Source organism: Klenkia sp. AC732 (assembly GCF_979256525.1).
In genome coordinates this window covers 1-56,942 of record NZ_CEEDOS010000008.1, presented here as the reverse complement: position 1 = coordinate 56,942, position 56,942 = coordinate 1, and the positions used below count along the sequence as shown (strand labels likewise).

Annotated in this window: 53 protein-coding genes and 5 tRNA genes (1 of these 58 running past the window's edge); 19 read left to right on the top strand and 39 right to left on the bottom strand. The window is 73.3% G+C overall.

Annotated features, from left to right (window positions below; genetic code table 11):
- The 4 genes in view from aspS to AC0IVP_RS05460 are tightly spaced (at most 28 nt apart) and all read right to left on the bottom strand, a layout consistent with a single transcriptional unit that may run on beyond the window.
- Window positions 1-521: the start of an aspartate--tRNA ligase gene (gene aspS / locus AC0IVP_RS05475; RefSeq protein WP_471755121.1), read on the bottom strand. It extends 1,240 nt beyond the left edge of the window; 521 of the gene's 1,761 nt are visible here — the first part of the coding sequence; the start codon lies at window positions 519-521; its stop codon lies off the left edge, out of view.
- Between the two features lie 28 nt (window positions 522-549).
- Entirely contained in the window at window positions 550-1,542 is a 993-nt protein-coding gene (locus AC0IVP_RS05470) for an aldo/keto reductase (protein ID WP_471755119.1), read from the bottom strand.
- On the bottom strand, window positions 1,539-2,801 hold the full coding sequence (hisS, locus tag AC0IVP_RS05465) for a histidine--tRNA ligase (RefSeq protein ID WP_471755117.1): 1,263 nt from the start codon (window positions 2,799-2,801) through the stop codon (window positions 1,539-1,541). Before hisS ends, AC0IVP_RS05470 begins: the two co-directional genes overlap by 4 nt.
- On the bottom strand, window positions 2,798-3,484 hold the full coding sequence (locus tag AC0IVP_RS05460) for an MBL fold metallo-hydrolase (protein ID WP_056299537.1): 687 nt from the start codon (window positions 3,482-3,484) through the stop codon (window positions 2,798-2,800). Before AC0IVP_RS05460 ends, hisS begins: the two co-directional genes overlap by 4 nt.
- A 144-nt stretch (window positions 3,485-3,628) precedes the next feature.
- Here AC0IVP_RS05460 and AC0IVP_RS05455 point away from each other — a divergent pair, with 144 nt between their 5' ends.
- Window positions 3,629-4,477 (top strand): peptidylprolyl isomerase, encoded by an 849-nt coding sequence (locus AC0IVP_RS05455; protein ID WP_471755115.1) that lies wholly within the window; start codon window positions 3,629-3,631, stop codon window positions 4,475-4,477.
- Window positions 4,474-5,022 carry a DUF3105 domain-containing protein gene (locus AC0IVP_RS05450; RefSeq protein ID WP_471755113.1) on the top strand — a complete coding sequence of 183 codons (549 nt, stop codon included), beginning with the start codon at window positions 4,474-4,476 and terminating at the stop codon, window positions 5,020-5,022. The genes AC0IVP_RS05455 and AC0IVP_RS05450 overlap by 4 nt, the downstream gene beginning before the upstream one ends.
- Here the strand turns inward: AC0IVP_RS05450 and AC0IVP_RS05445 are convergent.
- From AC0IVP_RS05445 to AC0IVP_RS05350, 20 genes are all read right to left on the bottom strand, one after another.
- Entirely contained in the window at window positions 5,012-6,160 is a 1,149-nt protein-coding gene (locus AC0IVP_RS05445) for a heparan-alpha-glucosaminide N-acetyltransferase domain-containing protein (RefSeq protein WP_471755111.1), read from the bottom strand. The two genes, AC0IVP_RS05450 and AC0IVP_RS05445, sit on opposite strands and share 11 nt — an antisense overlap.
- A 43-nt stretch (window positions 6,161-6,203) precedes the next feature.
- On the bottom strand, window positions 6,204-8,651 hold the full coding sequence (locus tag AC0IVP_RS05440; protein ID WP_471755109.1) for a RelA/SpoT family protein: 2,448 nt from the start codon (window positions 8,649-8,651) through the stop codon (window positions 6,204-6,206).
- 90 nt (window positions 8,652-8,741) lie between these two features.
- Window positions 8,742-9,335 (bottom strand): adenine phosphoribosyltransferase, encoded by a 594-nt coding sequence (locus AC0IVP_RS05435; RefSeq protein ID WP_471755107.1) that lies wholly within the window; start codon window positions 9,333-9,335, stop codon window positions 8,742-8,744.
- Window positions 9,332-10,786, bottom strand: coding sequence for a protein translocase subunit SecF (secF, locus tag AC0IVP_RS05430; protein ID WP_471755105.1), 1,455 nt, complete (start codon window positions 10,784-10,786; stop codon window positions 9,332-9,334). The genes AC0IVP_RS05435 and secF overlap by 4 nt, the downstream gene beginning before the upstream one ends.
- A complete protein-coding gene (gene secD, locus AC0IVP_RS05425) occupies window positions 10,783-12,612 on the bottom strand; it encodes a protein translocase subunit SecD (RefSeq protein ID WP_471755103.1) in 1,830 nt (609 codons plus the stop codon). The genes secF and secD overlap by 4 nt, the downstream gene beginning before the upstream one ends.
- Before the next feature lie 11 nt (window positions 12,613-12,623).
- Entirely contained in the window at window positions 12,624-12,986 is a 363-nt protein-coding gene (gene yajC, locus AC0IVP_RS05420) for a preprotein translocase subunit YajC (RefSeq protein WP_056299516.1), read from the bottom strand.
- A 154-nt stretch (window positions 12,987-13,140) separates the two neighbouring features.
- A complete protein-coding gene (gene ruvB / locus AC0IVP_RS05415; protein ID WP_471755101.1) occupies window positions 13,141-14,229 on the bottom strand; it encodes a Holliday junction branch migration DNA helicase RuvB in 1,089 nt (362 codons plus the stop codon).
- Window positions 14,226-14,873, bottom strand: a complete 648-nt coding sequence (gene ruvA / locus AC0IVP_RS05410; RefSeq protein WP_471755099.1) for a Holliday junction branch migration protein RuvA — start codon at window positions 14,871-14,873, stop codon at window positions 14,226-14,228. The genes ruvB and ruvA overlap by 4 nt, the downstream gene beginning before the upstream one ends.
- Window positions 14,870-15,481, bottom strand: coding sequence for a crossover junction endodeoxyribonuclease RuvC (ruvC, locus tag AC0IVP_RS05405; protein ID WP_056299504.1), 612 nt, complete (start codon window positions 15,479-15,481; stop codon window positions 14,870-14,872). Before ruvC ends, ruvA begins: the two co-directional genes overlap by 4 nt.
- 78 nt (window positions 15,482-15,559) lie before the next feature.
- Window positions 15,560-16,318 carry a YebC/PmpR family DNA-binding transcriptional regulator gene (locus AC0IVP_RS05400; RefSeq protein ID WP_056299502.1) on the bottom strand — a complete coding sequence of 253 codons (759 nt, stop codon included), beginning with the start codon at window positions 16,316-16,318 and terminating at the stop codon, window positions 15,560-15,562.
- 55 nt (window positions 16,319-16,373) lie between these two features.
- A complete protein-coding gene (gene pdxT, locus AC0IVP_RS05395) occupies window positions 16,374-16,979 on the bottom strand; it encodes a pyridoxal 5'-phosphate synthase glutaminase subunit PdxT (protein WP_056299499.1) in 606 nt (201 codons plus the stop codon).
- Window positions 16,976-17,887, bottom strand: a complete 912-nt coding sequence (gene pdxS, locus AC0IVP_RS05390; RefSeq protein ID WP_471755097.1) for a pyridoxal 5'-phosphate synthase lyase subunit PdxS — start codon at window positions 17,885-17,887, stop codon at window positions 16,976-16,978. Before pdxS ends, pdxT begins: the two co-directional genes overlap by 4 nt.
- Window positions 17,888-17,936: 49 nt before the next feature.
- Entirely contained in the window at window positions 17,937-18,464 is a 528-nt protein-coding gene (locus AC0IVP_RS05385) for a hypothetical protein (protein WP_471755095.1), read from the bottom strand.
- Between the two features lie 49 nt (window positions 18,465-18,513).
- Window positions 18,514-19,725: a glycosyltransferase family 4 protein gene (locus AC0IVP_RS05380; RefSeq protein ID WP_471755093.1), complete on the bottom strand. Its 1,212-nt coding sequence runs from the start codon at window positions 19,723-19,725 to the stop codon at window positions 18,514-18,516.
- Entirely contained in the window at window positions 19,722-20,636 is a 915-nt protein-coding gene (locus AC0IVP_RS05375) for a phosphatidylinositol mannoside acyltransferase (protein WP_471755091.1), read from the bottom strand. The genes AC0IVP_RS05380 and AC0IVP_RS05375 overlap by 4 nt, the downstream gene beginning before the upstream one ends.
- Window positions 20,633-21,265, bottom strand: coding sequence for a phosphatidylinositol phosphate synthase (gene pgsA / locus AC0IVP_RS05370; protein ID WP_056299485.1), 633 nt, complete (start codon window positions 21,263-21,265; stop codon window positions 20,633-20,635). The genes AC0IVP_RS05375 and pgsA overlap by 4 nt, the downstream gene beginning before the upstream one ends.
- A complete protein-coding gene (locus AC0IVP_RS05365; RefSeq protein ID WP_471755089.1) occupies window positions 21,265-21,807 on the bottom strand; it encodes an HIT family protein in 543 nt (180 codons plus the stop codon). Before AC0IVP_RS05365 ends, pgsA begins: the two co-directional genes overlap by 1 nt.
- Window positions 21,804-23,867, bottom strand: a complete 2,064-nt coding sequence (thrS, locus tag AC0IVP_RS05360; protein WP_471755087.1) for a threonine--tRNA ligase — start codon at window positions 23,865-23,867, stop codon at window positions 21,804-21,806. Before thrS ends, AC0IVP_RS05365 begins: the two co-directional genes overlap by 4 nt.
- A 62-nt stretch (window positions 23,868-23,929) precedes the next feature.
- The gene (locus AC0IVP_RS05355; protein ID WP_471755085.1) at window positions 23,930-24,469 is read right to left on the bottom strand and encodes an MOSC N-terminal beta barrel domain-containing protein; all 540 of its coding nucleotides are present in this window, start codon (window positions 24,467-24,469) and stop codon (window positions 23,930-23,932) included.
- A 10-nt stretch (window positions 24,470-24,479) separates the two neighbouring features.
- Window positions 24,480-24,851: an HNH endonuclease gene (locus tag AC0IVP_RS05350; protein WP_471755083.1), complete on the bottom strand. Its 372-nt coding sequence runs from the start codon at window positions 24,849-24,851 to the stop codon at window positions 24,480-24,482.
- 102 nt (window positions 24,852-24,953) lie between these two features.
- Here AC0IVP_RS05350 and AC0IVP_RS05345 point away from each other — a divergent pair, with 102 nt between their 5' ends.
- Complete coding sequence (locus tag AC0IVP_RS05345; RefSeq protein ID WP_056299470.1) at window positions 24,954-25,493, top strand: dihydrofolate reductase family protein; 540 nt, start codon at window positions 24,954-24,956, stop codon at window positions 25,491-25,493.
- A gap of 44 nt (window positions 25,494-25,537) precedes the next feature.
- On the opposite strand, the gene AC0IVP_RS05340 is transcribed toward AC0IVP_RS05345, so the two are convergent.
- The 4 genes from AC0IVP_RS05340 to AC0IVP_RS05325 all read right to left on the bottom strand — a co-directional run bounded on the left by AC0IVP_RS05340 (window position 25,538) and on the right by AC0IVP_RS05325 (window position 27,709).
- Window positions 25,538-25,609, bottom strand: a tRNA-Val gene (locus tag AC0IVP_RS05340).
- A 47-nt stretch (window positions 25,610-25,656) separates the two neighbouring features.
- On the bottom strand, window positions 25,657-26,055 hold the full coding sequence (locus tag AC0IVP_RS05335; protein WP_157519560.1) for a TIGR02611 family protein: 399 nt from the start codon (window positions 26,053-26,055) through the stop codon (window positions 25,657-25,659).
- A gap of 98 nt (window positions 26,056-26,153) precedes the next feature.
- Window positions 26,154-27,062 (bottom strand): anti-sigma factor domain-containing protein, encoded by a 909-nt coding sequence (locus AC0IVP_RS05330; RefSeq protein ID WP_471755081.1) that lies wholly within the window; start codon window positions 27,060-27,062, stop codon window positions 26,154-26,156.
- Window positions 27,059-27,709, bottom strand: a complete 651-nt coding sequence (locus tag AC0IVP_RS05325; protein ID WP_235564941.1) for a sigma-70 family RNA polymerase sigma factor — start codon at window positions 27,707-27,709, stop codon at window positions 27,059-27,061. The genes AC0IVP_RS05330 and AC0IVP_RS05325 overlap by 4 nt, the downstream gene beginning before the upstream one ends.
- A 136-nt stretch (window positions 27,710-27,845) precedes the next feature.
- On the opposite strand from AC0IVP_RS05325, the gene AC0IVP_RS05320 reads away from it, so the two are divergent.
- The 5 genes from AC0IVP_RS05320 (at window position 27,846) to AC0IVP_RS05300 (ending at window position 29,891) form a co-directional block, all read left to right on the top strand.
- On the top strand, window positions 27,846-28,301 hold the full coding sequence (locus AC0IVP_RS05320; RefSeq protein WP_056299456.1) for an SsgA family sporulation/cell division regulator: 456 nt from the start codon (window positions 27,846-27,848) through the stop codon (window positions 28,299-28,301).
- A 186-nt stretch (window positions 28,302-28,487) separates the two neighbouring features.
- Window positions 28,488-29,501 carry a CapA family protein gene (locus tag AC0IVP_RS05315; RefSeq protein WP_471755079.1) on the top strand — a complete coding sequence of 338 codons (1,014 nt, stop codon included), beginning with the start codon at window positions 28,488-28,490 and terminating at the stop codon, window positions 29,499-29,501.
- Window positions 29,502-29,585: 84 nt separating this feature from the next.
- Window positions 29,586-29,657 (top strand) — tRNA-Gly (locus AC0IVP_RS05310).
- 39 nt (window positions 29,658-29,696) lie between these two features.
- Window positions 29,697-29,767 (top strand) — tRNA-Cys (locus AC0IVP_RS05305).
- A 52-nt stretch (window positions 29,768-29,819) separates the two neighbouring features.
- A tRNA-Val gene (locus AC0IVP_RS05300) sits at window positions 29,820-29,891 on the top strand.
- Between the two features lie 74 nt (window positions 29,892-29,965).
- Here AC0IVP_RS05300 and coaE read toward each other — a convergent pair.
- Window positions 29,966-30,559: a dephospho-CoA kinase gene (gene coaE / locus AC0IVP_RS05295; RefSeq protein ID WP_471755077.1), complete on the bottom strand. Its 594-nt coding sequence runs from the start codon at window positions 30,557-30,559 to the stop codon at window positions 29,966-29,968.
- Between the two features lie 235 nt (window positions 30,560-30,794).
- Between coaE and AC0IVP_RS05290 the strand changes: the two genes are divergently transcribed.
- A complete protein-coding gene (locus AC0IVP_RS05290; RefSeq protein WP_056299451.1) occupies window positions 30,795-31,064 on the top strand; it encodes a hypothetical protein in 270 nt (89 codons plus the stop codon).
- A 99-nt stretch (window positions 31,065-31,163) separates the two neighbouring features.
- Here the strand turns inward: AC0IVP_RS05290 and AC0IVP_RS05285 are convergent, their stop codons facing one another.
- The gene (locus AC0IVP_RS05285) at window positions 31,164-31,619 is read right to left on the bottom strand and encodes a hypothetical protein (RefSeq protein WP_471755075.1); all 456 of its coding nucleotides are present in this window, start codon (window positions 31,617-31,619) and stop codon (window positions 31,164-31,166) included.
- A 248-nt stretch (window positions 31,620-31,867) separates the two neighbouring features.
- Window positions 31,868-33,367 (bottom strand): 30S ribosomal protein S1, encoded by a 1,500-nt coding sequence (rpsA, locus tag AC0IVP_RS05280; RefSeq protein ID WP_471755073.1) that lies wholly within the window; start codon window positions 33,365-33,367, stop codon window positions 31,868-31,870.
- A gap of 199 nt (window positions 33,368-33,566) precedes the next feature.
- Here rpsA and AC0IVP_RS05275 point away from each other — a divergent pair, with 199 nt between their 5' ends.
- A complete protein-coding gene (locus AC0IVP_RS05275; protein WP_471755071.1) occupies window positions 33,567-34,421 on the top strand; it encodes a class I SAM-dependent methyltransferase in 855 nt (284 codons plus the stop codon).
- A 42-nt stretch (window positions 34,422-34,463) separates the two neighbouring features.
- Here AC0IVP_RS05275 and polA read toward each other — a convergent pair whose 3' ends face one another.
- The gene (gene polA / locus AC0IVP_RS05270; protein ID WP_471755069.1) at window positions 34,464-37,217 is read right to left on the bottom strand and encodes a DNA polymerase I; all 2,754 of its coding nucleotides are present in this window, start codon (window positions 37,215-37,217) and stop codon (window positions 34,464-34,466) included.
- A gap of 94 nt (window positions 37,218-37,311) precedes the next feature.
- Here polA and AC0IVP_RS05265 point away from each other — a divergent pair, with 94 nt between their 5' ends.
- From AC0IVP_RS05265 to AC0IVP_RS05235, 7 genes are all read left to right on the top strand, one after another.
- Window positions 37,312-37,713 (top strand): PaaI family thioesterase, encoded by a 402-nt coding sequence (locus AC0IVP_RS05265; protein WP_056299435.1) that lies wholly within the window; start codon window positions 37,312-37,314, stop codon window positions 37,711-37,713.
- A 373-nt stretch (window positions 37,714-38,086) separates the two neighbouring features.
- On the top strand, window positions 38,087-39,334 hold the full coding sequence (locus AC0IVP_RS05260; protein ID WP_056299431.1) for a branched-chain amino acid ABC transporter permease: 1,248 nt from the start codon (window positions 38,087-38,089) through the stop codon (window positions 39,332-39,334).
- A gap of 4 nt (window positions 39,335-39,338) precedes the next feature.
- Window positions 39,339-40,355: a branched-chain amino acid ABC transporter permease gene (locus tag AC0IVP_RS05255; RefSeq protein WP_056299427.1), complete on the top strand. Its 1,017-nt coding sequence runs from the start codon at window positions 39,339-39,341 to the stop codon at window positions 40,353-40,355.
- Window positions 40,345-41,391, top strand: a complete 1,047-nt coding sequence (locus AC0IVP_RS05250) for an ABC transporter ATP-binding protein (RefSeq protein WP_056299424.1) — start codon at window positions 40,345-40,347, stop codon at window positions 41,389-41,391. Before AC0IVP_RS05255 ends, AC0IVP_RS05250 begins: the two co-directional genes overlap by 11 nt.
- A complete protein-coding gene (locus tag AC0IVP_RS05245; RefSeq protein WP_200939145.1) occupies window positions 41,388-42,242 on the top strand; it encodes an ABC transporter ATP-binding protein in 855 nt (284 codons plus the stop codon). The genes AC0IVP_RS05250 and AC0IVP_RS05245 overlap by 4 nt, the downstream gene beginning before the upstream one ends.
- Window positions 42,243-42,304: 62 nt before the next feature.
- A complete protein-coding gene (locus AC0IVP_RS05240; protein ID WP_471755067.1) occupies window positions 42,305-42,619 on the top strand; it encodes a hypothetical protein in 315 nt (104 codons plus the stop codon).
- Complete coding sequence (locus AC0IVP_RS05235; RefSeq protein WP_471755065.1) at window positions 42,616-43,041, top strand: DUF1772 domain-containing protein; 426 nt, start codon at window positions 42,616-42,618, stop codon at window positions 43,039-43,041. The genes AC0IVP_RS05240 and AC0IVP_RS05235 overlap by 4 nt, the downstream gene beginning before the upstream one ends.
- Window positions 43,042-43,072: 31 nt before the next feature.
- On the opposite strand, the gene AC0IVP_RS05230 is transcribed toward AC0IVP_RS05235, so the two are convergent.
- From AC0IVP_RS05230 to AC0IVP_RS05220, 3 genes are all read right to left on the bottom strand, one after another.
- Window positions 43,073-43,939: a PaaX family transcriptional regulator gene (locus AC0IVP_RS05230; RefSeq protein WP_471755063.1), complete on the bottom strand. Its 867-nt coding sequence runs from the start codon at window positions 43,937-43,939 to the stop codon at window positions 43,073-43,075.
- Between the two features lie 175 nt (window positions 43,940-44,114).
- Window positions 44,115-45,461 (bottom strand): ABC transporter substrate-binding protein, encoded by a 1,347-nt coding sequence (locus AC0IVP_RS05225; RefSeq protein WP_235564940.1) that lies wholly within the window; start codon window positions 45,459-45,461, stop codon window positions 44,115-44,117.
- Between the two features lie 259 nt (window positions 45,462-45,720).
- Window positions 45,721-46,323: an ANTAR domain-containing response regulator gene (locus AC0IVP_RS05220; protein WP_056299415.1), complete on the bottom strand. Its 603-nt coding sequence runs from the start codon at window positions 46,321-46,323 to the stop codon at window positions 45,721-45,723.
- Between the two features lie 73 nt (window positions 46,324-46,396).
- Here AC0IVP_RS05220 and AC0IVP_RS05215 point away from each other — a divergent pair.
- A tRNA-Leu gene (locus tag AC0IVP_RS05215) sits at window positions 46,397-46,469 on the top strand.
- A 73-nt stretch (window positions 46,470-46,542) separates the two neighbouring features.
- Window positions 46,543-48,261, top strand: a complete 1,719-nt coding sequence (locus tag AC0IVP_RS05210; protein ID WP_471755061.1) for a pyridoxal phosphate-dependent decarboxylase family protein — start codon at window positions 46,543-46,545, stop codon at window positions 48,259-48,261.
- Here AC0IVP_RS05210 and AC0IVP_RS05205 read toward each other — a convergent pair.
- From AC0IVP_RS05205 to gltB, 4 genes are all read right to left on the bottom strand, one after another.
- Window positions 48,250-49,116: an acyl-CoA thioesterase gene (locus tag AC0IVP_RS05205; RefSeq protein WP_056299412.1), complete on the bottom strand. Its 867-nt coding sequence runs from the start codon at window positions 49,114-49,116 to the stop codon at window positions 48,250-48,252. The genes AC0IVP_RS05210 and AC0IVP_RS05205 overlap by 12 nt on opposite strands.
- Window positions 49,113-50,528 carry a pyruvate kinase gene (pyk, locus tag AC0IVP_RS05200; protein ID WP_056299409.1) on the bottom strand — a complete coding sequence of 472 codons (1,416 nt, stop codon included), beginning with the start codon at window positions 50,526-50,528 and terminating at the stop codon, window positions 49,113-49,115. The genes AC0IVP_RS05205 and pyk overlap by 4 nt, the downstream gene beginning before the upstream one ends.
- Window positions 50,529-50,671: 143 nt before the next feature.
- Entirely contained in the window at window positions 50,672-52,156 is a 1,485-nt protein-coding gene (locus AC0IVP_RS05195; RefSeq protein WP_471755059.1) for a glutamate synthase subunit beta, read from the bottom strand.
- 50 nt (window positions 52,157-52,206) lie between these two features.
- Window positions 52,207-56,874, bottom strand: a complete 4,668-nt coding sequence (gltB, locus tag AC0IVP_RS05190; RefSeq protein ID WP_235564938.1) for a glutamate synthase large subunit — start codon at window positions 56,872-56,874, stop codon at window positions 52,207-52,209.
- Window positions 56,875-56,942 lie beyond the last annotated feature (68 nt).

Genomic DNA, 56,942 nt, shown 5'->3' with positions numbered 1-56,942 from the left:
ACGAAGTCACGTGCGCCCTCGGGGGTGGACCGGGTCAGCGACGGGGTCTCGACCTCGACGAAGCCCTGGGACGCCATGACGCCGCGGGCCACCCGGTTGACCTCCGAGCGCAGCCGCAGGACCGAGGCCGGGCCCTGCCGGCGCAGGTCCAGGTAACGGTAGGAGTACCGGACGTCGTCCCCGGCGGCCTGGGCGCTCTCGATCGGGAAGGGCAGTGGCGCGGACGACGACAGCACCTCCAGCGCGGAGGCCACGACCTCGATCTCGCCCGAGGGCAGCTCGGGGTTCTCGTTGCCGGCCGGGCGGGCCTGGACCTGCCCGGTGACGAGCACGCAGTACTCGTTGCGCAGCGCGTGCGCCTCCTCCTCGCGGACGACGACCTGGGCGTAGCCCGAGGCGTCGCGGACGTCGAGGAAGACCACCCCGCCGTGGTCGCGGCGGCGGGCGATCCAGCCGGCGAGGGTGACGGTGGTGCCGGCGTCGGCGGCCCTGAGGGTGCCGGCGTCGTGGGTGCGGAGCACGGGAGTGCCTTTCGAGAGGAGGTGGGGCTTACCAGCGGGCGTGCACGTGGGCGCGGACGCGCTCGTCGTACACCCGCTCGAGGTCGGCGAGCTGGCCCTCGGTCAGCGGGGCGAGCGAGGCGGCGGCGACGTTGCCGAGGACCTGCTCGACGTTGCGGGCGCCGGGGATGACGGCGGTGACGCCGGGCTGGTCGATGACCCAGCGCAGCGCGAAGGCCGCGGTGGTGGTGCCCTCGGGGGCGATGGCGGCGACCTCGCGGGCGGCGGCCAGGCCGACGTCGTAGGGCACGCCGGAGAAGGTCTCGCCGACGTCGAAGGCCTCGCCGTTGCGGTTGAAGTTGCGGTGGTCGTCGGCGGCGAACGTCGTCGACTCGTCGTACTTGCCGGTCAGCAGGCCCGAGGCCAGCGGCACCCGGGCCAGGATGCCGACCTGCGCGGCGCGGGCGGCGGGCAGCAGCTCCTCCAGCGGCTTGCGCCGGAAGACGTTGAGGATGACCTGGATGGTCTGCACGCCCTCGTGCTGCAGCGCGGTGAGGCCCTCGGCGACGGTCTCCACCGAGACGCCGTAGGCGGCGATCGAGCCGTCGGCGACGAACCCGTCGAGGGTGTCGTAGACGCGCTGGTCGGAGTAGACGGCCGGCGGCGGGCAGTGCAGCTGGACCAGGTCCAGGGTGTCCACGCCCAGGTTGCGGCGGGAGCGGTCCACCCAGGCGCGCAGGTTCTCGGGGGTGTAGGTCGCGGCCTCGAAGGGGTCGGCGCGGCGGCCGGCCTTGGTGGCGACGAAGGGACGGTCGGACCGGACGGCCAGCGCCTGCCGGATGCGCTCCTCGGAGCGGCCGTCGCCGTAGACGTCGGCGGTGTCCAGCAGGGTGACGCCGGCGTCGAGGGCGGCGTCGAGCACCTCGGCGGCGCCCTCGGAGCTGACGTCGCCCCAGTCGCCACCGAGCTGCCAGGTGCCCAGGCCGACGACGGAGACGTCGGCGCCGGTACGGCCGAGGGGGCGGGTCTCGAGAGCAGTCATGACACCACCGTCGCACGCACCCGTTCGACCAGCTCAGCGAGGGGCACCGGCACCTGCTCGCCGGTGGCCATGGTCTTGAGCTGGCCGACGCCCTCGGCGAGGTCCCGGTCGCCGATGACGACGACCTGGGCGGCCCCGGACCGGTCGGCGGCCTTCATGGCGCCCTTGAGCCCGCGGTCGCCGTAGACGGTGTCGGCGGAGACGCCCGCGGCGCGCAGCTGCCCGACCAGGGTGACGGCCAGCTTCTTCGCGGCCGCGCCCAGCGGCACGACGAAGGCCTGCACCCCGGGGGCGACCGCGATGTCCAGGCCCTCGGCCTGCACCGCGAGGATCGTGCGGTCCACGCCCACGGCGTAGCCGATGCCCGAGACGTCGGGGCCGCCGAGGGCCGCGGACAGCCCGTCGTACCGGCCGCCGCCGCCGATGCCCGACTGCGAGCCCAGCCCGCCGTGCACGAACTCGAAGGTGGTCTTCGTGTAGTAGTCCAGCCCGCGGACCAGCCGGGGCGCCTCGACCCAGCTGATGCCCAGGTCGGTGAGGTGCTCGCGGACGGCGTCGTAGTGCGCGCGGGTGCTGTCGGAGAGGTGGTCCACCATCAGCGGGGCGTCGACCAGCTGGGCCTGCACCTCGGGCCGCTTGTCGTCCAGCACGCGCAGCGGGTTGATCTCCACCCGGCGCCGGGTGTCCTCGTCCAGGTCCAGCCGGCCCAGGAAGGCGGTCAGCAGCTCGCGGTACTGCGGGCGGCAGGTGGCGTCGCCCAGCGAGGTCAGCTGCAGCTCGTAGTCGGTGAGCCCGAGGTCGCGGTAGCCCTGGTCGGCCAGGGCGACGACCTCGGCGTCCAGGGCCGGGTCGTCGGTGCCCAGGGCCTCGACGTCGACCTGGGTGAAGTGCCGGTAGCGACCGGCCTGCGGGCGCTCGTAGCGGAACGCCGAGCCGACGCTCCACAGCTTCACCGGCAGCGCCCCGGAGTACAGCCGGTGCTCGATGAACGCGCGCATCAGCCCGGCGGTGAGCTCGGGGCGCAGGGTCAGCGACCGGCCGCCCTTGTCGGTGAAGGAGTACATCTCCTTGCTGACGACGTCGGTGGACTCCCCCACGCCGCGGGCGAACACGGCGGTGTCCTCGAAGACCGGGGTCTCCACGTAGCCGTAGCCCGCCCGCCGCAGCGGCGCGGTGAGCGTCTCGCGGACGGCCAGAAACCGCGCGGAGTCCGGGGGCAGGACGTCGAAGGTGCCCTTGGGGGCGACGAGGTCGCTCACAGCCCGCGGCCCTTCGTGGGGGCGGCGGCGGCCTCGGCCAGGTAGGGGTTGGTCGCCCGCTCCCGGCCGATCGTCGTGGCACCGCCGTGCCCGGGGAGCACCACGGTCGCGTCGTCCAGGGGCAGCACGACGTCGCGCAGCGAGCCGAGCATCGACTCCCAGGAGCCCCCGGGCAGGTCGACGCGACCGACCGAGCCGGCGAAGAGCACGTCCCCGGCGAGCAGCCCGGGGCTGTCGTCCAGGTCCAGGGTGAAGACGACCGAGCCCTGGGTGTGGCCCGGTGCGTGCCGGACGGTGAGGTCGACGCCGGCCAGGGAGAGCACCGCGCCGTCCTCGAGGGACAGCACGTCGGCCGGGTCGGGCAGCCGCACGCCGGTGATCAGCGGGGCCAGCGCGGGGCCGTGCCAGCGGGCCGGGTCGGCGAGCATCCCGGAGTCGGCGGGGTGCAGGTAGGCGGGGATGTCGTAGCCCTCGCAGACCGGCAGCACGGAGGCGGTGTGGTCGAGGTGGCCGTGGGTCAGCACGACGGCGACGGGCTTGAGCCGTTCCTCGGCGAGCATCCGGGCCAGCGGCTCGACGGCCTCCATCCCGGGGTCGACGACGACGCACTCGGCGCCCGGCCCGGAGGCCACGGCGTAGCAGTTGGTGCCGAACGCGCCGGCGGGGAACGAGCGGATGAGCACCGGGTCAGGCTACGCGGGGCCCGGCACTCCCCCGCCCGGCCTGCAGGGAGCCTCCAGGTGCGCCACCTAGACTCACCGCTCGACCAGCGGGGACCGGCTCACACGTGCGTCCCCGAGCAGCCGCACCGAGGAGCCCGCGTACCCGTGCCCAGCAACAAGCAGCGCCGTCAGGCCGCCCAGCGACACCTGCAGCGTCAGCTGGAACGACGGGCCGAGCAGGCCCAGAAGCGCCGCCGCAACCTGCTGATCGGGATCACCGCGCTGGCCGTGCTCGTGGTCGTCGGGGCCGCGCTGCTGATCACCGGCCTGGGTGGGGACGACGACACCGCGACCGCCGACGGTGGCGCCGGCACCTCGGCCGCCCCCAGCGACCCCGCGCTGCCCACGCCGGGCCCCGGTGCCGAGCGGGCCGGGCAGACCACCACCGCCCTGCCGTGCACCTACACCTACGACGCGCAGGGCAGCTCGGGCACCGCCAACGACGCCCCGACCGGCGACGTCCCCACCGAGGGCACGGTCTCCGAGACCATCACCACCAGCGCCGGTGTCATCCCGGTGACCCTGGACCAGTCCGGCACCGCGACCTGCGCGACCGCCAGCTTCGTGTCGCTGGCCTCGCAGGGCTACTTCGACGAGACCCCCTGCCACCGGCTGACCACCAGCGCCGGCCTGTCGGTCCTGCAGTGCGGTGACGCCAGCGGCACCGGCACCGGCGGCCCGGGCTACACCTTCCCGACCGCGGTCGACGGCACCGAGACCTACGGCCGCGGCGTCCTGGCGATGGCCAACAGCGGTCAGGGCACCGACGGCAGCCAGTTCTTCCTGGTCTACGGCGACAGCCAGCTGACCCCGGACTACACGGTCTTCGGGACCATCGACGAGGCCGGACTGGCCGTGCTGGACCAGGTCGGTGCCGCCGGCACCGCCGACGGCAGCGACGACGGCGCCCCGGCCACCCCGGTGACGATCACCTCGGTCACCCCGGCCGCGTGAGGCCGGCGCGCGCCGGCGGGGCTGCGGGTCTGGCCCTGCTCCTCGCCGGCTGCACGGCGACGGTGCAGGGCACTGCGTCACCACGGGTCGAGGTGACCCTGGCCGGCACCGAGGTCGCCTCCTACGCCCCGGGTCAGCAGCACGTCACCACCGACGTCGACTACGCGGAGTCCCCGCCGGTGGGCGGTCCGCACGACGCCAGCTGGGCCGACTGCACCGGCACCGTCTACGACACCGAGCTGCGGCCGGAGAACGCCGTGCACTCGCTGGAGCACGGGGCCGTGTGGGTGGCCTACGACCCGGGTCTGGCCACCGACGCCGACGTCGAGGCGCTCACCGCGCTGGTCGAGGGCCGTCCCGGGACGATGCTGTCGCCGTACCCGGACCTGGGCGTGCCGGTCTCGCTGCAGGCCTGGAACCACCAGCTGCAGGCGGGTTCGGGCACGGACCCGGCGGTCGAGGCGTTCACCACGCTGCTCACGTTCAACCCGGACACGACGCCCGAGCTCGGCGCGACCTGCGAGAACCCGGCCTTCACGCCCTGACGGCGCGCCGGGTGACCGCGGCGACCAGCCGTTCCAGCGGTCCCCGGCCCAGCACGAGGGCCCACAGGGTGCACACCACCAGTGTGGTGACGACGAAGCGCAGCCACAGCCCCACGCCGTCGTCGGTGGAGTCGAAGAGCGTCTCGCCGAGCCAGGCGATGCCGACCAGGTGCGCGCAGTAGGCCGACAGCGGCATGGACCCGACGCAGGCCAGCGGCAGCAGCACCCAGCGCAGCCGGTCGGCGACCAGCAGGCACACCCCCAGGACCAGCAGCGCGAACCCACCGGAGCCGATCGTCTCGGCCGGGGTGTTGCTGTGCGGCAGGGCGAGCAGCAGCTGGTCGGCCGGGGGCACCAGGTCCCGCCAGGAGGGGTCCTCGGCGAACGCGGCCTGCTCGTCGACGGCGCCCGGGGTCACCTGCGCGACGCCGGCTGCGCCGTACCCGAGGACGGCCAGCGCCGAGCCCACCAGGACCAGCGTGGCCCGGACCCGGACGGTGGTCAGGTCGCTGCGGCCGACGGCCAGGCCGGTCGCCACGAACGCCGCCCAGGTGGCGACGGGGTAGACCCCGGTGAACCCCAGCTGACCGAGCACTCCCCCGCCGCCGGTGTCGGCGTACACCCAGGGCAGCAGCACCTGGTGGTACAGCGGGTTGACCACCAGCACGAGGCCGGCCGCCAGTGCCAGCAGGGAACGCACGCGCCAGCGCAGCAGCGGGATGCACAGCACGACCAGGACCGCGTAGAACTCCAGGATCACCGCCACCGGCACGACCAGCAGCTGCACCAGCCCGCCCAGGGCCAGCAGCAGCGCCGCCCGGGTGAGCAGCACCAGCCGGGCGCGGACCAGCGCCTCGCCCTCGGGCGGTGTGGTCCGGCCGGTGAGCAGCCCCACCGACACCCCGGCCAGGGTGGCGAACAGGATCGAGGAGCGGCCGTCCACGAGCCCGGACCAGGTCGAGGGGTCGGTCCACACCAGCTCGTCGGTGGTCAGCAGGTGTGCCCCGAACATGCCCAGCACGGCCAGTCCCCGCGCCACGTCGACGCCGCGCAGGCGACGCGGGTCGGGCGTGCGCCAGGCCGGCCGGAACCGCCGTGGGGCCGGTGGTGCGTCGGCGCGGTCGACGGTGGCGGTCACCGGGGCAGGTTAGGTCAGCCCGCTGTGCGGGCTGGGTGTACGGCTAGGCGGTGACGCGTTCGACGTCGAAGACCCCGTCCACGTTGCGCACGGTCTGCAGCACCGCGCCCAGGTGCGCCGGGTCGGCCAGCTCGAAGGTGAACCGGCTGATCGCCACCCGGTCCCGGCTGGTCTGCACCGAGGCGGACAGGATGTTGACCCGCTCGTCGGCGAGGGCCTTGGTGACGTCGGACAGCAGCCGGTGCCGGTCCAGCGCCTCGACCTGGATGGCGACCAGGAACACCGACCCCGGAGCCGAGGCCCACTCGACCTCGACCAGGCGCTCGGGCTTGCGCTCGAGGTCCTCGGCGTTGGTGCAGTCGGTGCGGTGCACGCTGACGCCGCCCCCGCGGGTGACGAACCCGAGGATGTCGTCCCCGGGGACCGGGGTGCAGCACTTGGCGAGCTTGGCCCACACGTCGGTCATCCCGACGACGAGCACACCCGGGTCGCCGCCGGCGGTGCGGGCGACGGTGCGCTTGGTCGGGATCGCGGTCTCGGCGATGTCCTCGGTGGCACCCTCCGAGCCGCCCAGGGCGACCAGCAGCTTCTCCACGACCGAGGAGGCCGAGACCTGGTTCTCCCCCACCGCGGCGTAGAGCGCGCTGACGTCGGCGTGGTGCAGGTCGGCGGCCAGGGTGGCCAGCGCCTCCCCGCCCATCAGCCGCTGCAGCGGGAGCCCGGCCTTGCGCATCGCCTTGGTGAGCGCGTCCTTGCCGGCCTCGATGGCGTCCTCGCGGCGCTCCTTGGTGAACCACTGGCGGATCTTGGTCCGTGCGCGGGAGGAGCCGACGAACTCCAGCCAGTCCCGGCTGGGGCCCGCCGTGGGCGAGCGGGAGGTGAAGACCTCCACGACGTCGCCGTTGGCGAGCTTGCTGTCCAGGGAGACCAGCGAGCCGTTCACCCGGGCCCCGATGCAGCGGTAGCCGACCTCGGTGTGCACGGCGAAGGCGAAGTCGACGGGGGTGGCCTCGCCCGGCAGGCTGATGACGTCGCCCTTGGGCGTGAAGACGAAGACCTCCTGCGGGCCCAGGTCGTAGCGCAGGGTCTCCAGGAACTCCCCGGGCTCCTGGGCCTCGCGCTGCCAGTCCAGCAGCTGGCGCAGCCACAGCATGTCGTCACCGGAGGACCCGGGCTTGGGCGGGGCGACCGCGCCGCCCTTGGCCTTCTCCTTGTACTTCCAGTGCGCCGCGATGCCGTACTCGGCGGTGCGGTGCATGTCGTGCGTACGGATCTGCAGCTCGACGGGCTTGCCCTGCGGGCCGATCACCGTGGTGTGCAGCGACTGGTACATGTTGAACTTCGGCATCGCCACGAAGTCCTTGAAGCGGCCGGGCACCGGCTGCCAGTGCGCGTGCATGATGCCCAGCGCCGCGTACACGTCGCGCACCGAGTCGACCAGGATGCGGATGCCGACCAGGTCCCAGATGTCGGTGAAGTCCCGGCCGCGGACGATCATCTTCTGGTAGATCGAGTAGTAGTGCTTGGGCCGGCCGGTGACGGTGGCCTCGACCTTGGCGCCCTTGAGCTGCTCGGTGACCGCCGAGGTCACCTCGGACAGGTAGGTGTCCCGGGACGGCGCCCGCTCGGCGACCAGCCGGACGATCTCGTCGTAGCGCTTGGGGTAGAGCGTCGCGAACGCGAGGTCCTCGAGCTCCCACTTGATGGTGTTCATGCCCAGCCGGTGGGCCAGCGGGGCGAGGATCTCCAGCGTCTCGCGCGCCTTCTTCTCCTGCTTCTCCGGCGGGAGGAAGCGCAGCGTGCGCATGTTGTGCAGCCGGTCGGCCAGCTTGATGACCAGCACCCGCGGGTCGCGGGCCATCGCCACGATCATCTTGCGGATCGTCTCGGCCTGGGCGCCGTCCCCGAAGCTGACCTTGTCGATCTTGGTGACCCCGTCGACGAGGTGCGCGACCTCGGGACCGAAGTCGGCGGTGATGGTGTCCAGCCCGACGCCGGTGTCCTCGACGGTGTCGTGCAGCAGCGCGGCGACCAGCGTGGTGGTGTCCATCCCCAGCCCGGCCAGCACCGTGGCGACGGCGAGCGGGTGGGTGATGTAGGGGTCCCCGGACTTGCGCTTCTGGCTGGAGTGGGCCTCCTCGGCCACGTCGTAGGCGCGCTGCAGCAGGGCCAGGTCGGCCTTGGGGTGGCTGGTCCGGTGCAGCGAGGCCAGCGGCTCCAGGACCGGGCGCACCACGGTCGAGCGCTGGCCGGCGACGATGCGGCGGGCCAACCGGTCCCGGACCCGGCGACGGGGCACCGTGTCCAGCAGCGTGCCCTGCGGCTCGTCCGGCACCTCGACGGGCCGGGTGTGGTCCGGGCGCTGGACGGCGGGCCGCTCGGGCAGGGCGGCCCGCTCGGCCCGCTCGGCCTTCTCGGCCACGATGGGCTCGACGGCCGGGGCTCCCGCGGGGGCCGTGCCGGTGCTGGGGGCGACGACGTCAGAGGCCACGGGTCACTCCTCGGGTCCGGCGGGACGGGACCCTCACCATGCTAGCCAGGCAGCAGGACGCCGGCCCCGCTCGGGAGGGTGAGCTGGGCGTCAGGTGGTCCAGAGTGCGTGCACCGTGTGCGGGCGCAGTCGCTCCCGGCCACCGAGGACCGGCAGCTCGACGACGACGCTGACCGCCGTCACCACCCCACCGAGCTGCTCGACGAGCGAGATGGCCGCCTCCAGGGTGCCGCCGGTGGCCAGCACGTCGTCCACGACCAGCACCCGCTGGCCGGGCCGGATGGAGTCGGTGTGCAGCTCCAGGGTGGCCGTGCCGTACTCCAGCACGTAGTCGGCCGACACCCGCTCACGCGGCAGCTTGCCCGCCTTGCGGACGGGCACCACCCCGGTGCCGGCGTCCAGGGCGACGGCGGCGGCCAGCAGGAACCCGCGCGCCTCCACCCCGACGACGACGTCGAACCCGACGTCCCCGGCACCGTCGGCCAGTGCGGCCGCGCGGGGGTCCTCCTGGACCGGGGTCTGCGCCAGGGCGTCGACGACCCGGCGGAAGGCCCGCGGGTCGGCGAAGACCGGGGTCAGGTCACGGAAGACGACACCGGGCTCGGGGAAGTCCGGGACGTCGACGGCGATGGAGGCGATGAGCTCGTCGAGCGGCAGCTCACCGGCGGTGTCCAGGGAGGTCACCGGCGCTTCTTGCCCTGCGGCCGGGTGGCCGGTCGGGCCCCCGGGCGGGGGGCGGCGACCGTGCGGGTCACCGAGGACGGCGACTCGACCTGCTCGACGGCCTCGGGCCGCGCCGGGAGCTCCTCCCGGTCGGCCACCGCGACCCCGGTGGCAGCCGGCCGGGACCGGCGGGCACTGGCGACCGGCCCGGCGGTGACGGGTGCGCCTCCGGCCTGGGCGGCCTGCCGGGCGTCGGAGGCCCGCCGGGCCAGGACCCGCTTGCGCAGGGCCTGGACGCCGGGCTCGCGCTCCTTGAGGTCGGCGAGCACCGGCGTGGCCAGGAAGATCGAGCTGTAGGTGCCGGCGGCCAGGCCGACGGTGAGCACCAGCGCGAGGTCCTGCAGCGTGCCGACGCCGAGCAGACCGACGCCGACGACCAGCAGGCCCAGCACCGGCAGCAGTGCGATGACCGAGGTGTTGATCGACCGCATGAGCGTCTGGTTGACCGCGAGGTTGGCCGCCTCGCCCCAGGTCATCCGGGCGCCCTTCTCCAGGTCCTTGACGTTCTCGTCGACCTTGTCGAAGACGACGACGGTGTCGTACAGGCTGAACCCGAGGATGGTGAGGAACCCGATGACGGTGGAGGGGGTGACCTCGAAGCCGACCAGGGAGTAGACGCCGGCGGTCAGCACGATGTCGTGGGCGAGGGCGGCCATCGCACCGACCGCCATCTTCGGCTGGAACCGGATCGCCAGGAAGAGCACGACGGCGGCCAGGAAGACCAGCAGCGCGATCAGCGCCTGGTCGGTGATGTCCCGACCCCAGTCGGCGCTGACCGACTCCGGGCTCACCTGGGAGTCGCTGACCCCGGCGGCGTCGGCGATCGCCGTCACGACGGTGGCCTCGGCGGCGTTGTCCAGGGCCCCGGTGCGCAGCAGCACCGTGTTGCCACCGACCACCTGCGCGGTCGAGACGTCGGCGCCCGCCTCCTCGGCGGCCTCCCGGATCTCGGCCAGCTGGGACGTCGAGGCGGGCACCCGGAAGCTGTTGCCGCCCTCGAAGTCGATGCCGAAGTTGAAGCCCCGGAACACCATCGAGGCGACACAGACCAGCACGACCACGGCGGTGACCTTGTACCAGAACCGGCTGCGCCCGACGACGTCCAGACCGACCTCGCCGTTGTACAACCGGTGCGCGAGGGACGCCTTCCTCGGCGCCGCCCGCACCGCCGCGACCTCCTCCGGGGTGTCGCCCTCGGCCGGGAGGGCGGCCTCGGCGAGCGCCTCGTCGTCGGCGTCCGCGGCCGCGTCGGCCCGGACCTCCTCGGCGGACTCGGTGGCGTCGTCCCGGCCGTCGCCGTCGGCGTCGTCCAGGGGCGAGGTGGCAGACCCGGGGGTGCGCTCGGGGTCCGGCACGACGGCGTCGCGGCCCAGGTCGGTCGCGTCGTCGCCGTCGCGGGGGGTGCCGGTCATCGGTCGCTCCTGTCGGTGCCGGACGCGGTGGCGCCCGTGCTCGTGCCGCTGCCCGCGGTGGCCAGGCGACCGGGGCGCTGCCCCGGTCGGGGCGCGGCAGCCGGACGACGGGTGACGTCGACGGCGCCGAGCCCGGAGAAGCGGCTGCTGCCGAAGCTCCGGAACCGGGACAGCACCGCCATCAGCGGGTGCGTGAAGAGGAAGACCACGATCAGGTCGAGCACCGTGGACAGACCCAGGGTGAACGCGAAGCCCTTCACGTCGCCGATGGCCAGGACGTAGAGGATCGCGGCGGCCAGGAAGCTGACCGCGTCGGCGGACAGGATCGTCCGGCGGGCCCGGACCCAGGCCCGGGGGACGGCGCTGCGCAGCGTGCGGCCCTCGCGGATCTCGTCCTTGAGCCGCTCGAAGTACACGACGAAGGAGTCCGCGGTGATGCCGATGCTGACGATGAACCCGGCGATGCCGGCCAGGCTCAGGGTGAACCCGATCTCCCGGCCCAGCAGCACCAGGCTGGCGTAGACGACGACCGCGGACAGCACGAGGCTGGCGATCATCACCAGACCCAGGGCGCGGTAGTAGAGCAGCGCGTAGAGGAACACCAGCGCGACGCCGATGGCCCCGGCGATGAGCCCGGCTTGCAGCTGCTCACCGCCCAGCTCGGTGGTGATGGTCTGCGCGGTGGCCTGGGTGAAGGTCAGCGGCAGCGCGCCGTACTTCAGCTGGTTGGCCAGCGTGGTCGCGGTCTCCTGGTCGAACTGACCGGTGATCGTCGTCTGGCCGTTGATCGCGCCCTGGATGGTCGGGGCGGACACGACGTTCCCGTCGAGGGTGAACGCCACGGCGCTGCCGGTGTTGGCGGCGGTGTAGGCGGCCCAGGTGGCAGCGGCCTCGCCCCGGAAGTCCAGCAGCACGATCCACTCGCCGGTGGCCTGCTGGGTGCCGGCGCTCGCGTCGGCGATGTCGGTGCCGGAGATGATCTGCGGACCGAGCAGGTACTTGGCGGTGCCGTCCTCCGAGCACGCGGCGACGAAGTCGTCGGCGGCGTCGACCTCGCGGTCGACCCCGTCGGGCTCGCAGGTCAGCGTGGCGAACTCGGCTGCGGCCTGCTCCTGGGTGACGGCGCCGGGGGCTTCGGGGACCGCGGTGGACGGGTCGGTCGCGGCCGGGTCGGTCGCGGCCGGGTCGGTCGCGGCCGGGTCGGTCACGGCCGGGTCGGTCACGGCGGGGTCCGTCGTCGGTGCGGCCGGGTCGGTCGTCTCGGGGGCGAAGAAGTCGGGGGCGAACGAGTCCGGGGCAGCACCCGAGGTCGGCGCCGCCGGCTCCGTCGTCGCGGGGTCCGTCGTGGCCGGGTCCGTGGTGGCCGGGTCCGTCGTGGCCGGGTCGGTGGTCGCCGGGTCGGTGGTCGCCGGGTCGGTGGTCGCGGGGACCTCCGTCGGCGTCACGCCGGCGGGCTCGGGGCCCTGCAGCACCGGGCGGAACCGCAGCTGGGCGGTCTGCCCGAGCTCGCGGGCCTGGTCGCCGTCCTCACCGGGGACCGAGATGACGATGTTGGAGTCGCCCTCGGTGACCACCTCGGCCTCGGCGACACCCAGGCCGTTCACCCGCTGCTCGATGATCTGCCGTGCCAGCTCGAGGTCCTCCCGGCTGGGGGTCCCCCCGCCCGGCACCTGGGCGGTGAGCGTGACGGTCGTGCCGCCCCGGAGGTCCAGACCCAGCTGCGGGGTGCGCTGGGTGCCGGTGGCGAAGATCAACCCGTACATGACCGCGACGATCAGGACGAAGGCCCCGAAGTAGCGGGCGGCGGGGAGCTGGCGAGCGGCCACGGTGCGGCGCCTCAGCGGTTGCGGTCGGAGGGGTCGCCGTCGCCGTCGACGATGCCCTGACGCTCGGCCGTGGGGGGCACGACCTCGCCGGCGGCGGCGTCGAGGACCGCACCGTCGGGCGTGCGGACCTCCATGATCGCCGGGCGGGCGAAGGTGGCGACGACGCCGGGGGCGATCTCGACGTCCACGGTGCCCTCTCCGAGACCGGCGACGGTGCCGTGCAGGCCGCTGGTGAGCATGACCGGGGTGCCCACGGTCAGCTTCTCCTGCAGGGCCTGCGCGTTGGCGGCCATCTTCTTGCGCTGGCGGGCCGGCAGCACGATGAGCAGTGCGAAGGCCAGCACCAGCAGGATGAGCGGGAAGAACTGCTCCACGGTTGTCGTGCCTCTCCACCGCGCCACGTTCGCGCGGTCATCGTGACCGCACGGTGGCAGTCACTCGGGTACGTCGGGTGCGGTCCGCCCGGGGGGCGCGACCGGCGCAGGGCGCGCAGAACCCACGTCGGGTTGCGCACCAGCGCGGACGAGTCTAGGCGTCGAAGAGCGTGGGCGACGACGCGCGGTCCGACGGCGGGTCGTTCGCGCCCCCACCGGCCCCACCCGTCAGCCAGACACCCTGCGGCACCGGCAGGTCCAGGTGCCGCCACGCGGCCTCGGTGGCGACCCGCCCCCGAGGGGTGCGGGCCAGCAGCCCGGCGCGCACCAGGAAGGGCTCGCACACCTCCTCGACGGTGTGCGGCTCCTCCCCCACGGACACGGCCAGCGTGGCCACCCCGACGGGGCCGCCGCCGAACTTCACGACCAGCGCGTGCAACACCTCGCGGTCCAGCCGGTCCAGGCCCAGCTCGTCGACGTCGTACAGCGCCAGCGCGGCCCGGGCCACGGCCTCGGTGACCCGGCCGTCGGCCCGGACCTCGGCGTAGTCGCGCACCCGGCGCAGCAGGCGGTTGGCGATCCGAGGGGTGCCCCGGGACCGGCTGGCGATCTCCGCCGAGCCGTCCGGGTCGATCTGCACGCCGAGCAGGTCAGCCGAGCGGGTCAGCACCTTCTGCAGGTCGGCGGTGTCGTAGAACTCCATCTGCCCGACGAAGCCGAAGCGGTCACGCAGCGGCCCGGTGAGCAGGCCGGCGCGGGTGGTGGCCCCGACCAGGGTGAAGGGCGCGATCTCCAGCGGGATCGCGGTGGCACCGGGCCCCTTGCCGACGACGACGTCGACCCGGAAGTCCTCCATCGCCATGTAGAGCAGTTCCTCGGCCGGGCGGGCGATCCGGTGGATCTCGTCGATGAAGAGCACGTCGCCCTCGGCGAGGTTGCTCAGCATCGCCGCCAGGTCGCCCGAGCGCTCGATCGCCGGTCCGGAGGTGATCTTGACCGAGGTGCCGAGCTCGGAGCCGATGATCAGCGCCAGCGAGGTCTTCCCCAGCCCCGGCGGGCCGGACAGCAGCACGTGGTCCGGTGGCCGCCCCCGTCGCTTGGCACCCTCCAGGACCAGGTCCAGCTGACGGGCGACCTTCGGCTGCCCGACGAACTCGGCCAGCGAGTGCGGCCGCAGCGCGGACTCGACGACGCGCTCCTCGTCACCGGCCCATGCGCTCGCGTCCGAGGTCGGCTCGGTCACGCCCGGCCCAGCATCCGCAACGCCTGCCGGAGCAGGACCGCGACGTCGACGCTGCCGGTGTCGGCGACCTGCTCCTCGGCGACCGGTGCCAGCTTGGCCAGCGCGCCGTCGGCCTCCCGGACGCTCCAGCCCAGCCCGACCAGGGCCGTGGTCAGCTGGTCACGCCACGGCGCCACCGGGGTCACCGACAGCCCGGTGGCCCCCGCGGCGGCGGTGGCGGCATCCAGGCTGACGTCCCCGGACCCCACCCCGAGCCGGTCGCGCAGCTCCAGCACCAGGCGCTCGGCGCCCTTCTTGCCGATGCCGGGCACCTGCATCAGGGACTTGAGGTCCCCGGTGGTGACGGCGCGGCGCACCTCGCGCGGGGGGTGGATGGCCAGCACGGCCTGGGCCAGTCGGGGGCCGACGCCGTTGGCGGTCTGCAGCAGCTCGAAGAGCTGCCGCTCGTCGTCGTCGGCGAAGCCGTAGAGGGTGAGGGAGTCCTCCCGGACGACCAGGCTGGTGCTCAGCCGGGCGTCCTCCCCCACCTGCAGTCGGGCGATGGTGCCGGGGGTGCACTGCACGGCCAGCCCGATCCCGCCCACCTCGACCACGGCACCGTCCGGGGAGACGGCGGCGACCCGGCCCGCGACGCTGGCGATCACCGGTACACCCCACCACTGCCGATGCCCTGCCAGCGGCTCTGCCGGACCGCGGGCCGGGGGGCGGTGGACAGCTTCTCCACGACCTGCCCGACCCCGGCACCCGAGGCCAGCGCGGCGACCCGCAGCCGGTCCTGGGTCGGCCCGCGCCAGACGTGGCAGACCGCCAGCGCCAGCGCGTCGGCGGCATCGGCGGGTCGGGGCGCCTCGGTGAGGCCCAGCACCCGGGTGACCATGATCGTGACCTGCTCCTTGTCGGCCCGGCCGTTGCCGGAGATCGCCGCCTTGACCTCGCTGGGCGTGTGCCAGGCGACCGGCCGGCTGGCCTGCGCGGCGGCCAGTGCGGCCACCCCCGCGGCCTGCGCGGTGCCGGTGGCGGTGCCCTTGTTGTTCTGGTGGAAGACCCGCTCGATCGCGACCACGTCGGGCTGGTGCTCGCGGACCAGTGCCGTCACCGCGGTGTGCAGCTCCAGCAGCCGCAGCTCGATCGCCAGGTCCGCGTCACTGCGCACCACCCCGACCCCGACGGCGGTGGGCCGCTGCCCGGGCCGGCCGTCGACGACGCCCCAGCCACACCGGGTCAGCCCCGGGTCGATGCCGAGCACGCGCACTGGGAGCCCCTCCGTCTGCGAACAGGTGTTCGAGGAACGCTAACCGGGTCCGACCCCCAGCGCGGCGCGGCGCGCCGCTCAGGCGTCGGCGGCGATCTTCTCCATGACGTCGTCGGACACGTCGTAGTTGGCGTAGACGTTCTGCACGTCGTCGCAGTCCTCGAGGGCGTCGATGAGCCGGAAGACCTTGCCCGCGGCGTCCTCGTCGAGCTCGACCTGCACGCTGGGCACGAAGGCGGCCTCGGCGGAGTCGTAGTCGATGCCGGCGTCCTGCAGCGCCGTGCGGACGGCGACCAGGTCGGTGGGCTCGCTGACCACCTCGAAGGTGTCCCCGAGGTCGCGCACCTCCTCGGCGCCGGCGTCCAGCACGGCCTCCATGACGGCGTCCTCGCTGGTGCCGGTCGAGGGCACGACCACGACGCCCTTGCGGCTGAACATGTAGGACACCGAGCCGGGGTCGGCCATCGAACCACCGTTGCGGGTCATGGCGGTGCGGACCTCCATGGCCGAGCGGTTCTTGTTGTCGGTGAGGCACTCGATGAGCACCGCGACACCGCCGGCGGCGTAGCCCTCGTAGGTGATGCCCTGGTACTCGACGCCACCGGCCTCCAGGCCCGCGCCACGCTTGACCGCCCGGTTGATGTTGTCGATCGGGACGGAGGACTTCTTGGCGCGCTGGACGGCGTCGAAGAGCGTCGGGTTGCCCTGCACGTCACCGCCGCCGGTGCGCGCCGCGACCTCGATGTTCTTGATCAGCTTCGCGAAGAGCTTGCTCCGCTTGGCGTCGATGCCAGCCTTCTTGTGCTTGGTCGTCGCCCACTTGGAATGGCCGCTCATCGCTGCTCCTCACCTGGTGGCGCCGTCGTCGGCGCCGTCCACACGTCTCCTCCGCTCAGGCGGCGGCGCGCACCAGCTCGACGAAGAGCCGGTGCAGCCGGGTGTCACCGGTGAGCTCCGGGTGGAAGCTGGTGGCGACGACGCTGCCCTGGCGGACCGCGACGATCCTACCGTCGGCCGGTCCACCGCAGACCCGGCCGAGGACCTGCACGCCCGCTCCGGCCTCCTCGACCCAGGGCGCGCGGATGAAGACCGCGTGCACCGGGCCGCCGGGGACACCGGCGACGTCGACCTCGGACTCGAAGCTGTCGACCTGCCGACCGAAGGCGTTGCGCCGCACGGTGACGTCGAGCCCGCCGATGGTCTGCTGGTCCTCCGGGGCGTCCAGCAACCGGTCGGCGAGCAGGATCATCCCGGCGCACGAGCCGTACGCCGGCAGCCCACCGCGGACGGCGGCGCGCAGCGGCTCCAGCAGTCCCCACCGGTGGGCGAGCTTGGCGATGGTCGTGGACTCACCGCCCGGGAGCACGAGGCCGTCCAGGCCCTCGAGCTCCTCCGGTCGCCGGACGGGCGACGTCCGGGCGCCCTGCGCCTCGAGCACGGCGCGGTGCTCCCGGACGTCGCCCTGCAACGCGAGGACCCCGATGCGGGGTGCGCTCACCAGCCGCGGTCGGCGAACCGCTGGTCGGCCGGGAGCGTGGAGATGTTGATGCCGACCATGGCCTCGCCCAGCCCGCGGCTGACCTTGGCGATGACCGACGGGTCGTCGTGGAAGGTCGTGGCCTGCACGATGGCGGCCGCGCGCTGCGCCGGGTCGCCGGACTTGAAGATGCCCGAGCCGACGAAGACACCGTCGGCGCCCAGCTGCATCATCATCGCCGCGTCCGCGGGGGTGGCGATGCCGCCGGCGGTGAACAGCACGGTCGGGAGCTTGCCGGTGCGGGCGACCTCGAGGACCAGGTCGTGGGGGGCGCGCAGCTCCTTGGCCGCCACGTACAGCTCGGTCTCGTCCAGGGTCGACAGCCGGCGGATGCCGGCGCGGATCGAGCGCATGTGCCGGGTGGCCTCGACGACGTTGCCGGTGCCGGCCTCGCCCTTGGAGCGGATCATCGCCGCGCCCTCGGAGATGCGCCGCAGCGCCTCGCCCAGGTCGGTGGCACCGCACACGAAGGGCACGGTGAAGTCGCTCTTGACGATGTGGTGCGCCTCGTCGGCCGGGCTCAGCACCTCGGACTCGTCGATGTAGTCCACGCCCAGGCTCTCCAGCACGCGCGCCTCGACGAAGTGCCCGATCCGGGCCTTGGCCATCACCGGGATGGACACCGCGGCGATGATGCCGTCGATCATGTCCGGGTCGCTCATCCGGGCGATGCCGCCCTGCGCGCGGATGTCGGCGGGCACCCGCTCCAGGGCCATGACGGCCACGGCGCCGGCGTCCTCGGCGATCCGGGCCTGTGCGGCGTCGACGACGTCCATGATGACGCCGCCCTTGAGCTGCTCGGCCATGCCGCGCTTGACGCGGTCGGTGCCGGTGCCGGCGGGGGTGCTGTTCTCGACGTGCTCAGACACGGTGCGGCCTCAAGTCAGGAGGGTTGTGGGCACCCATCGTAGGCACGTGTCAGTGCCGGTCCGCCGGGCCCGCGGTGCCCACGACGGCGTCCAGGCCGTCGTCGATGTCGAAGAACCGGGGCAGCGGCCGGGCGGCGTGCAGCCGCAGCACCCGGACCCCGGGCCGGCGCCGCAGCGCGCGGGTGTCCCGGACGGCGTCGTTGTAGAAGCGGCGGGCCAGCCCGACCCGCCACCCGGCGTCGTCGAGCTCCGGGGCGCGGACGGCGCCCGGCAGCTCGCGCAGCACCCGGCCCAGCCGGTTCTCGGCGACCTCCCGGTCACCGCCCGCGGGCCGGCGGCAGGCCGCGACCGCGGCAGCCAGGGCGGCGGTGGGGTCTGCGCCCAGCTCCTGGGCCCGGTCCCGCGCGATGCCGGCGACGAGCTCGCAGCGCCGGGCCAGCGCGGCGTCCAGCACGTCCCACGCCCGGCGCACCCGGCGGTCCAGCCGGCGCAACCGGGTCAGGGTGAACCCGACCCAGGCCAGCAGCAGGACCAGCGCCACGCCGACGAGCAGCAGGGTCCAGCTCGTCGACGTCACGTGTCAGGACGCTACCTCCGCCCGCCCGGCCCACGGGCGGACCCGCTGGTCAGGCCTCGGTGCTGCGCCGCAGCCAGCGCGGCAGGAAGCGGTCCGTCGGGGGTGCCGCCGGCAGGTCGTCGTCGTCCTCGGTGGTGACGACGGCCGCCCCGGGTGGGGCCACCGTCTCGTAGACGGCGAGGATCTGCCCGGCCAGCGTCGTCCAGTCGTAGTCGGCGGCCCGGCGGTGCCCGGCGGCGGCGAGCGCGGCCCGCCGCTCGGGGTCGGCGAGCAGCGCGATGAGCTCCCGGGCCAGCGCGGTGGCGTCCCCGCGGCGGACCAGCACCCCGGCGGTGCCGTCCTCCAGCACCCGGGCGAAGGCGTCCAGGTCCGCGGCGACCACGGGGGCACCGGCGGCCATCGCCTCCACCAGCACGATGCCGAAGCTCTCGCCCATCAGGTTGGGTGCGCAGTACACGTCCACCGAGCGCAGGAACGCCGCCTTGTCGGCCTCGGCCAGCTCGCCCAGCAGCGTCACCGACGGCTCGAGGTCGGGGCCCAGCAGCGCGTGCAGCTCGTCGGGGTCCCCGCGGCCGGCGACCAGCAGCCGGGCTCCCGGACACTCCCGGACGACGGTGCGCATGGCCTCCAGCAGCACCGGCAGGCCCTTGCGCGGCTCGTCGTAGCGGCCCAGGAACCCCACGGTCGGGGCACCGCTCCCCCGGGCGTACCCGGGCAGCGACGGCCCCTCGGCGAAGGCGCCCACGTGCACCCCGTTGGGGATGACGACGGCGTCCCCCCCGAGGTGCTCGACCTGCAGCCGGCGGGCGAAGTCCGAGACCGCGATCCGCCCGGAGATCTTCTCCAGCCACGGCCGGACCACCGGGCCCCAGGCGGAGAGGAACAGCGACCGGGTCGCCGCCGCGTGGTAGGTCGCCACGATCGGCCCGCGGGCCAGCACGCACACCAGCAGCGACACCGACGGCGGCGCCGGCTCGTGCACGTGGACGACGTCGAAGCGCCCGTCCCGGAGCCAGCGCCGGACCCGGCCGGCCGAGACGGGGCCGAACTGCCAGCTGGCCATCGAGCCGTTGTAGGGCACCGGGTTGGCCCGCCCGGCCCAGGTGACGTGCTCGTCGGGCACGTTGTCCTCGTGCTCGGCCGGGGTCAGCACCTCGACCTCGTGGCCCATCCCGCGCAGGGTCTGCGCGAGGTCCCGCACGTGGTACTGGACGCCGCCGGGCACGTCCCACTGGTAGGGGCAGACCAGGCCGATCCTCACCGGGCCGGCTCCGGGCGGACGTCGGCCCAGATCCGGCCCAGCTGGTGCCAGTCCACCGGGCGCTCGGCGATGCTGACGGCGAAGGCGTCCGCGACGCCCTGCATGCCGGCGTGCACCCGGTCGCGCAGCCGGCCCGGGCCGTGCACGTCGACCTCGGGGTGCACGGTGTGCCGCCACCCCGTCCCGTCGAAGTGCGAGACGGCCGGCAGCAGGGCCGCGCCGGTCTGCGCCGCCAGCAGCGCCGGCCCCCCGGGCATGGTGGTCGGGCGGTCGAAGAAGGTGACCGGGATGCCGGAGGCGGACAGGTCGCGGTCGACCAGCAGGCACGCCGATCGCCCGGCGCCCAGCCACTCCTTGAGCAGCGTCGAGCTGGGCCGCTCCCCGCCGGTCAACGGGACCACCCGGAACCCCAGGGACTCCCGGTAGGCCAGGAACCGCTCGTAGAGCTGCTCGGGGCGCAGCCGTTCGGCCACGGTCATGAACGGCCCGCCGAGCCAGTCGACGAACCAGACACCCGCGGCGTCCCAGTTGCCGCTGTGCGGCAGTGCCAGGACGACGGGTCGCCCGGCGTCCCGGGCGGCCTCCAGGTGCTCGGTGCCCACGACGGTGGTGCCGGCCAGCAGCCGGGGCACGCCCAGGGTGGGCAGCCGGAAGGCCTCCATCCAGTACCGGGCGTAGGACCGCAGCCCGTCGGCGGTGAGCGTGTCCAGCTCGGTGCCGCCCAGCCCGGTGACGACGGCCAGGTTGGCCCGCAGCTGGCGGACGCCCCGGCCCTGCCGCCCCGCGGCCCAGGTCCCGGCCCGGTCGAACACCGCCCGTGCGACCGGCTCGGGCAGCGCCTTGACCGCGCCCCAGCCGGCCGCGTACCCGGCGTCGACCAGCCGCTCGCGCGCGATGTCGACGCGGCTCACGGGGTGGGCGGGGTGACCGGGAGCGCCTGGCCGCGGGACTGCTGGTAGACCGTCGCGAACCGCTGGCCGACGGTGATCGTGGAGCCGATGAGCAGCAGCCACAGGCAGACCTGCAGGGCGTAGGGGATGCCCAGACCGGTGAACCCGGTGCCGACCAGGATGAGGATCAGCCGCTCGGTGCGCTCGACCAGGCCGACGTCGCAGGTCAGGCCCATGCCCTCGGCCCGGGCCTTGACGTAGGAGGTCAGCACGCCGAGCACCAGGCAGGTCAGCGACAGCCACACGACCATCCGGTTGTCGCCCTCGCCGGAGAACCACCACACCAGCCCGGCGAAGACCGCGGCATCGGCGGCCCGGTCGCCGGTGGAGTCCAGCACCGCGCCGAACACCGACCCGCCGCCGCGCGCCCGGGCAAGGGCGCCGTCCAGCATGTCCAGCAGCACGAACACCGTCACCGCGAAGGCACCCCAGAAGAGCACCCCGTTGCCGATGACGAACACCGCCGACACGACCGCGCCGACGGTGCCCACGACCGTCACCGCGTCGGCGGTGACGCCGGCCGCGAGCAGCGTCCGGACGACGGGTGCCCAGACCCGGGCCACGGCCGGGCGCAGGTTGACCCCCAGCATCAGCCGGCCTCGGGGGCGGGCGGGGTGGGCCAGGCGTCGGCCAGCAGCTGCCGGGTCTCCCCCAGCACCTGCGGCAGCACCCGGGTGAGACCGAGGACCGGCATGAAGTTCGTGTCCCCACCCCAGCGCGGCACCGCGTGCTGGTGCAGGTGGTCGGCGATGCCGGCGCCGGCGACCGAGCCCTGGTTCATCCCGATGTTGAAGCCGTGGGCCCCACTGACCTCGCGGACGACCCGCATCGCCGTCTGGGTGAGGTCACCCAGCTCGGCGACCTCGCCCGTCGTCAGGTCGGTGTAGTCGGCCACGTGCCGGTAGGGCACCACCATCAGGTGCCCGGCGTTGTAGGGGAACAGGTTGAGGACCACGAAGACGGTCTCGCCGCGGGCCACCACCAGGCCGTCCTCGTCGGTCATCGCCGGGATCAGGCAGAACGGGCAGTCGTGGTCACCGGTGGGCTTGCCCTCGCCCTTGATGTAGGCCATCCGGTAGGGCGTCCACAGCTGCTCGAAGACCGTCGTGGGCCCGCCCTCGTCGGGGTTCACGCGGTGCTCTCGACCGACTCCGCCACGGGGGCGGTCGGGTCGTCGTTGCGGCGCTGGGCCACCCAGTCCGCGATCGCCTCGACGGCCTCGTCGACGGGCACCCCGTTGCGCTGGCTGCCGTCGCGGTAGCGGAAGGACACCGCACCGGCCTCGGCGTCGGTGGCGCCGGCGATGAGCACGAAGGGCACCTTCTGCTTGGAGGCGGTGCGGATCTTCTTCTGCATGCGGTCGTCGGAGTCGTCGACCTCGACCCGCAGGCCCCGGGCCCGCAGCCGGGTGGCGACCTCGGTCAGGTAGGGCACCTGCTCGTCGGTGATCGGGATGCCGACGACCTGCACCGGGGCGAGCCAGGCCGGGAAGGCACCGGCGTAGTGCTCGGTGAGGACGCCGAAGAACCGCTCGATCGAGCCGAACAGCGCCCGGTGCAGCATCACCGGTCGCTGCCGGGAGCCGTCGGCGGCGGTGTACTCCAGGCCGAAGCGCTCGGGCAGGTTGAAGTCGACCTGGATGGTCGACATCTGCCAGGTGCGCCCGATGGCGTCCTTGGCCTGCACCGAGACCTTCGGGCCGTAGAAGGCGGCGCCGCCCGGGTCCGGGACCAGCTCCAGGCCGGAGTCGACGGCGGCCTGGCGCAGCGCCTCGGTGGCCCGCTCCCAGCTCTCGTCGGTGCCCACGGACTTCTCCGGGTTCCGGGTGGACAGCTCCAGGTAGAAGTCGCTGAGGCCGTAGTCGGCCAGCAGGCCCAGCACGAAGTCCAGCAGCGCCTTGAGCTCACCGGCCATCTGCTCGGGGGTGCAGTAGATGTGCGCGTCGTCCTGGGTGAACCCGCGGGCCCGGGTCAGCCCGTGCACGACCCCGGACTTCTCGTAGCGGTACACGGTGCCGAACTCGAACAGCCGCAGCGGCAGCTCACGGTAGGACCGGCCGCGGGAGTCGAAGACCAGGTTGTGCATCGGGCAGTTCATCGGCTTGAGGTAGTAGTCCTGCCCCTGCTTGCGGACGACGCCCTCGCTGTCGCGCTCCTCGTCCAGCTGCATCGCCGGGTACATGCCCTCGGCGTACCAGTCCAGGTGACCCGAGGTCTCGAACAGCTGGCCCTTGGTGATGTGCGGGGTGTTGACGAAGGAGTAGCCGGCCTCCTCGTGCCGCCGCTGGCTGTACTTCTCCAGCTCGCGCCGGATGATCCCGCCCTTGGGGTGGAACACCGCCAGCCCGGACCCGACCTGGTCGGGGAAGCTGAAGAGGTCCAGCTCGGTGCCCAGCTTGCGGTGGTCGCGGCGCTCGGCCTCGGCCTGCTGCTCCTGGTGGGCCTTCAGCGCGTCCTTGGACTCCCACGCGGTGCCGTACACCCGCTGCAACTGCGGGTTCTTCTCACTGCCGCGCCAGTAGGCGGCCGCTGCCCGGGTCAGCGCGAAGGCCGGGATGCCCGAGGTGCGGGGCAGGTGCGGGCCCCGGCACAGGTCGGTCCAGACCCGCTCCTTCGACCTGGGGTCGAGGTTGTCGTACATGGTGAGCTGGGCGCCGCCCACCTCGACGTCGGCACCCTCCGCCGCCTCACCGGCACCGCCCTTGAGGCCGATGAGCTCGAGCTTGTACGGCTCGTGGGCGAGCTCGGCGCGGGCGTCGTCGTCGCTGATCTCGCGGCGGGCGAAGAACTGGCCCTCCTTGACGATGGCCTGCATGCGCTTCTCGATCGCCTGCAGGTCCTCGGGGGTGAAGGGCCGCTCCGGGTCGACGTCGTAGTAGAAGCCGTTCTCCACGGGCGGGCCGATGCCCAGCCGGGTGCCTGGGAACAGGTCCTGCACGGCCTGCGCCAGCACGTGGGCGGTCGAGTGCCGGATGACCGCCCGGCCGTCGGGACTCGAGGCGGCGACCGGCTCGACGTCGGTGTCCGCGTCGGGCACCCAGGCCAGGTCCTTGAGCTCGCCGTCCACCCGGACGACGACGGCGGCGTCGGCGCCCTTGAGCGGGACGCCGGCGTCCTTGAGCGCCTGGGTGGCCGTGGTCCCGGCCGGCACCCGGACGGTGACGACGGCGGGTTCGGCGGGCGCGGCAGACACAGGGGGCTCCTGACGATCGGGGTGTTCGGGCTCCTGCGAGCGTAGTGGCCGGGCGCCAGCGGTCAGACCGGCGCGACGGCGTCCCCGACGGAGACCCGTCCCGGCGTCGTGACCTCGGCGTACACGCCCAGGCAGTGCCGGGGCGTGCGGGTGACCCGCAGCACCGCCCCGCCGACCGCGACCTCGCGGCCGACCCAGTCGCGCTCGTCGTCCCCGGGCAGGTCCAGGACCAGGTTGGCCCGGGGGTCGGCCGCCGAGCACCCGGCGGGCACGTCACCCCGGGCGGCGCGCTCCAGGGCCTGCCGGCTGACCAGGTGCACCGCGGCCACCATGACCTGCGGCTCGTCGGCCCCGGCCAGCCGCACCGGGCGGCCCAGCACAGCGGTGAGCGCGGCGGCGTCGGCCTCGTCGTCGCCGGTGGGGACGACGGCGCCCAGGCCGGGGGCGGTCTTCTCCCGCAACCGCTCCCCGGTGGCGACGTCGACCACGGTGCGGGTGCGGTCGCCGGCCAGCCCGGCCCGAGTCACCTCCACGGCGGCGGTGGCCACGGGCGCCAGGCTCTTCACCGGGTGCACCCAGATGCCCTCCACCCGTGCGGCCACGGCAGCGACGCTACCCGGCCCGCAGGCGCCGGAGCTGGGCGTCCAGGTGCGGCCGGGCGCGGCGCTGCCCGCCCCGCTGCGCCACCGCGACGGCCAGGGACTCCAGCGCCCGGGCGACCCGCTCGGCGTCCGGGGACCAGCCGCGCGCCCGGCACTCCTCCAGCCACTCGACGGCCCCGCGGTGCCCGCGCTCGGCGTTGCAGCGGCTGCACGCGGCGACCTCGTTCTCCGCCCAGGACGGTCCCCCGCGGGCCCGGGGCACCACGTGCTCGGTGGTGGGCCGCACCCAACGGTCGAAGGTGCGCCCGCACCACACGCACGTGGGGCCGTCCCGCTCGACCGCGGCCTCCAACCGGGCGGCTCGATCGGGCTGGGCGGACACGCCCCTCCCCTTCCCCCACCCGGCGCCGCCCAACCGATGAGCCCGGCGCGGTGCGGCAGTCTCTGGACCGAGCCGTCACCCACCACCACCCCGGGAGCACCCATGGGCGCGATCAAGGTCCACCTGTTCAGCACCGTCGACGGGGTCGTCGACGTGCCCACCTGGACGTTCCCCTACGGGTTCCCCGAGGACCTGGCCGCCGCGGTCGGCGCCCTCACCGCAGACGCGACCGGCATCCTGCTGGGCCGCACGACGTTCGAGATGTTCGCGCCGGCCTGGTCGACCCGCACCGTCGAGGACGACCCGGGGGCCCCGTTCTTCAACGACAGCGCCAAGTACGTGGTGGCCTCGCAGGCCCCGTCGGTGGAGTGGGCACACACCACCGTCCTGGAGGGCTACGACCCCGACCGGGTCCGGGCGCTGGCCGCCGAGGGCGACCTGTACGTCAGCGGGAGCGTGACCCTGGTCCGGGCCCTGCTGGCCGACCGGCTGGTCGACGAGCTGCACCTCTTCGTCTACCCGGTGGCCGTGGGCGCCGGGATCCGGCTCTTCCCCGAGGGCGGCCCCGAGACCCCGCTCGCACTGCTGTCGGCGTCGGCGCTGAGCAACGGTGTCGCCCACCTGGTCTACGGCCCCGCCTGAACGCGAACGGCCCCCTCCCTGGTCGGGGAGGGGGCCGTGTCGGGTGGGCGATACTGGGATCGAACCAGTGACCTCTTCGGTGTGAACGAAGCGCTCTACCGCTGAGCCAATCGCCCGGCTGCGGTGCGGTCGTGCTGAGTGCGATGACCATGATGCCAGACGGTCACCGCCACATCGGCACCCACCCCGGGACCCAGCTCGGCACGCCGAGCAGGTGCAGGACCACGACGATGACGCCGTAGACGAACGCGGCCGTGAGCAGGGCGAAGACCACCCGCACCCACACCGGCTGACGCCCCAACCACTCCGTCCACCGCTTGACGTTGCGCTTGGTGAACTCCAGCAGCCGCTCGGCCCAGGTGAACTCCGAGGCGAGCACGAACAGGGCCGCGATGACGGTCAGCCAGCCGGGGCCCGGCAGCGGGATGGTGACCAGCCCGAAGACCAGCAGCAGACCACCGACGACCCCCACGCCGACCCGGTAGGCGGTGTCCAGCGTCTTCTTGGCGGCGATCCTGCGCCGCCACGGACGGCGGCCGATCCGCTCGCGCAGGCTCTGCACGTCGTCGTTGTCGTACCTCTCCCGCCGCGCACCGCTCGTCTCGCGGGGAGGACGACCGGGCGGCGGGGTGGAGGGGGTCGTCGCCGTCTCGGGACCGTTCAGCTGGACACCTGCCCGTTCGCCACGATGTCCGTCGGGGCCGACGGAGCCTGTCGACCGGCCTCGATGCTGATGCCGTAGGCGCTGTAGTCGTCCAGGCCGGTCGCATCGGACCCTACGGTGCGCAGGTCCACCCCCTCGGTCACCACGTCGAAGGTGCCCAGTGGCACCGGGGCGCCGTCGGTCATGCCCCAGAGCACGTAGGTGCTGTCGGCGGTGTCGTTGACCGTCATGCCGTCGATGACCACCTGGGCCTGGCCGTCGCGGGCGACGACCGTGGCGACCGTCCGCCCGTCGTGCTCCATCGGGGCGATGGTGGCCTGACCCGGGGACAGCAGCGAGTCCATCACCTGGGACTGGACCGACGCGGTGGCCCGGGCGGCGTCCCGGTCCTGGGTGACGACGACGTTCCAGGCACCCAGCGCGAGGATCGCCGCGACCCCGGCAGCGACCAACGCGTTGGGGACGACGCGACGCCAGGCGGCGCGGTCGGTGCTGCGGGCCCCGTGCCGACGGCGTGGGCCGAGGAACCCGGGGCGGGTGTCGGCCGGTCGCGCCGTGCCACCGGCGGTGCGCGGAGCGGACGGGACGGCCGGGCGGGGCGCGGCCGGCGCGTCGGCGACGGGAGCGCCGGGGGCGTCGGAGCGGTGCACCTGCTCGGTCTCCTCGACCGCGGCGCGCAGCCTCTCGCGCAGCCCCTCGGAGGGCTCGACGACCGGGAGGTCCGTGGCCATCGCCGCCATCACCTCCGAGGTCTCGGCCACCGTGGCGGTGCAGCGGTCGCAGCCGGCCAGGTGGACGGCGAACGCGGACTCGTCCTCGGGCTCCAGGGCGTGCAACGCCCAGCCGACGGCGAGCTCGTCGTAGCGGTCGTGGTCGGTGACCCGGCGGGGTCGCTCGTCGGTCATCGGGCACCTCCCTCGAGGGACGCGGAACCCAGGGCGCTGCCCATCGGGGTGCCGACGACGACACCGCCCAGGTTCTCCTTGAGCCGGCGCATCCCGGCGAGCATGCGGGTCTTGACGGTGCCCAGCGGGGTGTCGGTCAGGGCCGCCACCTCCCGCTGGGTGTAACCGCCGTAGTAGGCCAGGGTCAGCGCCTCGCGCTGGGGGGCCGGCAGGGTCTGCAGGGCAGCTCGGACGCGGTCGGAGACCACCCGGGTCCACGCCTCGTCCTCCACGTCGCGCTGGGCGATGGGCTCGGTGAGGCGCAGGTCGTCCTCGGCGCGGGTCTGTCGGCGCCGGTGGGACTCCTCGCGACGCACGGCGTCCACGGCCTTGTGGTGGACCATGGCCAGCAGCCAGGAGCCGAAGGACCCGCGTGCGCCGTCGAAGGCGAACGGGTCCTTCCACACGGTGAGGAAGACGTCCTGGAGGACGTCCTCGGCGAGCGTGTCGTCGGCGAGCACACGGCGGGCCAGCGCGAAGGCGGGGCGACGGAACCTGTCGTAGAGGTCGTCGACCGCCCCGCGGTCGCCGGCCTGGACGCGACGGATCAGCTCGGCGTCCGCGGAGTCCTCCTCCGCTCGCCGCTGAGGTCGGGTCACGAGTCCCATGGTCACACGTCTGGTTCGTGTGCAGGAGCCCCTGCGGTTCACCGGGGCCTGCGGGGCTCCCCGGACGGGTGAGGTGTGGCCCGTGACGACCGGGCCCGATCGCGTCACCTCCGGGTCGGTGGGTCGTTGACCTGGCATGGCGAGTCCCGCGCCGGGCTGCACGGCCCGCACCACGCTGCACCTGGTCGGCCCCTCGTCCTGGACCGAGGTCCCCGCGACGCTGCTGTACGACACCGCCGACCCGTTCGCGGTCCGGGTGCGCTTCGGTGGCCGGGTCGGGGCCCCCACCGGGGGCGCGGAGGACGGCGTCGAGTGGATGCTGGGCCGGGATCTGCTGCACGCGGGTCTGTCGCACCCCGCGGGTGCGGGCGACGTCCGGCTGTGGCCGGCACGCACCGCCGTCGACGTGCTGTTCCTGGAGCTGCGCGCACCCTCGGGCCACGCGCTGTTCGAGCTGTCCCGCAGTGCGGTGGCGGACTTCCTGCGGGAGACCGAGCGCCTGGTCCCCCGCGGCGCCGAGTCCGAGCTGCTGCGTGTGGACGGCGAGCTGCTGGCCCTGCTGCAGGGCGAAGGCCCCGACCCGGGTCGCTGACCCCGCCTGACCCCGCCTGACCCCGTACGACCCGCCTGACTCCGTGCGGTCGCCTCGGGACCGCCTGCCACCGGCCTGCTGACCGGCCGCGAGCGCGGGACGACGCTGCGGCAACGGCGCGCACACGCGCCCGGACAGCCACCCAGGAGGCCGCACGAGCCTCGGGCGGCTCGTAACGTCCGCAGCGTGGGACGACACGCGACACGCCCGACGACGCGCCGCCGGTGGCTGCCCGCCGCGACGACGGGTGCGGCCCTGCTGGTCGCCACCGCGGTCCTCGTCCCCGTGCTGGGCCAGGACGACCGCTCCGACGCCGCCGGGCCGGGGGCAGTGCCCGTGCCCGGATCGCCCGGGCTCACCCTGGCCATCGGCGGTGACGTGGCCTTCGCCGGCCGGACGCTGCCCCTGCTCACCGACCCGGCGGGCCCCTTCCCCGAGGCCGGCGCGACCCTGACCGACGCCGACCTGGCCCTGGCCGACCTCTCCACGCCCGTGGGGGCCGCCGGCGCGGCCGCCCTGGCCGCGGCCGGCGTGGACCTGGTCGCCGTCGTCGCCACCCCGGACGCCGCGACGGCAGCCGACACCCTGGACGCCCTCTCGGCGGCCGGGCTGCGCCCCGTGGGCGCGGGCCGGGACGGGACCGCGGCCGGTAGCCCGCAGCGGGTCGAGGTCGACGGCCAGGGCGTCACGGTCCTCGGGTTGGGCCTCGCGCCCGGGGCCACCGCCGCCGGCATCGGCGCCGGACTCGCCACGCCGACGCTCGCCGACGCGGTGCTCGCGACCGTGGGCGTCGCCGACCGGCGGGGCGACGTGGTGCTCGTCCGTCTGTCCGGGAGCCCGGCCTGCGCGGCAGACACCCGGGAGCTCACCGACCGCCTGGTGTCGGCCGGGGCCGACGTGGTGCTGGGCGCCGGCGACGTCCCCGCCGGGGCGTGGTGGGCCAGCGGGGACCGCCGGGCGTGGGCCGCCCCCTCCCCCGGGCCCCTGCTGTCGGCTGACGAGTCCACCGCCCCACCCACCGGCCTGCTGCGGCTGGTGGTGCGGGAGGGGGCCGTCGTGGGGGCCGCCTTCGACCCTGCCTCCACCGACCCGTTCGGGCGCCTGGGAGGTGTGAGGCAGACCACGATCTCCCCGAACGGCCCCCAGACGCCCACCGAGGCCCGTTGCGACCCCGCGAACGGGCCGCGGACAGCCCCCTGACCTGCGAGTTCACCCTGAGGACACCCCCCGGTGACCCCCCGGTGCAAACCCCGTCCAGGGGTCGGTTAGTGTTGTCCTCGCACTGCGGACGTGGCTCAGTGGTAGAGCATCACCTTGCCAAGGTGAGGGTCGCGGGTTCGAATCCCGTCGTCCGCTCGGAACCGGGCGCTGGTCGAAAGACCGGCGCTCGTGTGCGGTGGAGTGGCCGAGAGGCGAGGCAACGGCCTGCAAAGCCGTCTACACGGGTTCAAATCCCGTCTCCACCTCGACGGCCCCCGGGCTCGCTCGAGGCGGGACGGGGACCGAGCACCACAGCACGGGCGATTGGCGCAGCGGTAGCGCGCTTCCCTGACACGGAAGAGGTCACTGGTTCGATCCCAGTATCGCCCACCGACCGAAGGCCCCGGAGCAGCCGCTCCGGGGCCTTCGTCGTGTCCAGGCCGTCGTCGTGTCGGCGCTGCCGGTCAGCGCGTCGACGGGACCCGCTCGTCCCAGAACCGGGCGACCTGCACCGCCAGCTGCTGCTCGTCCCCGTCGTTGGACAGCACCACGTCGGCCACCGCGGCCCGTTCCTCGTCGGTCGCCTGGCTGGCGATCCGCGCCCGGGCATCAGCCTCGGACAGCCCCCGCCCGAGCAGTCGCCGGACCCGGGTCTCGACATCGGTCGCGACGACCAGCACGAGGTCGTAGGACCCCGCCTGTCCGGTCTCCACCAGCAGCGGCACGTCCTGGACCACCACGGCGTCCGCCGGGGCCGCAGCGACCAGTTCAGCGGCCCGAGCCCGCACCAGGGGGTGCACGATCCCGTCCAGGCGCGCACGCTCCCCCGCGTCACCGAAGACCACCGCCGCCAGCGCCGGGCGGTCCAGCGCGCCCTCCGCGGTCAGGACGTCCGCCCCGAACGCCTCCACCACCGCAGCCAGGCCCGGGGTCCCCGGCTCCACCACCTCGCGGGCGATCGAGTCGGCGTCCACCAGGACGGCCCCCCGTTCCACGAGGAGCCGGGCCACCGTGGACTTCCCGGAGCCGATCCCGCCGGTCAACCCGATCCGCAGCATGCCCCGACCCTGGCACACCCGTGCACCTGCCGCCGCGACTGCGGGGGCAGACCCCCGGGCCGTGTCCGACCCCGGAATCCAGCGCCACCAGGTCACGAACAGGTGTCGATGACCGGGGCGCACCTGTCACACCGGCGCGTCGCACGAGTCCCACCCGTCACAGGACTTAACTTCAGCACCGGCACCTCGACTTCCCCCGACCGCGAGGGCGCCGACGCAGAGAGGTGGGCACGACATGTCCCGACACACGACCGCCGAGGCGTCCTCGGCCGCCGTCCGGCGCCGCGGGCCCGGCCGTCACCGGCTCGACGCCCCCAGCGGGGTGCGGTGCTCGGAGCTGCCCGCCGTCCGGGCACGGCTGGAGGGCCTCACGCCCCGCAGCTCTGCCGCGACCTTCTTCCGCTCGCTGTTCCCCTCAGTGCCCTCGGGCCGCCACACCTGGGACTTCCTGACCAACGCCGGCGGGCGACCCCGCTCGGCGTTCGCCATCATCCTCAGCCTCTGACCGGTCCGTCCGCCCCACGTGGGCGGACGGCGCGCCTGCGCCGATGACGACCCCGAGGGCCCTGCGGCCCCCGGGGTCCTGGTGCTGTCCCGGCTCGGCTCAGCCGGTCGCCGCTGCGGACCCGTCCGCCGGATCGCCGGCGGCGATCGCCACCGCGGCCAGCGTCTGCAGGGCCGCCTGGGTGCCCGGGGCGTCCAGCAGACCGGGCAGCAGGGTCAACGCGTAGGTGCGCTCGGCGACGGTCGCGACCAGCGTGGTGTCCGCCGGGCCGCTGAGCAGCACCGCGTCGGCGCCGGGCACGACGGCGGGATCGGCCCGCACGCCCTGCTGCTCCTGGTTGGCCACCAGCACCTCGACACGCTCGGCGGCCGCCGCGGGACCGTCGTACACGAAGACGGTCACCTCCAGCAGCGGGTCGCTGGCACCCGCGGTGTCCGTGGCCGGCGCGACCCCGTACCCGCAGGTGATGCGGGCGGTCCGGCCGATGTCGGGCTGCGGCTCCCCGACCACGTACGTGGTCGTCCCCGGCAGCCGGACGCCGAGGCCGTCGGCCACCTGCCCCACCGTCAGCAGCTGCGCGCACGCCCCGGGGACGACAAAGACCGGGGCCGGCGTGGTGGTCGCCGTCGTGGGTGCCGGGGTGGTGCTCGTGGTGGCCGCTGCGGGCGGTGCCCCGCCCCTGGGGAGCGCGCACCCCGCGAGGCCCAGCAGACCCACCAGCCCCACGCACGACAGTGCGCCGCCCACCCGGTGGGGTGGACGGCGCACGGTCATGCGATCAGCAGGCGATCGGCCTCAGCGGGTCACTCGCCGCCGGCGAGCTTGGCCCGCAGCGCGGCCAGTGCCTCGTCGGAGGCCAGCGTGCCGCCACCGGAGGAGGAACCGGTGCTGGCAGCCGGGCCCGAGGAGGACTCCGACGACGCCGGGGCGTCGCTGGAGTAGCTGCCACCGGCAGCCGCCTCGGCGTCGGCCTCGCGGGCCGCCGTGATCTGCTTCTGGTGCGCCTCGAACCGGGCCTGGGCCTCGGCGTACTGACGCTCCCACTCCTCGCGCTGGGTGTCGAAGCCCTCGCGCCACTCGCCGGTGTCGGAGTCGAAGCCCTCGGGGTACACGTAGTTCCCCTGCTCGTCGTACGACGCGGCCATGCCGTAGGCGGCCGGGTCGAACTGGTCGTCCTCGGCGATGACGCCTTCGTTGGCCTGCTTCAGCGACAGCGAGATGCGACGACGGTCGAGGTCGATGTCGATGACCTTGACGAGGATCTCGTCGCCGACCTGCGCGACCTGCTCCGGGATCTCGACGTGGCGCTCGGCCAGCTCGGAGATGTGCACCAGGCCCTCGATGCCCTCGTCGACGCGCACGAACGCACCGAAGGGGACGAGCTTGGTGACCTTGCCGGGCACGACCTGCCCGATCTGGTGGGTCCGGGCGAACTGACGCCACGGGTCCTCCTGCGTCGCCTTCAGCGACAGGGAGACCCGCTCACGGTCCAGGTCGACGTCGAGGACCTCGACGGTGACCTCCTGGCCCACCTCGACGACCTCGGACGGGTGGTCGATGTGCTTCCAGGACAGCTCGGAGACGTGCACCAGGCCGTCGACGCCGCCCAGGTCCACGAAGGCACCGAAGTTGACGATCGAGGAGACCTGACCCGTGCGGACCTGGCCCTTGGCGAGCTTGTTGAGGAACTCGCTGCGCACCTCGGACTGGGTCTGCTCCAGCCACTGGCGGCGGGACAGGACCACGTTGTTGCGGTTCTTGTCCAGCTCGATGATCTTGGCCTCGAGCTCGCGGCCCACGTAGGGCTGCAGGTCGCGGACGCGACGCATCTCGACCAGCGAGGCGGGGAGGAACCCGCGCAGGCCGATGTCGAGGATCAGGCCGCCCTTGACGACCTCGATGACGGTGCCGGTGACGACCTCGTCCGCTTCCTTCTTGGCCTCGATCGTGCCCCAGGCGCGCTCGTACTGAGCGCGCTTCTTGGACAGGATCAGACGGCCTTCCTTGTCCTCCTTCTGGAGGACGAGGGCTTCCACCTCGTCGCCGACGCTGACGACCTCGTTGGGGTCGACGTCGTGCTTGATGGACAGCTCACGCGAGGGGATGACGCCCTCGGTCTTGTAGCCGATGTCCAGCAGCACCTCGTCGCGGTCGACCTTGACGATGATGCCTTCGACGATGTCGCCGTCGTTGAAGTACTTGATCGTCTGGTCGATGGCGGCGAGGAAGTCCTCAGCGGTGCCGATGTCGTTGATCGCGACCTGAGGGGTGGTGCTGTCGGGACGGACCTGGGTGGAGGTCATGTGGTCGAGTGCTCCGGACGGGGGGTGTGGAGGGACAGGGACGATCCCGGCCGCGTGGCCGGGGAGTTCCGCGGGAGTGGTCGGGCGTGCGGCCCGGGGAGGGGCGGCGCACCACAGACCCCTGGCGCTCCCACCATCGTACGTACCCGCTCCGGGGCGGTCCACCAAGGGTCGGGCCCCTGCGTGCCACCATGCGCGGATGTCCCCCGCCGGCCCTCCGCAGCAGCCGCTCCCGCTGGCCTCCGACGGCTACCCGCTGGCCGGCGGCGTGGAGCGGCGCGACGTCGACGAGACCACGTCGGTGCGCGCCAACCGCGGCTGGTGGGACGCCGCCGCCCCGGCCTACCTGGCCGAGCACGGCGCCGACCTGGGCGACAGCGACTTCCTCTGGTGCCCGGAGGGCCTGCGCGAGTCGCAGGCACAGCTGCTCGGTGACGTCGCCGGACGCCGGGTGCTGGAGGTCGGCTGCGGGTCCGCGCCGTGCGCGCGCTGGCTGGTCGCCGCCGGAGCAGAGGTCGTGGCCCTCGACCTGTCCGCCGGGATGCTGGCGCGGGCCCGTGAGCTGGCGGTCAGCACCGGCCTCGCGCCGACCCTGGTGCAAGCCGACGTGGGGGCCCTGCCGCTGCTCGACGCCAGCGTCGACCTGGCCTGCTCGGCGTTCGGCGGTCTGCCGTTCGTGGCCGACGCGCGGGGCGCCCTGGCCGAGGTGCGCCGGGTGCTCCGCCCGGGGGGCCGGTTCGTGGCATCGGTGAACCACCCGCTGCGCTGGCCCTTCCCCGACTCCCCCGACCCGGCCGACCTGACGGTCGTGGGCTCCTACTTCGACCGGACGCCGTACGTGGAGACCGACGGCGAGGACACCGTCGTCTACGTCGAGCACCACCGGACGGTCGGCGACTGGGTCCGCGACGTCGTCGCCGCCGGGTTCGTGCTCACCGACCTGCTGGAGCCCGAGTGGACGCCGGGGCGCACCGAGACCTGGGGCCAGTGGTCGGCGGCCCGGGGAGCGCTGGTCCCCGGGACGCTCGTGCTCGTCTGCGACGTCCCCACCTGACCCTCAGGTCGAGGGTCAGGTCGAGGGTCTGCTCGTGGCTCGTCAGTGGGCGGCAGCGTCCCAGCTCTGGCCGACGCCGACCGACACGTCGAGGGCCACCGACAGCTCCGCAGCTCCGGCCATCTCGGCCCGGACCAGCTCCTCGAGCTGGTCCCGCTCACCGGGTGCGACCTCCAGGACGAGCTCGTCGTGCACCTGCAGCACCATCCGGGAGGACAGCCCGCGCTCGGCGATGGCGTGCTCGACCCGCAGCATCGCCACCTTGATGACGTCGGCCGCCGACCCCTGGATCGGGGCGTTGAGCGCCATCCGCTCGGCCATGTCCCGGCGCTGCTTGTTGTCGCTGGTCAGGTCGGGCAGGTAGCGGCGGCGGCCCATGGTGGTCTCGGTGTACCCGGTCTGCCGGGCGTCCTCGACGACCCCGTCCAGGTAGTCCCGGATGCCGCCGAAGCGCTCGAAGTAGGCGTTCATCTGCACCCGGGCCTCCTCGGGCGTGATCTTCAGCTGCCCGGAGAGCCCGTAGGCGCTCAACCCGTAGGCCAGGCCGTAGCTCATCGCCTTGATCCGGCGGCGCATCTCGGGGTCGACCTGCTCGATCGGGATGTCGAAGGCCCGGGCGGCGACGAAGGTGTGCAGGTCCTCCCCCGACGTGAACGCCTCGATGAGCCCGGCGTCCTCGGAGAGGTGGGCCATGATCCGCATCTCGATCTGGCTGTAGTCCGCGGTCATCAGGGACTCGTGGCCGGCGCCGACGACGAAGGCCTGCCGGATTCGGCGGCCCTCGGCGCTGCGGATCGGGATGTTCTGCAGGTTCGGGTCGGTGGAGGACAGCCGCCCGGTGGCCGCGATCGTCTGCTGGAACGTCGTGTGGATGCGCCCGGCGTCGTCGACCATCGGGATCAGGCCGTCGATGACCGTCCGCAGCCGGGTGACGTCGCGGTGTCGCAGCAGCGCCTCCAGGAACGGGTGCGGCGCGGCTGCCTGCAGTGACTGCAGTGCATCGGCGTCGGTGGTGTAGCCGGTCTTGTTCTTCTTGGTCTTGGGCAGACCGAGCTGGTCGAACAGCACCGCCTGCAGCTGCTTCGGGGAACCCAGGTTGATCTCCTGGCCGCCGATGGCCTCGTAGGCGTCGGCCGCGGCCTCGGCGACGGCGGCGGCGAACTCCGACTGCAGGTCGTGCAGCAGGTCCAGGTCCGCGGCGATGCCGCGCTGCTCCATACGCGCCAGCACCCGGGTCAGCGGGAGCTCCAGCCCGCCCAGCAGCCGGTCCCCGCCACGCTGGCCGAGCACCTGCTCGAGGGCGTCGGAGAGGTCGTTGACCGCGACGGCCTTGCGGGCGTCGGCGACGGCGGCCTCGCGGGCCACGTCGTCCTCGCCGGGACCCATGCCCTCCAGGCTCAGCTGCTGCTCGGCCGGCGCGGCCTCGGTCAGCTCGCGGCGCAGGTAGCGCACCGCGAGGTCGCCCAGGTCGAAGGACCGCTGCCCCGGCAGCGCCAGGTAGGCCGCCAGGGCGGTGTCGCTGACCTCGCCGGCCAGGTCCCAGCCCCGGGCCCAGACGGCCAGCAGCGGGCCCTTGACCTCGTGCACGACCTTGGTGGCCGAGGCGTCGGACAGCCAGGCGGCCAGCGACTGCTCATCGGCGACGTCGAGGTCGGGGCCCAGGTCGACGAAGACGGTGTGGTCGTCGGCGGCAGCCAGCGCGATGCCGGTGAGCTCGCCGGTGCCCCGCCCCCAGGTACCGCGGAAGACGATGCCGGTGTGCCCGGTACGGGTGTGCGCGTCCAGCCACTCCCCCAGACCACCGGGCACCAGGTCGTCGACGGTGACGTCGATGCCGCCGTCCACCTCGGGCTCGGCGCTGGTGAGGGTGGCGAAGAGCCGGTCGCGGAGCACCCGGAACTGCAGGTTGTCGAAGAGCGTGTGCACCTCGGCCCGGTCCCAGGGCTGCACGGCCAGGTCGGTGGGGTGCAGCTCGAGTGCGACCGCGCGGTCCAGCTCGGTGAGCCGGCGGTTCTGCATCACCGAGGACAGGTGCTCGCGCAGCTTCTCCCCGACCTTGCCCTTGACGGTGTCCACCTGGTCGACGAGCGCGTCCAGCGAGCCGTACTCCCGCACCCACTTGGCCGCGGTCTTCTCCCCGACGCTGGGGATGCCGGGCAGGTTGTCCGAGGGGTCGCCGCGCAGTGCGGCGAAGTCCGGGTACTGCGTGGGGGTGAGGCCGTACTTCTCCTCGACCGCCTCCGGGGTGAAGCGGGTGAGGTCGGAGACGCCCTTGCGGGGGTAGAGCACCGTCACGTGCTCGTTGACCAGCTGCAGGGCGTCCCGGTCGCCGGTGCAGATGAGCACGTCCATGCCGGACTCGACGGCCTGCACGGTCAAGGTGGCGATGACGTCGTCGGCCTCGAAGCCCTCGGCGGTCAGCACCGGCACGTGCAGGGCCGCCAGCACCTCCTGGATCAGGCTGACCTGGCCCCGGAAGTCGGTCGGGCTCTCGCTCCGGTTGGCCTTGTACCCGGCGAAGATCTCGCTGCGGAACGTCTTGCGGCCGACGTCGAAGGCGACCGCCAGGTGACTGGGCGCCTCGTCGCGCAGGACGTTGATCAGCATCGAGGTGAACCCGTACACGGCGTTCGTGGGCTGCCCGGTGGTGGTCGAGAAGTTCTCCACCGGCAGCGCGAAGAAGGCCCGGTAGGCCAGCGAGTGGCCGTCGAGCAGCAGCAACCGGGGCCGCGGCTGCGAGCCGTCGGGGGTGCTGTCGGTGGGCTGGGACGCGAGGGCGGAGACCGGAGCGGACATCGGGTCCGATCCTAGGGCGGGGGTACGACGGTCCCCAGTCCCCGGCGACGGCGCGGACACCGGGCCCGCGTGGCGCGGTGGCTACCGTGCCGACGTGAGCACACCGCGCCCGGACTGGGCCCCCGCCGAGCTGACCGGTCTGGACGCCAAGCTGGGCATCGTCATCACCGACTTCGACCCCGACCGGATGGTGGCCACCATGCCGGTGGCCGGCAACGAGCAGCCCTTCGGCCTGCTGCACGGCGGGGCGACCTGCGCCCTGGTCGAGTCGGTCGGCTCGTGGGCCGCGGCCCTGCACGCGGGACCGGGACGACAGGTCGTCGGGATCGAGCTGAACGCCTCCTACCTGCGCGCGGCCACCGAGGGCGTCGTCACCGCCGTCTGCACACCGGTCCGTCGCGGCCGCACGCTGGCCACCTTCCTGGTCGAGGTCAGCGACGACCAGGGCCGCCCGACGGCGAGCGCCCGACTGACCTGCCTCGTGAAGACCCCGTGAGGCGCCGCACACGCCCCTGACGTGCACGGGGAGACCCAGGTCACCTCTGAGCTCGTCCGTTTCGCCCCGACTGCGACCGGGCTCTCAGCGGGCTCCCCGGGTCGCGGTTGGGTCACGGACCGTCCCGGGCGACCCAGAACCGCAACAACCGTGGGTTACTGTCCGCGCCGTTCAACCAACGGCGGCCTGCTGTCCACCTGGCGAACCCAGGGGTCGGGCTGCCCCACCAGACGGCCCAGGAGGTCGAGTGACGCACGCACCCCACCGTGCCCTCGTGCACGGTGACCGGACGGGCCCGCCGGGCGCGTCCCGGACCGGACCACGCCCGCACCGGACGTCCTCCGGCAGGTGGTCGAGCGCCCGACGTCCCCTGGTGCTGGCGCTTCTGCTGGCCTCGTTCGCGATGGTCTTCGCGGCGCTGCTGCCCAGCGGCACGGCCCAGGCCGCCGGCGAGCAGGTCCGCGGCACGCTGACCACCGGATCGACCGGCCCCATCGCCGGTGTCGAGGTCACGGTCACCACGGCCGGCGGCGACGAGGTGGACTCCGTCGAGACCGACGACGCCGGCCGCTTCGCCATCGACCTCCCCGACGGCGCCGGCGACTACACCGTCACCATCGACGAGGACGCCCTCCCCGAGGGCGTCACGGCCGGGGACGGCGCCTCCCGTGACGTCACGGTCGAGGAGAACCGCCGCCTCCCCGTCACCTTCGCCCTCACCGACGGGGAGGAGCGCGGCAGCGGCCGCATCCTCGCCGTCCAGCTCTTCGTCGACGGCCTCCGCTTCGGCCTGCTGATCGCGCTGGCCGCGGTCGGTCTGTCGCTGATCTTCGGCACCACCGGGCTGACCAACTTCGCGCACGGCGAGCTTGTCACCATCGGCGCCGTCGTCGCCTTCTTCATCAACGCCACCGGGGTCCCGCTCGTCGCCGCGGCGGTGGTCGCGGTGCTCGTCGGTGCCGCGGTCGGCGCGCTGAACGAGCTTGCGCTCTGGCGGCCGCTGCGCAAGCGCGGCACCGGCCTGGTCGCAGCGCTGGTGGTCTCCATCGGGCTCTCGCTGGCCCTGCGCTACCTGATCCAGACGGTCTACGGCGGGCGTTCCAACGCCTACACCGACTACCAGTCCCAGCGCGCCCGGGACTTCGGTGCGTTCGCGATCACCGACCGCGACCTCTACAGCATCGTGATCGCGCTGGTCGTCCTCGTCGGTGTCGCGCTCATGCTGCAGCGCTCGCGGATCGGCAAGGCCATGCGTGCCGTCGCCGACAACCGCGACCTGGCGGCCTCCTCCGGCATCGACGTCAACCGGGTCATCCTGGTCGTGTGGATGGCCGGTGGCGCCCTCGCAGCCCTGGGCGGCGTGCTCCTGGGCCTGTCGGACCAGGTGCAGTGGGACATGGGCTTCCGCCTGCTCCTGCTGATGTTCGCCGGGGTCACCCTGGGCGGTCTGGGCACCGCCTACGGCGCCCTGCTCGGCAGCGTGATCGTCGGTGTGTTCATCCAGATGTCGACGCTGGTCATCCCCAACGACATGAAGTACGTCGGCGGACTGCTCCTGCTCATCGTCATCCTCATCGTGCGGCCCCAGGGAATCCTGGGCAGCCGGGCCAGGATCGGTTGATCTCATGAACGAGTTCCTCGACGCCCTCTCCCTCGGCGTGCGGTCGATGTTCGCCTACCAGGCGGTCTTCTTCGCGCTGCTCGCCATGGGCCTGAACCTGCACTTCGGGTACACCGGCCTGCTCAACTTCGGTCAGATCGCCTTCGCGATGGTCGGCGGCTTCGGCATCGCCATCTCGGTCACCCAGTGGGGGCTGCCGTTCTTCGTCGGCGTCCTCATCGGGCTGGTCGCCGCCGTCGTGCTGGCCCTGCTCCTGGGCCTGCCCACGCTGCGCCTGCGGGCGGACTACCTGGCGATCGTCACGATCGCCGCGGCCGAGGCGCTCAGGCTGCTCTTCCGGTCGGTGTCCTCCACCCCGGTCACCGGTGGCACCCAGGGCATCTCGGCGTTCAACACCGGCTTCCTGGACCTGTCCCCGTGGTCGCCCGCCGGCCGCTACGACATCCTCGGCACCCGCTGGAGCGGCGTGGAGCTGTGGACGGTCACCGTCGGCTGGACGCTGGTGGTGCTCGGCTCGCTGCTCATCTTCGCCCTGATGCGCAGCCCGTGGGGCCGCGTGCTCAAGGCCATCCGCGAGGACGAGGACGCCGCCCGCGCGCTGGGCAAGAACGTCTACTCCTACAAGATGCAGTCCCTGGTCCTGGGCGGCGTCTTCGGTGCACTCGGCGGCATGGTCTACGCGCTGGGCACCGGTTCCGTGCAGCCCGACCAGTACCAGAACGCCAACACGTTCCTGGCCTACGGGGCGCTCATCCTCGGTGGTGCGGCCCGCGTGCTCGGCCCCGTGGTCGGCGCCATGCTGCTGTGGTTCATCATCGCGTTCTCCGACAGCGGCCTGTCGGCCCTGATCGGCAACGGGGTCTCGTTCTTCGGCCTCTTCCAGCTCGACGACGTGTTCGACGCCACCGACGTCGCCTTCGCCCGGTTCATCATCATCGGGATCGGCATCATGCTCCTGATGATCTTCCGGCCGCAGGGCATCTTCGGTGATCGACGAGAGGTTCTGCTCGATGCCCGCTGACCCGCAGCCCACCGGCGCCCACGCGGCGTCCAGCACCCCCACCGCCACCTCCACCGGCACGGCGCCGGCCGGCCGGGCCGCTCCGGCCCGGCTGGCCCAGGCGGCCCTCAGGGACCTCCCCTGGGAGGTCGGCGTCGCCAAGCCCGACCCGGCCCTGGTCGTCGACGGCGTCACCCGCACCTTCGGTGGACTCACCGCCGTCTCGGTGGACCACCTGGAGATCCAGCGCGGTGGCATCACCGGGTTGATCGGGCCCAACGGTGCCGGCAAGACCACGCTGTTCAACCTGCTCACCGGGTTCGACCAGCCCAACACCGGCACCTGGACCTTCGACGGCAAGTCCCTGGGCCGGCTGTCCCCGCACCAGGTCGCCCGACTCGGCGTGGTGCGCACCTTCCAGCTGACCAAGGCGCTGTCCCGGCTCACCGTGCTGCAGAACATGCTGCTGGGTGCGCAGGGCCAGGCCGGTGAGTCCTTTCTCAAGGCGCTGGTCCCCGGGACCTGGCGCTCGCAGGAGAGGGCGAACACCGAGAAGGCCATGGACCTGCTCCAGCGGTTCAAGCTCGACGCCAAGAAGGACGAGTTCGCCGGCGTGCTCTCCGGTGGCCAGCGCAAGCTGCTGGAGATGGCCCGGGCCCTGATGAGCGACCCCAAGGTCGTCATGCTCGACGAGCCGATGGCCGGGGTGAACCCGGCGCTGACCCAGTCCCTGCTGGGCCACGTCAAGGACCTCCGTGAGGAGGGCATGACCGTCGTCTTCGTCGAGCACGACATGGACGTCGTCCGCGACATCAGCGACTGGGTCGTCGTCATGGCCGCCGGCAAGGTCATCGCCGAGGGCCCGCCGGAGTCCATCAGCCAGAACAAGGACGTGGTCGACGCCTACCTCGGCGCCCACCACGACGCGCCGCTGACCAACGAGGAGGAGGACCGCGTCCTCGCCGAGGCGGAGGCGGCCATCGCCCGCGAGGAGGGCGTGCCCGGCGGGTCCGGCCGGGCCGAGACGATCACCAGCGACGGGACGGAGAAGCGATGAGCGAGCCGCTGTTCGAGGTCGACGAGACCGGCGAGGACCTCACCCGCGCCGACACCGCGTCCTCGGCCGCCGAGCTGTCCCCGGCCGAGAAGGCCGCCACCCGCGAGGAGCACCTCAAGCTCGCGGAGGGCGCCCTGGTCCGGGCCGACGACCTGGTCGCCGGTTACGTGCCGGGGGTCAACATCCTGCGGGGCTGCGACTTCTACCTGCAGGACGGCGAGCTGGTCGGCATCATCGGCCCCAACGGGGCCGGGAAGTCGACGCTGCTGAAGACCCTCTTCGGGCTCATCCCGGTCCGCTCGGGTGCGGTGACGCTGCGCGGGGAGACCATCACCTCGGCCCCGGCGCACAAGCTGGTGCAGCTGGGCGTGGGGTACGTGCCGCAGAACAACAACGTGTTCCCCGCGCTGACCATCGAGGAGAACATGCAGATGGGCGTGTACCTGCGCCCGAAGACGTTCAAGGACCGCTTCGACTACGTCATCGACCTGTTCCCGCTGCTCGGTGAGCGGCGCAAGGGCAAGGCCGGGTCGCTGTCGGGCGGCGAGCGGCAGATGGTGGCCATGGGCCGGGCGCTGATGATGGACCCGTCGGTGCTGTTGCTCGACGAGCCCTCGGCCGGTCTGTCCCCCGCCTACCAGGACGAGGTGTTCATCCGCTGTCGGCGGATCAACGCCACCGGCGTCTCGATCATCATGGTCGAGCAGAACGCCCGCCGGTGCCTGCAGATCTGCGACCGCGGCTACGTGCTCGACCAGGGCCGCAACGCCTACACCGACACCGGCAAGTCGCTGATGAACGACCCCAAGGTCATCGAGCTCTACCTGGGGACGTTGGCCAAGGCCCAGTAGGGAGCACGACACCAGCCGGCCGTCCCCGTGCGGGGCGGCCGGCGTCGTGCTGTCCTGGGCTGGTGACCCGCGAGCAGCTGCTGGCCCGCTACCGGGAGCTCGTGCTCGACCGGCTCCCCGCCCGGGCCAGGGCCGAGCGCTGGGTCGTGACCTCCGACCACTGCTTCGGCCGGATCGTGCTCGACCACGCAGTGGGTGCCCGCTGGTACGACGTGCTGGACCGGCGCCGCTCCCCTGCCTTCGCCCAGCTCGACGACACCGGGCTGGCCAGCGCCGTGGCGCTGGCCGAACGCATCGACGACGAGGGCGACCCGCTGCTGCGCGAGCTGGACCGGCAGAGCCTGGCCTGGCGCGGGAAGCCGGCCAAGGGCCGGTGACCGCCCTCGCCGTCACCCACCTGGTGCTCGTGGCCGCCTACGCCGGCTTCCAGTGGACCGTCCGGGTGCTCATCTACCCCCAGTTCGCCGGGGTCGGTGCGGGGTTCGCGGCCTACGAGCGGGCGCACCAGCAGCGCGTCACCCGGGTGGTCGGGCCGCTGTTCGCCGGTCAGGGCGTGACGACGGTCTGGCTGCTGGTGCTGGCCCTGCGCGGCGCCGTCCCGGCCGGACCCGTCCTGGCCGGCGCCGGCTGCCTCGCGGTGGTGCTCGGGGTGACCGCGCTGGCCGCGGTCCCGCTGCACCGGGTGCTGGACTCCGGTTGGGACGCCGGGGCCCACCGCCGGTTGCTGCGCGTGGACACCGTCCGGGTGGTCGCAGCCACGGCGGGCGTCCTCGCGGCCGGGTGGCTCGTCCTGGGCTGAGGCCGCCGGACCCGGTGGGGACCCCCGGGGCTCAGGTGGTGCGGCTGCCTGCCAGCTCGTCCCAGGCGGCCGCGGCACGCGGTGCCCAGGTGGCGTGCCGCTCACGGAACACCTGGGCGGCCCGGTTGCCGCTCCAGCGCGGCGGCAGCAGCTCACGCGGCAGGCCCGGGTCCAGCAGCAGGAACCGCCGCCACTCCTGGACCAACCTCACCTGGGCGACGAGCGCCTGACGGTCGGTGCGCGGCCGCCGCGACCCCACCAGCTCCAGGAAGTCCTCGTACCGGCCCTCGATGGCGTCCAGGTCCCAGGCGCTGCGCACCAGGGACCTCTCGTCGCCGACCTGTCCGGCCCTGGCCACGAAGGACCAGCTGCCCTCGATGAGCCCCAGCTCCGACAGCACCCGGGCCACCTCGGCCTCCCGGTCGGGGCGCGGGCTGACCCAGACGCCGGGGCTCGAGGCGCCGAGCCCGGCCCAGCCCAGCCGGGTCCGCAGCCGCTGTCGCAGCGCCCGGGCGTTCTCCGGCACCGACACCGTGACCACCAACCAGCTGCCGTCCCAGGGCCGCTCCGCGGAGGCGGAGCCGTACACGCGCTCGGTGCCCTCCTCCAGCAGGCGGGTGCCCGCCTCCGTGAGGTCCCACCGCGTCTCCCGACCGATGCGGCGTCCGACGGTCCAGCCGTCGTCCGCGGTGCGCATGAGCGCCTGCCGGGCGGCCTTCTCGGCCACGTCGAGGTCGGCCAGCAGCTCGAGGAGCGTCGAGGTCCAGACGGGCTCGCGGCGCGGGAGCACGAACTCCCCCAGCACGGTCAGCAGGAGGCTGCGTGCGCTGGCGGCGCCCAGCTCCTGACGGCGGCTCAGCGAGGGCCCCTCCAGGTCGGTCACGGGGGCTGCGGTCACCGGTCCATCGTCCCACCCGCACCCCGGCCGGACGGCCCTCCCCGGGCGTGAGCGCGGGCACGCGCCCGGCCGCCCCGGAGCCCACACGCAGGACGGCCCGGCTCCCCTCTGGGGAACCGGGCCGTCCGTGGTGCGGGAGTGCGTCGCTCAGGTGCTCGAGATCAGGTGCTCGAGATCAGCGCGCCGGGCCGATGCCCTGGGCGTTGAGCTCCTGGATGATGCGAGCCGACTCGTCGAAGCCGATCACGACGATGGCGTCGGGGGCGAAGTCCACCATCGACTGGACCTCGGAGTCGTAGGACGACGCCGTGGGGTCGTAGGTGATCTGCATGATGTCGTCCTCGGCCAGACCGCCGTCGACCAGGTTCGCGGTCACGTTGGTGGCCAGGCCCGTGCCGTAGGCGTCGTTGAGGTTCAGGATGCCGACGGTCGTGTTGCCGTCACCGACGACCAGGTCCGCCAGCGGGACCGACTGCAGCACGTCCGCCGGAGCGGTGCGGAAGTACAGGCCGTTGTCGTTGTAGGCGGTGAACTGGTCGGAGGTGTTCGCCGGGGAGAACATGACGACACCGGCCGCGGTGATCTTGTCGATGACCGTGAGGCTGACCGAGGACGAGGCCGCGCCGATGATGGCGTTGGCACCGGCCTGCAGGAGGCGGTCGACCGTGGTGTTGGCGGTGTCGGTCGACGTGTCGCCCGAGTCGCCCTCCACCAGCGCGACGGGGGCGCCCAGGACGCCACCGCCCTCGTTGATCTCCTGGACGGCGAGCTGCACACCGGCGACCTCGGGCGGGCCGAGGAAGGCCAGCGAACCGGTCAGCGGGAGCAGGGTGCCGATGGTCAGCGGGTCACCGGTGGTGCCGGCCGGGGCGATCGGCAGGGTGTCGTCGCCGGCCGCCTGCGAGTCGTCGCCGGCGATCTGGAACTCGGTGAGCGAGTCGTCGATCGCGTTGTCCTCGCCGAACTGCAGCAGACCGAAGCTGGCGACGGAGGGCTCACCGGCCTCGGTGAAGTCCAGCGGGCCGGACGGGCCGTCGTAGTCGACGTTCCCGCCGGCGGACAGGATGGCCAGGCAGGAGGCGAAGTCCGAGCAGGCCTCCCCACCGGTGGTCAGGCCGTTGATGTAGGGGGCGAACACCGTGGCGTCGCTGGAGCCGGCGGCCACGGCGGCCAGGGCGCTCAGCATGACGGCGTCGTAGGACTCACCGGCGTAGTTGTAGGTGCCGCCGAGGTCCGGGTTCAGCGCGTCCAGACGCGACTTGAAGTCACCGGACAGGTCGGTCAGCGGGGTGGTGCCCTTCATGCCGGCCAGGGCGCCGCCGTCGGTGAACTGGTCACCCAGCGCCGAACCCATGTTGCCGTCGGAGCCGTAGATGTTGGTGACGGCTTCCTCGCTGCCCCCGGTGCTGCCGCTGCCGCTGCCCGACGTGTCCTCGTCGCCGCCGCCGCCACAGGCGGAGGCAGCGATCAGGACGACGCCGGAGACGGCCACGGCGCGGGCGAACTTGCCAGTGCGCTTCACAGTGACTCCCAGTCGTGGTGGTTCATCGCTCCGCAGGATGCGGACCGGGGCAACCCGGAACCGACCTGCCAGTGCGAGGAACCTAGCCGTGGTGCGCACCGCCACAGGGGCCCTGAGGCGCACCGTGATGGGGTTGTGACCTGAGACGCCACCGATCGTGACACCCGGGACACGCCGAAACACGACCGTCACCCGGGACGACCCGGAGCGGCCCGGAGCGACCCGGGCCGACTGACCGTCGACCGGGGGCGCCGGAGACTCAGGCGGTCGGGGTCTCCGCCGGGCCCGCGTCACCGGACAGCACGACCTGGGCGAGGGCCTTCATGGAGGTGCGCTCGTTCATCGCGGTCCGCTGGATCCAGCGGAAGGCCTCGGCCTCGGTGATCCCGCGGTCGGCCATCAGCTTGCCCTTGGCCTGCTCGACGACCTTCCGGGCCTCCAGCCGCTCCTTGAGGTCACCCACCTCGGCGTCCAGGGCCGTCATCTCGACGAAGCGCGCCCGGGCCACCTCGATGGCAGGGACCAGGTCGGCCTTGGAGAAGGGCTTGACCAGGTAGGCCATGGCGCCCGCGTCGCGGGCCCGCTCGACCAGCTCGCGCTGGCTGAAGGCGGTCAGCACGATGACCGGGGCGATCCGCGACGCAGCGATCTGCTCGGCGGCCGACAGGCCGTCCAGGACCGGCATCTGCACGTCGAGCACCACGAGGTCCGGGCGGAGCTCACGGGCCTGGTCGACGGCGGCCTGACCGTCCCCGACCTCGCCGACGACCAGGTAACCCTCCTCCTCCAGCATCTCCTTGAGGTCGAGGCGGATCAGTGCCTCGTCCTCGGCGATGAGGACCCGGGTCGGCTCGTTGCTCACCCGTCCACCCTATCGAGCCCACCGGGGCACGTGCTCACCCCGACGGGCACCGCGCCGTAGGCTGCCGGTCGGGGCCCCCGTACCCCAATGGCAGAGGGAGCGGATTCAAAACCCGCACAGTGTCCGTTCGAATCGGACCGGGGGCACACAGGAGCACCCCGTGGCCGTCCGCCGGGGTGGGGCACGGTGGTCGCACGCCGGGCGGCATAGGTTCGTGGGGTGACCGGCCACATGACCCCCGAGCAGTTCCGCGCGCACGGCCACGAGGTCGTGGACTGGATCGCCGACCACCTCGGCCGGGTCGAGTCGCTGCCGGTGCGCTCGCAGGTCTCCCCCGGTGACGTCGCGGCCCTGCTGCCCGACGCCGCACCCGAGGCCGGCGAGCCCTTCGCCGCCGTGCTCGCCGACCTGGACCGGGTCGTCGTCCCCGGGCTGACGCAGTGGCAGCACCCCGGCTTCTACGCCTACTTCCCGGCCAACACCTCCGGGCCCTCCGTGCTCGGGGACCTGGTCAGCTCCGCACTGGGCGTGCAGGGCATGTCCTGGGTGACCAGCCCGGCGGCCACCGAGCTCGAGCAGCAGGTGATGGACTGGTTCGTCGACCTGCTCGGCCTGCCCGCCACCTACAGGCACGACAGCACCGGCGGCGGCGTGGTGCAGGACTCCAGCTCCGGGGCCAACCTCGTCGCGCTGCTCGCGGCCCTGCACCGGGCCACCGGCGGGGGCACGGTGCGCGGCGGGGTCTCCCCCGGCGAGATGACCGTCTACGTCTCAGCGCAGACCCACTCCAGCATGGAGAAGGCCGCCCGGATCGCCGGCCTGGGCACCGACGCCGTCCGCATCGTCGAGGTCGACGGCGACCTGGCCATGCGCCCGCAGGCACTGGCCGCCCGCATCGACCGGGACGTCGCCCGCGGGTTCACCCCGGTGCTCGTCTGCGCCACGGTCGGGACGACGTCCACCGGCGCCTTCGACCCGCTGGCCGAGATCGGGCCGATCTGCCGGGACCGCGGGGTCTGGCTGCACGTGGACGCCGCCTGGGCCGGGGCGGCTGCGGTCGCCCCGGAGCTGCGCCACCTGCAGGAGGGCGTCGAGTGGGCAGACAGCTACACCACCGACGCGCACAAGTGGCTGCTGACCGGCTTCGACGCCACGTTGTTCTTCACCGCCGACCGGGCCTCGCTCACCGGCGCCCTGGCGATCCTGCCGGAGTACCTGCGCAACGCCGCCACCGAGAGCGGCGCGGTCGTGGACTACCGGGACTGGCAGATCGAGCTGGGCCGGCGCTTCCGGGCGCTCAAGCTGTGGTTCGTGGTCCGCTGGTACGGCGCCGAGGGGCTGCGCGAGCACGTCCGCGGACACGTCGCCCTGGCCCAGGAACTGGCCGCCTGGGTGGGCGCCGACGAACGGTTCGACGTCGTCGCCCCGCACCCGCTCTCCCTCGTCGTCCTCAAGCCCCGGTGGCCGTACGGCGTCGACGGCGACGTCGCCACCATGACGCTGCTGGACCGGCTCTCCGACGGCGGAGAGGTCTACCTGACGCACACCACGGTGTCCGGCGAGGTGGTGCTGCGGGTGGCCATCGGCTCCCCCGCCACCGAGCGTCGGCACGTCGAGCGGTTGTGGACCCTGCTGCGCGAGGGCCACGACTGGCTGGCCAACGACTTCGCCGAGGCAGCGGCGGCGAAGAAGGCCGCTGAGCGAGAAGCCCGCGACACCGCCGAGCGCCAGGCCGCTGAGCGGGAAGCCGCGATCGCGCAGGAGGCCGAGGTGGCCCGGGCCGCCGCCGAGGCGGTGCAGCCCGAGCCCGTGGAGTTCCAGACCGTGGCCGAGGTCGAGCAGGTGGACGGCACCACCGCCGCACCCGTCGACGCCGACGTCCCGGCCGAGGGCACCGTGACCGCCCCGGACGAGGAGTCCTCCCGCTCAGCCGAGTGAGCGGATGAGGCCCTCCTGGGCGACGGTCGCCACGTGCGTGCCGTCGGCGGCCCAGATCTGGCCCAGGTTCATCGCCCGGCCCGACGCCGCGGCCGGGCTGTCGGTCTCGTAGAGGAACCAGCCGTCGGCGCGCAGGGGGCGGTGGAACCAGACGGCGTGGTCCAACGAGGCGCCCACGTGGTCCCCGCCCCAACCGCCGCCGATCCGGGCCAGCCCGGCCGACAGCAGGGTGAGGTCGGAGACGAAGGTCAGCGCGGCGGCGTGCACGCCCGGGTCGTCGGGCAGCCGGCCGGTGACCCGGAACCAGGTGTGGCTCTGGGTGTGCGGCGGGGTCTTGGGGGCCGGGTCGAACGGGTCCTCGAGGAAGCGCTGCTCGACGACGCCGGCGAACGCCCGGGCCCCGGTGGCGCGGCCCGGGTGGGCGGCGCTGACCTCGTCGATGCCCGGCAGCGTCTCGGCGCCCGGCACCTGCGGCATCGGCAGTGAGTGCTCCACCACCGGGGCCTCCCCCGCGGTGAAGTCCGCGGTCAGCGCGAACACCGCGACGTCCTCGCCCTTGCGGGTCTGGCGCCCCACCACCCGGCGGGTCGAGAAGGACCGCCCCTCACGGATGCGGTCCACCTCGTAGCGGATCTCCTCGTGCGGGTCACCGGGCCGCAGGAAGTAGGAGTGCAACGAGTGCACCCCCCGGTCCGCGGGGACCGTCCTGGTGGCTGCCATGAGGGCCTGGGCCGCGACCTGACCGCCGAACACCCGCTGCAGTGGGGTGCTCGGCGTCCGGCCCACGTACAGGTCCGGGGACCGCTCCTCGAGGTCGAGGACCTCGAGGAGCGCAGCCGCCGGGGACTCAGTCACGCATGCTGACCGATCTCGTGGACCCGGACCAGGTTCGTCGAACCCTGGATGTTCGGCGGGGAACCGGCCACGACGACCACCCGGTCGCCCTCCTTGAGCCGGCCGATCGACAGCAGCGAGAAGTCGACCTGCCCGACCATGTCGTCGGTGTGCCCGACCTCGGGGACCAGGAACGTCTCCACGCCCCACGACAGCGCCATCCGGCTGCGGACCCGGGGGTCGGTGGTGAAGGCCAGGATCGGCAGGCGGGTGTGCAGGGCCGCCAGGCGGCGGACGGTGTCACCGGTCATGGTGAACGCGGCCAGCGCGTCGACGTCCAGGGCCTCGCCGACCTCGCGGGCGGCCTTGACGATGGCGCCCGAGCGGGACCGGGACTGGCGCACCAGGGCCGGCACGCGGACCTCGTCGGTCTCGACGGCGTCGATGATGCGCTCCATCGTGCGCACCGCGCCGATGGGGAACTTCCCGACCGAGGTCTCCCCGGACAGCATGACCGCGTCGGCGCCGTCGAGCACCGCGTTGGCGACGTCGGAGGCCTCGGCCCGCGTGGGTCGCGAGTTGTTGATCATCGACTCGAGCATCTGGGTGGCGACGATGACCGGCTTGTTGCGCTCACGGGCGGCCTGCACGGCGCGCTTCTGGACCAGCGGGACCTGCTCCAGCGGCAGCTCCACACCCAGGTCGCCGCGGGCGACCATGATGCCGTCGAAGGCCTCCACGATCGCCTCGAGGTTCTCGACGGCCTCGGGCTTCTCCAGCTTGGCGATGACCGGGAGGTCGACGTCGACCTGGCGCATGATCTCGCGCACCAGCTCGACGTCCTCGGCGCGGCGCACGAAGGACAGCGCGATGAAGTCGACCCCGAGGCCCAGGGCGAACCGGAGGTCCTCCTCGTCCTTCTCGCTCATCGCCGGGACGCTCACGGCGACCCCGGGCAGCGACAGGCCCTTGTTGTTGGACACGACGCCGCCCTCGAGGACGAGGCACCACACGTCGGGCCCGTCGACCTCGACCACGGTGAGGGACAGGTTGCCGTCGTCGACGAGCAGCCGGTCACCGACACGGACGTCGTTGGCGAGGTTCTTGTAGGTGGTGCCGACCCGCTCGGCCGTGCCCATCACGTCCTCGACGGTGATGCACACGCGGGAGCCGGTGGCCCAGGTGACCGGCCCGTCCGCGAAGCGCCCGAGGCGGATCTTGGGGCCCTGGAGGTCGGCCAGGACGGCGACGGCACGGCCCACGGCGTCCGAGGCCTGCCGGACGAGGTGGTAGTTGCGCTCGTGGTCGGCGTGCTCGCCGTGGCTGAAGTTCAGCCGGGCGACGTCCATGCCGGACTCGACGAGGGCGGTGATCTGCTCGGCGGTGCCCACGGCGGGGCCCAGGGTGCAGACGATCTTGGCGCGACGGGACATGGTGCACAACCTAGCCGGTCAGGGAGGCGGTCCAGGACCAACCCCACATGGGAGCACACGCGTCCCACCGGTGTTCCAGGGGGACGTCTAGGACGTCCACCTGGCCCGGCCCATCGACGATCGCGGCGGGCCGGGCCGAGACGTCAGCGGAGCGCGACCGCCGTCGGGGTGATCGGACGGGGCAGCATCGAGGAACCGGTCAGCCAGGTGTCGACGGCGCCGGCGGCGGCGCGACCCTCGGCGATGGCCCACACGATGAGCGACTGGCCCCGGCCGACGTCACCGGCGACGAAGACCCCGGGGACGGTGGACATGAACTCGGCGTCCCGGACCACGTTGCCGCGGGCGTCGAGCTCGACGCCGAGGCCCTCGACCAGGCCCTCCTTCTGCGCACCGGTGAAGCCCATGGCCAGGAACACCAGGTCGGCGGGGAGCTCGCGCTCGGTGCCCTCGACCTTGGTGAACCTGCCGTTGACCATCTCCACGTCGTGCACGGCGATGGCCCGGACGTGACCGTCCTCGTCGCCCACGAAGCGCTCGGTGTTGACCGAGTAGAGCCGGTCACCGCCCTCCTCGTGCGCGGAGGACACCTTGAGCACCATCGGGTACGTGGGCCAGGGGTTCTTCGGTCCCCGCGAGGACGGCGGCTCGGGCATGATCTCCAGCTGCGCGACCGAGGCCGCACCCTGCCGGTGCGAGGTGCCCAGGCAGTCCGCGCCGGTGTCACCGCCGCCGATGATCACCACGTGCTTGCCGTGGGCGTCGATCTCGGGCCGGTCGACCAGGCCCAGGGCCTGCCGGTTGCCACCGGGCAGGAACTCCATCGCCAGGTGGATGCCCGCCAGGTCGCGACCCGGGGCCGGGAGGTCCCGGCCGATGGTGGCGCCACCGGACAGCACGACGGCGTCGAAGTCGGCACGCAGCTGCTCGACCGACAGGTCCGAGCCGGGGGCCCCGACCTCGACACCGGTGACGAACCGGGTGCCCTCGGCACGCATCTGGTCCAGCCGGCGGTCCAGGTGGCGCTTCTCCATCTTGAACTCGGGGATGCCGTAGCGCATCAGCCCGCCGATGGCGTCGGCCCGCTCGTACACGGTGACCTCGTGGCCGGCCCGGGTCAGCTGCTGCGCGGCGGCCAGGCCCGCGGGCCCCGAGCCGACGACGGCGACCTTCTTGCCCGACAGCTCGGCCGGCGGCTGCGGCTCCACCCAGCCCTCGGCGAAGGCGCGGTCGATGATCTCGACCTCGACCTGCTTGATGGTCACCGGTGACTCGTTCAGGTTGAGCACGCAGGAGCCCTCACAGGGCGCCGGACACAGCCGCCCGGTGAACTCCGGGAAGTTGTTCGTGGCGTGCAGCCGCTCGACGGCCTCCCGCCAGTCGTCGCGGCGCACCAGGTCGTTCCACTCGGGGATCAGGTTCCCCAGCGGGCAGCCGTGGTGGCAGAACGGGATGCCGCAGTCCATGCAGCGCGCTGCCTGGGTGCGCAGCGCCGCCGTCCCGAAGGCCTCCTCGCCGCCCTGCTGGCGCTCGAGGTAGACCTCCTTCCAGTCCCGGATCCGGACGTCGACCGGACGCCGCGGCGGGGTGGCCCGCTCGAACTTGAGGAAACCGGTGGAGTCAGGCACAGCAGGCCTCCTGGAGGGAGCAGGGACGGGGGACGCGAGGGGTGCGGGGGTCAGCCACGAGCGGCCTCCATGACGGCGCGGTCGACGTCGTGACCGGCGGCCTCGGCGGCCCGGGCGGCCTCCATGGCGCGGCGGTAGTCGCGCGGCATGATCACGCTGAACCGCTCGGACCACCGGCCCCAGTCGGCCAGCAGCGAGCTGGCGACGGCGGAGCCGGTCTCGTCGCGGTAGCGGGTCAGGGTGGCCCGCAGCCACAGCGAGTCCTCGCCGGACAGCGACTCGACGTCGACCATCTCGCCGTTGACCCGGTGCTTGGCCAGGTCCAGCACGTAGGCGATGCCACCGCTCATGCCGGCGGCGACGTTGCGGCCGGTGGCGCCCAGGATGACCGCACGGCCACCGGTCATGTACTCGCAGGCGTGGTCGCCGACGCCCTCGACGATCGCCAGCGCACCGGAGTTGCGGACGCAGAAGCGCTCGCCGACCCGACCGCGCAGGAAGATCTCCCCGCCGGTGGCGCCGTAGCCGATCACGTTGCCGGCGATGACGGCGTCCTCGGCAGCGAAGGTGGCCTCCAGCGCCGGGCGGACGACGATCCGGCCGCCGGACAGCCCCTTGCCCACGTAGTCGTTGGCGTCCCCGAGCAGGGTCATGGTGATCCCGGCCGGGACGAAGGCGCCGAAGGACTGGCCCGCGGAACCCTCGAAGGTCAGGTCGATGGTGCCCTCGGGCAGGCCCTCGCCGCCGAAGCGGCGGGTGACCATGGCGCCCAGCATCGTGCCGACGGTGCGGTTCACGTTGCGGACCGGCAGCTGCAGGCTGACCGGCCGGGCGTCGAGCAGGGCGCCCTCGCACAGCTGGATCAGGGTCTGGTCCAGCGCGACGTCCAGACCGTGGTCCTGGCCGCGGACCCGGCGACGCGGGGCACCCTCGGGCAGCTCGGGCACGGCGAGCACCGGGGCGAGGTCCAGCCCGGCGGCCTTCCAGTGGTCGACCGCCGCGCGGGTCTCCAGCACCTCGGCCTGGCCGACGGCCTCCTCGATGGACCGGAAGCCCAGCTCGGCCAGCAGCTCGCGGACCTGCTCGGCGAGGAACTCGAAGAAGGTGACGACGAACTCGGGCTGGCCGGTGAACCGCTTGCGCAGCTCGGGGTTCTGGGTGGCCACCCCGACCGGGCAGGTGTCCAGGTGGCAGACGCGCATCATCACGCAGCCGCTGACCACCAGGGGCGCGGTCGCGAAACCGAACTCCTCGGCGCCCAGCAGCGCGGCGACGACGACGTCACGGCCGGTCTTCATCTGCCCGTCGACCTGCACGGTGATGCGGTCGCGCAGGCCGTTGACCAGCAGGGTCTGCTGGGTCTCGGCCAGGCCGAGCTCCCAGGGCGAGCCGGCGTGCTTGAGCGAGGTCAGCGGCGCGGCACCGGTGCCGCCGTCGTGACCGGAGATCAGCACGACGTCGGCGTGGGCCTTGCTGACCCCGGCCGCGACGGTGCCGACCCCGACCTCGGAGACCAGCTTGACGTGCACCCGCGCCTCGTTGTTCGCGTTCTTGAGGTCGTGGATGAGCTGCTTGAGGTCCTCGATGGAGTAGATGTCGTGGTGCGGCGGCGGGGAGATCAGACCGACCCCGGGGGTGGAGTGCCGGGTGCGGGCGATCCAGGGGTAGACCTTCGAGCCCGGGAGCTGACCGCCCTCACCGGGCTTGGCGCCCTGGGCCATCTTGATCTGGATGTCGTCGGCGTTGACCAGGTACTCGCTGGTCACCCCGAAGCGGCCACTGGCGACCTGCTTGATCGCCGAGCGGCGCAGGTCGCCGTTCTCGTCGGGGGTGAAGCGGTCGGCGTCCTCACCGCCCTCGCCGGTGTTGGACTTGCCGCCGAGGCGGTTCATCGCGATGGCCAGGGTCTGGTGCGCCTCCTGGGAGACCGAGCCGTAGCTCATCGCCCCGGTGGAGAACCGCTTGACGATCTCCGAGACCGGCTCGACCTCCTCGATCGGGACCGCGGGGCGCAGGCCCTTCTTGAAGTCGAACAGACCACGCAGCGTCGAGGCCTCGCGGGAGAGCTGGTCGACGGCGTCGGTGTACTTGCCGAAGACGTCGTACTGCCGCGAGCGGGTGGCGTGCTGGAGCAGGAAGACCGTCTCGGGGTTGAACAGGTGGACCTCGCCCTCGCGGCGCCACTGGTACTCACCGCCCACGGTGAGCTTGCGGTGGGCGACCTCGGTGGGGTTGGAGGGGTAGGCCCGACGGTGGCGCATGGCCACCTCCTCGGCCAGCACGTCCAGCCCGACGCCACCCAGGGTGGAGGAGGTGCCGGTGAAGTAGCGCTCCACCAGGTCCTTGGACAGGCCGACGGCCTCGAAGATCTGCGCCATCGTGTACGAGCCGACCGTGCTGATGCCCATCTTGGACATCACCTTCAGCACGCCCTTGCCCATCGCCTTGACCACGTTGCGCACGGCCTGGGCCGGCTGCACGCCGGTGAGCAGGCCGTCGCGGATGAGGTCCTCGACGCTCTCGAAGGCCAGGTAGGGGTTCACCGCGGCCGCGCCGTAGCCCAGCAGCAGCGCGACGTGGTGCACCTCGCGGCAGTCGCCGGACTCGACGACCAGGCCGACCTCCATCCGGGTGCGCTCGCGCACCAGGTGGTGGTGGACCGCCGCGGTCATCAGCAGAGACGGGATCGGGGCGCGCTTCTCGTCGCAGTCCCGGTCGGACAGCACGATGACCCGGGCGCCGGCGGCGATGGCCTTGCTGACCTTGACCTGCAGGTCGGCGACCGCCTTCTCCAGCGCCGCACCGCCACCGGTGACGTCGAAGTGCCCGGTGATCCGCACCGCGGCGAAGCCGGGGAGGTCCCCGTCGTCGTCGATGTGCAGGATCTTGGCCAGCTCGTCGTTGTCGATGACCGGGAAGGGCAGCACGACCTGACGACAGGACGCCGGGGTGGGCTCGAGCAGGTTCTGCTCGGGGCCGAAGGTGCGGCCCAGGCTGGTGACGAGCTCCTCGCGGATCGCGTCCAGCGGCGGGTTGGTCACCTGGGCGAAGAGCTGCCCGAAGTAGTCGTAGAGCAGCCGGGAGCGGTCCGACAGCGCGGCGACCGGGGTGTCGGTGCCCATCGAGCCGATCGGCTCGGCGCCGCTGGCGGCCATCGGCTGCAGCAGGACGCGCAGCTGCTCCTCGGTGTAGCCGAACAGCAGCTGGCGACGGACGACGGACTCGTGGCTGGGCCGCGAGCGGCGACGCTCGGGCAGCGAGGGCAGGTGGATCAGCCCGGCGTGCAGCCAGTCGTCGTAGGGGTGCTCGGCGGCCAGGGCGCCCTTGACCTCGTCGTCGGCGATGATCCGGCCCTGCGCGGTGTCCAGCAGGAACATCCGGCCCGGCTGCAGGCGGCCCTTGGCCACGACGTCGGCGGCGGGGATGTCGAGCACGCCGACCTCCGACGCCAGCACGACGACGTCGTCCTTGGTGCGCCACCAGCGACCCGGGCGCAGGCCGTTGCGGTCCAGCACGGCGCCGATCTGGGTGCCGTCGGTGAACGCGACGCAGGCCGGCCCGTCCCAGGGCTCCATGACGGCGGAGTGGAACCGGTAGAACGCCCGGCGGGCGGCGTCCATCTCGGCGTGGTTCTCCCACGCCTCGGGGATCATCATCAGCACGGCGTGCGGCAGCGAGCGGCCGGACAGGTGCAGCAGCTCCAGCACCTCGTCGAAGGTCGCGGAGTCGCTGAAGTCCGCGGCGGTGACCGGGAAGACGCGGTCCAGGCCGAGCTCGCTGGCGGGGCCCGCCGGGCCGTCGAACAGGGCCGTGTCCAGCTTGGCCTCGCGGGCCCGCATGCGGTTGCGGTTGCCCTTGATGGTGTTGATCTCGCCGTTGTGGGCGATGACGCGGAAGGGGTGCGCCAGCGGCCAGCTGGGGAAGGTGTTGGTGGAGAACCGGCTGTGCACGAGCGCGATGGCCGACTCGTACCGCTCGTCGGTCAGGTCCGGGAAGAACGCCGGCAGCTGGTCGGTGGTCAGCATGCCCTTGTAGGTCACGGTCCGCGAGGACAGCGAGGCGAAGTACAGCGAGCTGCCGGCGTCGGCCGCGGCACGCTCGGCCCGCTTGCGCAGCACGAAGGCCCGCCGCTCCAGGCGGGTGACCCCGTGGCTGGTGGTGTTCCCGCCGAAGGCGGTCGCGTCGGCCCGGGCAGCGGTGCCCTCGGCGACGAAGAGCTGGGCGAAGTGCGGCATGACCGCGAGCGCGGTGGGGCCTATGTCGGCAGCCTGGGGCGCGATGGGCAGCTCGCGCCACCCCAGGACGACGAGGCCCTCCTCGGCGGCCAGGCGGGCGACGTCGGTGACCCGCTCGGCCCGCGCGGCCTCGTCCTGCGGCATGAAGGCCACACCGACGGCGTACTCCCCGGCCGGCGGCAGGTCGAAGTCCACGCTGGCGCGCAGCAGCGCGTCGGGGACCTGGGTCAGGATGCCGGCGCCGTCCCCGGAGTTGGGCTCGGAACCGGCGGCACCCCGGTGGTCCAGGTTGTGCAGCGCGGTGAGGCCCATGGCCACGATCGACCGTGAGCGCCGGCCCTGGGCGTCGGCCACGAAGGCGACACCGCAGGCGTCGTGCTCGTTGGCGGGGTCGTAGAGACCCTGGGCCTGCGGCACGGCCGAGAAGGGCACTCCGGTGCGGAGCGCGACTCCAGCGGACTCGGGCGAGGTGGAGACAGACATCGGTCACTCCCGTCGTCGGCGCGGCCCGCGGCGGCCGGGGGGAGCCGGTGCGTGGCGGGGGCCGGGTG

Bases quoted from the DNA above. Each gene is read 5' to 3' on its own strand.
- AC0IVP_RS05470 (WP_471755119.1), bottom strand. From the start codon at position 1,542: ATGACTGCTCTCGAGACCCGCCCCCTCGGCCGTACCGGCGCCGACGTC.
- secF (WP_471755105.1), bottom strand. From the start codon at position 10,786: ATGACCGGCACCCCCCGCGACGGCGACGACGCGACCGACCTGGGCCGC.
- AC0IVP_RS05400 (WP_056299502.1), bottom strand. From the start codon at position 16,318: ATGAGCGGCCATTCCAAGTGGGCGACGACCAAGCACAAGAAGGCTGGC.
- pgsA (WP_056299485.1), bottom strand. From the start codon at position 21,265: ATGCTGGGGGTCAACCTGCGCCCGGCCGTGGCCCGGGTCTGGGCACCC.
- AC0IVP_RS05345 (WP_056299470.1), top strand. From the start codon at position 24,954: ATGGGCGCGATCAAGGTCCACCTGTTCAGCACCGTCGACGGGGTCGTC.
- AC0IVP_RS05330 (WP_471755081.1), bottom strand. From the start codon at position 27,062: ATGACCGACGAGCGACCCCGCCGGGTCACCGACCACGACCGCTACGAC.
- AC0IVP_RS05325 (WP_235564941.1), bottom strand. From the start codon at position 27,709: ATGGGACTCGTGACCCGACCTCAGCGGCGAGCGGAGGAGGACTCCGCG.
- AC0IVP_RS05320 (WP_056299456.1), top strand. From the start codon at position 27,846: ATGGCGAGTCCCGCGCCGGGCTGCACGGCCCGCACCACGCTGCACCTG.
- coaE (WP_471755077.1), bottom strand. From the start codon at position 30,559: ATGCTGCGGATCGGGTTGACCGGCGGGATCGGCTCCGGGAAGTCCACG.
- AC0IVP_RS05290 (WP_056299451.1), top strand. From the start codon at position 30,795: ATGTCCCGACACACGACCGCCGAGGCGTCCTCGGCCGCCGTCCGGCGC.
- rpsA (WP_471755073.1), bottom strand. From the start codon at position 33,367: ATGACCTCCACCCAGGTCCGTCCCGACAGCACCACCCCTCAGGTCGCG.
- AC0IVP_RS05275 (WP_471755071.1), top strand. From the start codon at position 33,567: ATGTCCCCCGCCGGCCCTCCGCAGCAGCCGCTCCCGCTGGCCTCCGAC.
- polA (WP_471755069.1), bottom strand. From the start codon at position 37,217: ATGTCCGCTCCGGTCTCCGCCCTCGCGTCCCAGCCCACCGACAGCACC.
- AC0IVP_RS05255 (WP_056299427.1), top strand. From the start codon at position 39,339: ATGAACGAGTTCCTCGACGCCCTCTCCCTCGGCGTGCGGTCGATGTTC.
- AC0IVP_RS05250 (WP_056299424.1), top strand. From the start codon at position 40,345: ATGCCCGCTGACCCGCAGCCCACCGGCGCCCACGCGGCGTCCAGCACC.
- AC0IVP_RS05245 (WP_200939145.1), top strand. From the start codon at position 41,388: ATGAGCGAGCCGCTGTTCGAGGTCGACGAGACCGGCGAGGACCTCACC.
- pyk (WP_056299409.1), bottom strand. From the start codon at position 50,528: ATGTCCCGTCGCGCCAAGATCGTCTGCACCCTGGGCCCCGCCGTGGGC.
- gltB (WP_235564938.1), bottom strand. From the start codon at position 56,874: ATGTCTGTCTCCACCTCGCCCGAGTCCGCTGGAGTCGCGCTCCGCACC.